Below are 57,174 nucleotides of genomic sequence, written 5' to 3'. Positions count from 1 at the left end.
GGAAGTAGCTATTGCTACTGGAAGAGCTCCATTTATGTTTGCTGATCTTAGGGATGAACTAGGCATTCATTCATATATAAGTTTTAACGGTCAGTACGTTGTACATGATGGAAGGGTTATATACGAAAACCCTTTGATAGAAGATGATTTAGAAGCCTTATATACTCAGGCCAATGAAACTGGACACCCAATGGTCTTCCTTAATGAAGAAGGTATGAGGGCATCTGTTGGAGAGCACAATCATATCTCAAAGAGTATAGGAAGCTTAAAGTTATCTTATCCTGAAATTGATCCCCATTTCTATAAAGGCAAATCCATTTATCAAGCTTTACTTTTTTGTCAACATGGTGAAGAGGGGCAATACAAAGAACAACCACGTCAGTTGGACTTTATACGTTGGCATGATTATTCAATAGATGTAATCCCGCGAGGTGGGTCTAAAGCAGAAGGGATTAAACATTTTATGAAGGTGTTAGGTGTAGAACAACGTAATACATATGCTTTTGGAGATGGATTGAATGACCGCGAAATGTTAGGCTTTGTGGCAAATGGTATTGCAATGGGGAATGCTTCAGACGAAATCAAAGCAGTAGCAAACTATGTGACAAAAGATGTTTCTGATAATGGACTTTCGCATGGTTTTCGTTTAGTTGGTCTGTTGAAAGATGATTAACTTACGTGAGGCTATAAGTTAATAATGATATTCATAGGCGAAATCTTGTCGATTTCGCCTCCTATAGTATCAAGGAGCTTATTTTTATCTTGTTTATAATGTGATTCAATGAGGGTTTATACCTTGAAAGAGTAGGGGATTATTATAAAAGGAAGTTTACGGTATAGATGAGAAACAAGAAACGTCCTGGATATCCCAGAACGTTTCGTTATGACAATTAAACGGTACTTCCGTTCTTTGTTTAATGTGATAAGTGACTTTAGTTAGGATCCAAGCTTATTAAGAATCGATCACTGAAGCGTTTTCTGGCTCTTGGAATGGGTTATCACTATTAATATGATCATAAAACATTACACCATTTAAATGATCAATTTCATGTTGGAACACAATAGCTGCCATACCACGGAGGCGAAGTTTAACTTCGTTCCCTTCAAGATCTGTTCCTTTAACAGTAATTCGAGCGTAACGAGGAACATAACCTGGTACATCACGATCTACTGATAAGCAACCTTCCCCAGAGGATAAGTATGCTTTTTCAACCGAGTGGCTGACAATTCGCGGATTAAATAATCCGTAGCTATACACTTTATCGTCAAAGTCAGTAAAGTGAACAGCCAACATGCGTTTGCTAATATTAATTTGTGGTGCTGCAATACCGACGCCCGGGCGTAAGTTGTATTGAGCAGCTAGTTCATCATCTTGGCTGTTCTTTATAAATTGAAGCATTTCTTCTAATAGTTGTTGCTCCTCTTCTGTAGGAGGCAATGTGACTTCGTCAGCTACTTCGCGTAGGACTGGATGCCCTTCACGAACGATATCATCCATAGTAATCATAAGATTTACACAATCCTTTCTAGCTTGTTCATAATGTATAGTGTACCACACAAAGAAGCTGGTATGGAATATTTGGCATCATCTTGGGGTATGTTTGCTTTTTATTTGCATAAAGTACGAATGGAACATTCTGTTACATAATATGCATAGATGTAACAGTTTTGTAACTTTTTGTTGATTATATATGATATACTGGTGAAGATTCTTTCAATTTGGGAGGATGAAACGCCTTAAGGAGGAAATAGACATTGCGCTTAGGAAAATTAATCTCTGTACTGGTACTATCTGCTGTCCTTCTCACTGCGTGTAATAATGGTCCGTCTGCTGCTGAACAAATGTACGACCATCTAGAGCAAGCTGTGACATTAGAAGATACATTCAAGGACCAGCAAGACCCACTTGTTCAATTAGAACAACAAGAAACGGAACTTTATAACGAAATTATCAATCTTGGAATGAAAGAATTTGAGGAAATTGAAAAATTATCTCAAGAAGCATTAGAGATTGTAAAGAAACGTCAGGAAAAGCTTGAAGTTGAGAAAGAAAGCATTGAATCAGCTAAAGAGGAATTCGATAATGTAAAACCCCTCATAGAGGATTTAGAGTCTGATGAAGCAAAAGAAAAAGCAAATGAACTAGTAGAAGCATTCAATAAACGATTTGACGCATATCAGGAACTTTATAAAGCATATGAGAAATCTAATGAACTTGATAAAGAACTTTATAATATGTTCCAAGATCAAGAATTGACTCAAGAAAAGTTAGAGGAACAAGTTGATAAGATTAACAAGAGTTACGAGACTGTCATTGAGAAGAACGAAAGCTTTAATAAGCTTACAAAAGAGTACAATGACCTAAAAAGAGAGTTCTATGAAGCTGCAGAATTAAACATTGATTTTGATGATTCTTCAGAAGAAGACCAAACAAACTCTTCAGATAATTCTTCATCAGAGGAAGATGGAAGTTCAGAAACGAATGAGGATCAATCAGAAGAAGATCAGAATAATGACGAAAAATAAGCTGTCCATATAGGACAGCTTATTTTTATTTAATGCCTTGTCATGGGCTTTGTGAAAGAGGAACAAAAGAATGTCTGTCTCCATTTCGTTAGCTGTTATTGATACAGTGTTGAAAATACACTGATACAGATATGGGAGCATTTGGGTGTGACTGATCTTTTTGAAGGATGGGAACGAATTATTCGTTAGTGGGAACAAAGTGTTTGACGAAATAGTTCTTCATAAGCTAAACTACTAAGTGTTGAAAAAGTTGTACCATTACTTTTTGCCAGACGTATGAAACAGATACTTATATAAGCTGCTATAAAACGATTATGTTCCTCAAAGTGAGGGTAAACATTATAAGAGCAAATTCGGTACACATTTTTTTTGCTTTTGGGAAAGCTAATAAAAGTAAATTTAATATGGATAAGAAAGGAAGAGGTGAAGAACTTTGAAACGCACGATCGAAAATGTTGAAAACCAATTTGAAACGTTTCAAATCTTAAACGAAGACGGCGAAGTTGTGAACCAAGACGCTATGCCTGATCTTTCTGATGAAGACTTACAAGAGTTAATGCGCCGTATGGTGTATACTCGTATTCTTGACCAACGCTCAATTGCTTTAAACCGTCAAGGACGCTTAGGATTCTACGCTCCAACAGCTGGACAGGAGGCTTCTCAGCTAGGAAGTCATTTTGCTATGGAGAAAGAAGATTTCTTACTACCAGGATATCGTGATGTGCCTCAGTTAATCTGGCATGGCCTTCCACTATACCAAGCATTCCTATTCTCTCGTGGTCACTTCCACGGTAACCAAATGGGCGAAGTTAACGCAGTAAGCCCACAAATTATTATCGGTGCTCAAATCACACAAACTGCTGGTGTAGCACTTGGTATGAAGAAACGCGGTAAGAAAAATGTTGCTGTTACGTACACTGGTGACGGTGGCGCTTCTCAAGGTGACTTCTACGAAGGTATGAACTTTGCTGGTGCATTTGGTGCTCCTGCGATCTTCATCGTACAAAACAACCGCTATGCAATCTCTGTTCCAGTTGAAAAGCAGTCTGCTGCGCAAACTATTGCTCAAAAAGCTGTTGCAGCTGGTATCGATGGCGTACAAGTAGACGGCATGGACGTTCTTGCAGTTTACAAAGCTACTCAAGATGCTCGTGAGCGTGCAATCAACGGTGAAGGCCCGACTCTAATTGAGACGTTAACTTACCGTTACGGTCCACACACGATGGCAGGGGACGACCCAACTCGCTACCGTGTTGAAGATGAAGAAAACGAATGGGAAAAGAAAGACCCATTAGTTCGTTTCCGTAAATTCTTAGAAGCTAAAGGCCTATGGTCTGAAGATAAAGAAAATGAAGTAATCGAAAACGCTAAAGAAGAAATTAAAGCTGCGATTAAGAAAGCAGATGAGCAACCAAAACAAAAGGTTACTGACCTAATTTCTCTTATGCACGAAGAACTTCCACAAAACCTACAAGATCAAATGGAAGAATATAAAGAAAAGGAGTCGAAGTAAGCCATGGCACAAATGACAATGATCCAAGCTATTACTGATGCAATGCGCACAGAGCTTAAAAATGATGAAAACGTGCTTATCTTCGGTGAAGACGTTGGTCAAAACGGCGGTGTATTCCGTGCGACTGAAGGTCTTCAAGCTGACTTTGGTGAAGATCGCGTATTTGACACACCACTAGCTGAGTCTGGTATTGGTGGTATGGCAATTGGTCTAGCACTTCAAGGATTCCGTCCGGTACCTGAGATTCAGTTCTTTGGTTTCGTATTTGAAGTAATGGACGCAATCAGCGGTCAAATGGCACGTTACCGTTACCGTTCTGGTAATTCTTACAACATGCCTGTAACAGTACGTTCTCCATTTGGTGGTGGTGTACACACACCTGAACTACACGCGGATTCTCTAGAAGGACTAATGGCGCAACAGCCTGGACTTAAAGTTGTTATCCCATCAACTCCATATGATGCGAAAGGACTTCTTATCCAGTCTATCCGTGACAACGATCCTGTTATCTTCTTAGAGCACATGAAACTTTACCGTTCATTCCGTGGCGAAGTACCTGAAGAAGAATACACAATTGAATTAGGTAAAGCAGACGTTAAGCGTGAAGGTAAAGACGTTACATTAGTAGCATACGGTGCTATGGTTCACTCTGCTCTTAAAGCTGCAGAACAGTTAGAAAAAGACGGTGTTGATGCTGAAGTAATCGACTTACGTACAGTAAGCCCAGTAGATTATGAAACAATCATTGAATCCGTAGAGAAAACGAACCGTGTCGTAGTTATTCAAGAAGCTCAAAAGCAAGCGGGTATCGTTGCACACGTTGCTTCTGAAATTCAAGAACGTGCAATCTTACACCTAGAAGCTCCAGTTCTTCGTGTAGCAGCACCTGACACAGTTTATCCATTCTCTTCAGCTGAGGAAGTTTGGTTACCAAACCACAACGACATCCTTGAAAAAGTAAATACAGTAATGAACTTTTAATCCAACTTACGATAGGAGGGAATCATAATGGCTTACGAATTTAAGCTACCGGATATCGGTGAAGGTATCCACGAAGGCGAAATTGCAAAATGGTTTGTAAAAAAAGGTGACGAAGTTAAAGAAGACGATGTTCTTTGCGAAGTCCAAAACGATAAAGCAGTTGTAGAAATCCCTTCTCCAGTTGATGGTACGGTTACAGACGTTCACGTTGACGAAGGTGAAGTTACAACTGTAGGTACGGTTATTATCACATTTGACGCACCTGATTATGAAGACAACACTGGCGGTTCTGATGAAGGTTCTAAAGAAGAGGAGAAGCAAGAAGAAGCTCCTAAAGAAGAATCTACTCAAAATGACCAAGAGCAAGAACCAGCTGCACAAGATGACGAAGCAAGCGACAAGCGCGTGATTGCAATGCCATCGGTTCGTAAATACGCACGTGAGAACAACGTGAATATTGCGAAAGTATCTGGGTCTGGTAAGAATAGCCGTATTCTTAAAGAAGACATTGACGCTTACCTAAACGGTGGTCAAACTTCTGAAGCAACTGAAACAGAAGCTGATGAAGCTCCAGCTCAAGAAGACGCAGAGACTCAAACACAAGCTGCACCTCAAGGTCAGTACCCAGAGTCTCGTGAGAAGATGAGCGGTATGCGTAAAGCGATCTCTAAAGCAATGGTTAACTCTAAGCAAACAGCTCCTCACGTTACACTTATGGATGAAGTAGACGTAACTGAGCTAGTTGCTCACCGTAAGAAGTTTAAACAAGTTGCTGCAGATCAAGATATCAAACTTACGTACCTTCCATACGTAGTACGTGCTCTAGTTTCAACACTTAAGAAGTACCCAATCTTGAATACTTCTCTAGATGATGAAACTCAAGAAATCGTACACAAGCACTACTACAACATCGGTATTGCTGCAGACACTGATAAAGGTCTTGTTGTACCAGTTGTTAAAGATGCTGACCGTAAGTCAATCTTTGGTATTTCTTCTGAAATCAATGAATTGGCAGGAAAAGCACGTGATGGTAAACTATCAGGTGAGGAGATGAAAGGCGCTTCTTGCACAATCACAAACATTGGTTCTGCTGGTGGTCAGTGGTTCACACCTGTTATTAACCACCCAGAAGTTGCAATCCTTGGTATCGGCCGTATTGCAGAAAAACCAGTTGTTAAAGATGGCGAAGTAGTCGTAGCTCCGGTTCTTGCATTATCTCTAAGCTTCGACCACCGTCTAATCGATGGTGCGACTGCACAGAACGCAATGAACCAAATCAAACGTTTACTGAACGATCCACAACTAATCATGATGGAGGCGTAATCGTATGGTAGTAGGAGATTTTCCAATCGAACTTGACACGCTTGTTGTCGGTGCTGGACCTGGTGGCTATGTAGCTGCCATCCGTGCCGCTCAAGAAGGTCAAAACGTAACAATTGTAGACAAAGGTAATCTTGGTGGTGTTTGTTTAAACGTTGGGTGTATCCCATCTAAAGCACTAATCCAAGCTGGTCACCGCTACGAGCACGCACATGGTGCTGACGAAATGGGAATTAAAACAGAAAACGTTTCTGTTGACTTCTCTAAAGTTCAAGAGTGGAAAGGCCAAGTAGTAAACAAACTGACTAGCGGTGTTGAAAGCCTTCTTAAAGGAAACAAAGTTGACATCGTAAAAGGTGAAGTATTCTTCGTAGACAAAAATACTGTACGTGTTATGGACGAGAAGAATGCTCAAACGTATACGTTCAACAACTGTATTATTGCAACAGGTTCTCGTCCAATCGAGCTTCCTACGTTTAAATACAGTGAGCGTGTAATCCATTCAACAGGTGCTCTTAACCTTGATGAGATTCCTGAGAAAATGGTTGTTATCGGTGGTGGGTATATCGGTACTGAACTTGGTACTGCATATGCAAACTTCGGTACAGAAGTAACGATTCTTGAAGGTCAAGATGACATTCTTTTAGGTTTCGAAAAACAAATGCGTCAGCTTGTTAAAAAGAACCTTAAGAACAAAGGTGTTAACATCGTTACAAACGCAATGGCTCAAGGTGTTGAGGAAACAGATAGTGGCGTAACAGTAAGTTACGAAGCTAAAGGTGAAACTCAAAAAGTTGATGCAGATTACGTTCTTGTAACAGTAGGTCGTAAGCCTAACACAGACGAGCTTGGTTTAGAACAAGCTGGTGTAGAAATGGATGATAAAGGCCTAATCAAGATCGACAAACAGTGTCGCTCTAATGTGGACAACATCTATGCAATTGGCGATATCGTTGCTGGACCTCCACTTGCTCACAAAGCATCTTACGAAGGTAAGATCGCGGCTGAAGCAATTAGTGGCCTTGCTTCTGAAATTGATTACCACGGCATCCCAGCTGTTGTATTCTCTGAGCCAGAACTTGCAAGCGTTGGTTACACTGAACAAGAAGCAAAAGATGCTGGTTACGAAGTGAAAGCTGCTAAGTTCCCATTCGCTGCGAATGGACGTGCGCTTTCTCTTAACAACACAGATGGCTTCTTGAAGCTAGTAACTCGTAAAGACGACGGTCTTGTTATTGGTGCTCAAATCGCTGGTGCAAACGCTAGTGACATGATTGCTGAACTAGGTTTAGCGATCGAATCTGGCATGACTGCAGAAGACTTAGCTCTTACAATCCATGCTCACCCAACTCTTGGTGAGATCTCTATGGAAGCTGCAGAAGTAGCTCTAGGTAAACCAATTCACACTGTCTAATCTTTTATATCAAAATCCCCTGATCGTACCGATCAGGGGATTTTTTATGTTTAATTTAATGTTGTTGGTCTTGCTTATATGCTTATTCAGGAATAGGGCGGCAGTCTTGAAAACCTCGAAGCCAAGAAACTTGGTCAGGATAGGTCCGTTGCTAGAATAGTGGTTGAGCAGGCTTGGGGACAACTCGCTTTCCTGCGGGGAGCTGGGAAGTCTCCTCAATCGCTACGCTCTTTCCGGGGTCTCCCCTAAGCTCCTTACCCCGCGGGAGTCTCGCAGTCCCCAAGCCTGCCCTGATGCTAATTAAGTGAACGGACCCGCTTATTGAAGTTGCTCTTAAGCCCCCAAACTCCCAATTATTGCTCGTTTTCGTCTATTCATATTTGGCAAAGGTGGGCCTGGAAATTGCGAGACTCCTGCGAGGGAAAGAGGTCGACGAGACCCCGCAGGGTGGTTTCCCGAGGAGGCTGTTAAAAGATAGAGGAAGTTCGACTAAGACCGTCACGTCCTGTGACAACGTCGAACGACCCCACGTCATGTGAGGCCGCGGAAAGCGAGTGATTTCCAGGCCCACCTTACGCTTTATTTAGGTTAACGGAAACGACTCTCTCCATCTATCGCATAACAAAACCATCTAAACTTCGAGTCATCCATTTAAGGGGGGGCAATTTTATGAGAATAAATACCATCAGGACAAAAAAACGTTACCGATGTGGTAACGTTTTAGGAGGAGGGGAGCTTTTGTATGGAATCGTTTATGACTTTAAGAATGTCATTCTTTGCTTTCTTGCCAGAAATGGTTGCCATTGTACTTCCTTCTCTTTGTATGACTAATGCTGGATATTGATGGATTGTTTTTCTCTCTTTGGCTTCTGTTGTAGACCGGGTTTTCGTCAGGGTAAGAGGAGACGTATGATTATCATTTGACAATTTTAATTCTAAGAGTGCGTTAATATATTCTTCTTCTAGCTCAATTGTAGCCTTATTCGAGTAGAAGAAAACTTCATAATCTTCTGTTGGATTCATTTTATATACATCCACGGAAGCATCTTGTTGGTCCGTGCATGATCCAGTAAATAGGACTAATAAAAATGCCAATGGAAGCCACTTCATGCTCAAAACATGCTTCACCTACCTACTTGCTATATTGTTATGTTCATTGTATCAGACATTTTCTTTTATTCTCCTAATGTTATCTAAATGTTATCTAAATGAAAAATACTCTACATGTCTGAAACATATACTGTAATAAAGCATGTCCGAGTAGGGGAGGTGGTTAGAATTGAGCAGGAAATATTGGTTTTTATATAATGTCCTCTTTATCTTTTGGAGTGGTTATTTACTTGTTATTCATATTTCAAGGAAAGACCATTGGATGTTTCAAGCTATATTGTTTGGTTTGTTTCTAGTTGTTATAACCCAGCTTCTGAACAGGTACCATTTTTCTAAAAAAGAAAGCTTGCCACACGTGATAGCGAGCTTTGCATTAATAACGGGAGGGCATATGTTATATACTTGGATTACACTGCTATGAAATTGATGGACAATATAAAAACGCTTAGAGTTTTTAACTCTAAGCGTTGTGTCGTTATAGGTTAATTCTCTTGTTTTGGTTTTCTTTTCTGTCTGGTTAACGGATACCGTTGTGCCTCTTCTTTAAATGATTTTAGAAGGGAGAAAACCATTAAAATCATAATCATAGCAAAAGGAAACGCAGCAATAATGGCAGCCGTTTGTAATGCCCCCAAGCCTCCTTGCCAAAGTAAGACAGCCGCTGCGGTAGATTGTACAATTCCCCAAATAAATTTTACTTGATTAGATGGGTTAAGATCGCCATTAGTTGTCTGCATTCCTAACACAAATGTTGCCGAGTCAGCTGATGTAATAAAAAATGTGCTAATCAGTAAGATGGCTATAACAGACATAACTCCACCAATGGGTACTTGATCAAGTACGCTGAATAAAGCCACTTCTGAACCATTCTCTGCTACTAGTTCTTGTATCTTAGCATCTTCAAAAAACTCTAAGTTTATCGCGGTTCCACCGAACACAGAGAACCATAAGGCTCCGAATATAGTCGGAACAAGCAAAACCCCTAGAATAAATTCACGAACGGTGCGTCCCTTGGAAACCCGTGCGATAAATGTGCCTACAAATGGCGCCCAGGCAATCCACCAAGCCCAGTAAAAGATTGTCCAGTCCTGCGTCCATGAGTTCTGTTCAAAAGGGCTTAATTTAAAGCTCATAGAGGGCAAGTTTTGTAAATAACTGCCGAATGTGGTGGTGAATAAGTCCATAATAAAGTTTGTTGGCCCTGCAAATAAGAGGAACAGCATTAATGCAATAGCCAATACGATATTGGTATTACTTAAATATTTAATCCCTTTATTCAGACCGGTTTGAGCCGAAATCATGTAAAGGAACGTTACGATTAATATTATGGTTAACTGTACCATAAACGTATCTTCTAACCCATCAATTAAAAACGTGACTCCCCCCGAGATTTGTTTGGCGCCAAATCCAAGAGAAGTAGCTACTCCAAAAATAGTGGCAAACACTGCTATAAAATCGACTAATGTTCCTAAAGCCCCGCTAGTACGTTTTTCTCCAAGTAGGGGAGTTAAGATAGAACTGATCAGCCCTGGAGCTTCTTTTCTAAATTGGAAGTAGGCAAGGGCCAAGGCGATGACTGCGTAAATGCCCCATGGATGAAGCCCCCAATGGAAGAAGCTGTATCGAAGTGCTTCTCGTGCTGCTGCTGGAGTTTGGGATTCAGCAAGGGGAGGGTTATGGAAATGAGCTATAGGTTCAGCTGCTCCCCAGAAAATTAGTCCAATTCCCATCCCTGCGCTAAACAGCATAGCAAACCATGTAATATACGGGTATTCTGGTTCATCTGTGTCTTTTCCAAGCTTAATATTTCCATACTTTGAAAAGATGAGAAAAATAGCAAAGATCAAAAATCCTGTTGAAGACAACAAGTAAAACCAACCAAACTTCTCCACTAAAAATCCTTGAATGTTACTTGTTACAGTATTTAAGTTGTAATTGGGTAGTGTTTCTTTCGGGATTACTCCCCAAATGATGAATAAAATGGCTACACCAATAGAAAGGAAAAATACCTTTGTTACGTTTTTCATTAAAGCTTCTCATTCCTTTCAGGATACCTTGCTTAAATAGGCAAGGAATGACCTGATGAGCTATTCCAAACATTAATCCTGAAGCTGTATTAGAGTATATTTATCACGTGAAATTTCCTCTAGTTCCTCTAATACATCATGTAGACAAAGTAGCTCATAAATGACGATTGTCTGGGGTGGGAAATGGTGACGATACTTCGAGTTTTGTTCAATATGCTCTTCTTTCCAGTGCCAGAATTCTTTGTCTAATGCTTCAATTTGTTTGAAGTGTTCATCTGTCATTTCATGTGATGGTGTTCTTAATATTTCCGCCATCGAAGAAATGATACTTAAGATTAGGGATTTTTCATCTTTACTAAAGGCATTCACATTTAATTTAACGTACTGTAGGTTTCCTAAATGATAAACAATTTGTTGTAATGTGTTTAATTTCTTTTGTGCGTACTGGAAGGCTTGCATGTCTTGTGTGGAATGCTTATGGTACTTCCATTCTTCACGCTGGAATTGGGAAAGCTGATACGTCTTCTCCAATTTAAAGGTTAGTTGCCTGTAAGCGCGCTGCATACGTTTACTTTCTTGAGATTGCTTGTCCATACATGTTTGAAGTGTATGGTCTAAGATATCTGCTGCTTGGCAAAATAGATTCTCTACATTTCTGTAGATCATTTTAGAATAATCTGGTGGAAGCAAGAAAAAGTTCACAAGACTTGAAACGACAATACCAATTGATGTTGTTCCAAGTCTGGTGAAAAAGGATAGAATGTAATTGCTATCGAAATCAGGAATCATGGCAACAGCCGTTATAGTTGCAACTAATATACCATCATAGAGCTTAAGTCTGTAGCAAACGGCAATGGTCAAGGTTGCTGCTAAAGCAAATGTTAAAGCATTTTGACCTAGTAGACCAAATGCTAATGCTGCTAGTAAAGCTCCGATTGCTGATGCAGGGAATCGAACAAGTGCTTTTTTTATGGAATCCGCAGCAGTGTTTTCAACCGTTACAATGGCTGTTATGACTGCAAAGGTTACGGGTAAATCAAATAATAAACATATAAAAGCTGTTAAGAAGACAGAAATACCTGTCTTAAGAGTTCGGCTACCTAGGAAATTGAATTTTTTTAATAAAGATACCATTGATCTCACCTTATCAATTTTATTGAAGGAACAAAGTCCTATTCTTTATTTTATTAAATGTTTTTGTTAAAAAACAATAGGATATCGGAAATGTCTTTATTATAATGGTAATGTGCACCATGTTATTACATATATAGGGGGAAACAAAAATGAAAAAATGGATGATGCTAGTATTGCTTGTTTCCATCTTTAGTTTAGCCGCTTGTGCTCAAGATGAAACAACCGGAAAAACAGAAGATGAATCAACCAATCAAGAGGAACAAGACAACGAAGAAGAGAATACAGATGTGAAGAGTGAAGACACAAATGATAGCGTGACGGCAGAGGAAGGTGATAGTACCTCTGATGAAGAAAAAGATTCAGAAGAAGAAGCAAAAGAAGATGAGGAGGTAGCTACGGAAGAGCCGGTTGAGACAAAGTATAAAATTAACGGTGTTTCATCAGTTGTTCCCTTAGAAGGAAAAGAGGGGGTAAACGAACAAGTTGTTTTACTTACGATTGATGATGCCCCTGATGAATATGGGTTAGAAATGGCGAAAACACTAAAAGAACTAAATGCACCTGCAATCTTTTTCGTAAATGGTCATTTTATTGAATCGAAGGAAAAGCAAGAGATACTTAAACAAATTCATGAAATGGGCTTTGAAATAGGGAACCACACCTATACTCACCAGAAGCTTGACGAAGTTAGCCAGGAAAAGCAACGAGAAGAAATCATTAGCCTTAGTAACAAAATTGAGGAGATTATAGGTGAACGACCAAAGTTCTTCCGTGCACCACACGGAGTAAACACTGATTATGCCCTTCAAGTGGTTGAGGAAGAAGGAATGGTCCAGATGAACTGGAGCTACGGGTATGATTTTAAGGCTGATTACATGACAAAAGAATCCATTACAGATATTATGGTGAACACTCCGCTACTTGGAAATGGATCAAATTTACTGATGCATGACCGTGAATGGACATCAGCAGCCCTTGGAGATATTGTTCAAGGTCTAAGAGATAAAGGATATGATTTTGTAAATCCTGCTGAAATTCAAACACAAAGTGAATAACGGTTCCTAAAGAAGTCTTCTGCAGAAGGCTTCTTTTTTCTATGTAAGCTCCTATTTGTGAAATGCGCGTTAGAGCTGGATAGAGAACCACCTTAACTTACAACATAGTTTACATAAACAATAACAATGTCTTTGTTTCGATCCTCAAGATTACCGCTGTTAATCATGTCTAAATAACCGCTAATTAATATATGAATAAAAACAACATTTTTCTGAAGACAAGCTATATTTAGTGCACGCCCCGCGTATAGTTTACTAAGTAAGGCGTTGGAACTTTTAACTTGAATACCAGTGTAAAGGAGGGAAATTTACTTAATTTAATAGTATTGCCCAAATTATAATATGACATACTAATTAAGGGTTGAAATCTTTTATATGTCATACTATAATGTAATTAAGTTAAATGAAAACGCTAACAAAGGAGTTGGATATTCAATGGGTACTATTGTTTGTCAGGATTGTCAGGGGATCATTGATCACTATGAGGATGAGAAGGTATCAACTCTTTACGGAACGTGCACCACTTGTAACGAAGATGAATAACTAAGAGGGTTCTAGAATAACAAAAAGCAAAACACATAAAGATAGCAGAGGACGAAATCAAACTAGATTTCGTCCTCTGCTCATTTTAATTGAAATTGTTTTTCACTTATCGAAACGCTTTATGTTCCTTAATTACACGAATGGTTTCAAGCGTTTCGTCTTCTGGTCCTTGAACAGGTAAGCCAGCATCCATATTGGAGTGGATGTACTGAATGTTTTCTTTTGTAATGATTTCACCTGGAAGCCATATTGGTATGCCAGGAGGGTAAACCATAACAAACTCTGCGCTAATTCTTCCGATAGAATGATCTAAGGAAACAATTTCTGTATCCGCATAAAAAGCATCTCTCGGTGATAATGCAAGTACCGGAATATCAGGAACTTCTACCTGCAATGCTTCTTCATCTTTATTCTTTACTTCAAATTCTTCTGAAAGTATTTGTAATGCATGGACTAAAATACTTGTTTCTTCTTCTGTATCTCCGGGTGTAACGATACAAAGGATGTTATAGAGGTCTGAGAGCTCAACTTCAATATTAAAACGTTCTCTAAGCCACACCTCTACGTCATATCCCGTGATTCCCAACTGTTTAACCGATATGATGAGTTTCGTTGGATCGTAATCGTACGTTGCGTTACTCCCAAGAATTTCATCTCCAACACATAGAAGGTGAGAAATATTATTGATTTGTTTTCTAGTTTTTTCAGCAAGCTTGATCGTATTCTCAATCAGAGTGCGTCCATTAATGGCCAAATGCTTTCTAGCAGCGTCTAAAGAAGCTAACAATATATAAGATGTAGATGTAGTGGTCAGCATTGAAAGAACAGATTGAACACGCTCAGGAGTCACATAGCGAGATTTTAAGTTTAGTACAGAGCTTTGTGTTAAAGATCCTCCTAATTTGTGTACGCTAGTCGCTGCCATATCTGCTCCGGCTTGCATGGCAGACAGAGGTAATTCCTCATGAAAATGAATATGCACTCCGTGAGCTTCGTCTACTAAAACTGGTACATCGTATGAATGGGCGATTTCAACTATTTTCTTTAAGTCAGCTGATATACCGAAATAAGTAGGGTTAATGACGAATACTCCCTTAGCGTCAGGGTTTGCGGTCAGGGCTTTTTGGACGGCTTCTGGTGTGATTCCATGAGAGATACCTAAATTCTCATCTAATTCTGGATGGATAAAGACAGGAGTAGCTCCTGAAAATATAATGGCTGATGTCACAGATTTATGAACATTTCTCGGGACGACAATTTTATCACCGGGGTGACAAACTGACATAATCATGGCCATGATAGCTCCACTTGTTCCCTGAACAGAGAAGAATGTATGATTGGCACCAAATGCTTCTGCAGCAAGGTTTTGTGCCTCTTTAATCATGCCATGTGGATGGTGAAGATCATCCAATGGGCTTATGTTAATTAAATCAATCGATAGTGCCTGATCTCCTATAAACTGTCTAAATTCCTCATTCATCCCTTTTCCTGTTTTATGACCTGGTATGTGGAATTGAACAGGTTTTTGATTTGCATGTTCTAATAGCCCTGTAAACAAGGGCGTGCGCTGTTGAGACAAATGCAACACCTCTTAATCATTTAGTAAAGCAAAGAAAGTATAGCAAAAGAGGGGAAGAAAAGCTAGATACTCACACAAAAAAACATTTTCTGATACGATAGGAGAAGATTGAATATTTTGAATAAGGTGGTCGAGGGAATGTATGAAACTCGTGTAACACGTTTATTAAATATAAAGTATCCGATTATTCAAGGTGGTTTAGCTTATTTAGCCTATTCAGACCTTGCCTCATCTGTTTCAAATGCAGGAGGCCTTGGGCAAATTACAGCCATGAGCTTATCGTCACCCGAAGCTTTGAGGGAAGAAATACATAAGGTAAAACAAAATACAGAGAAACCATTTGGCGTGAATTTTGCTATTGGACAACATGGAAGAACTTTTGAAGATATGGTTCAAGTAGCAATAAATGAACAGGTACCCGTTATATCTGTTACAGGTGGAAACCCTAAACCGGTTTTAGATATGGTGAAACCTCACTCTATCAAGACACTTGTTCTGGTTGCGGCAAAGCGTCAAGCTGTTAAAGCGGAAGCGTTAGGAGCCGATGCCGTGATGGTCGTAGGGCAAGAAGGAGGAGGGCACCTTGGAAGGGGGGATGTAGGAACAATGGTTCTTACTCCTCAGGTTGTTGATGCGGTTTCCATACCAGTTATCGCCTCAGGTGGTATTGGAGACGGTAGGGGATTCATGGCTGCCCTTGCTCTTGGGGCAGAAGGAATTGAGATGGGAACTCGCTTTATTGCAACACAGGAATGTCGCCATGCTCACCCCTCTTATAAACAAGCTATCATTGATGGAGACGAACAAGCGACTGTAGTCATTAAACGATCTCTTGGAACACCTGCGAGAGCTTTACTAAATCCTTGGACAGAAGAAATTCTGAAATTAGAACAAGACGATCCAGGTATAAGCGTGTTAAAATCGTATATCGACGGGGAAGCAAACAAAAAATATATTTATGAAGGAAACCACAATAAAGGATTTGGTTGGGCTGGACAAGTGATAGGGAGAATCCAAGATATACCTACTGTAGAAACGTTGATACAAAGTATAGTTGATGAAGCAGACCAGATTCGAACAACGTGGCAGAGATAAGGAGTGAAACCATGAGTGCTGATTATAATTATCCATTAGATACAGAACATTGGACAACGGAAGAGGTAATAGATGTCGTTAACTTTTATCATTTAATAGAAAAGGCGAACGAAGATGGGGTTAAGAAGGAAGACCTTATGCTTAGTTATAATCGTTTTAAGCAAATTGTGCCTTCTAAAAGTGAAGAGAAGACGCTAGGAGCAGAATTTGAGCGACAATCCGGTTATTCTATATATAAGACGGTAAAACTGGCTCGTAACGCTAGTGATGGCGACATCGTTAAAGTTTAACTAACGTAAAAAGACTAAACCTTCATGAAGGTTTAGTTTTTTTTAGCACTTATTCATCGTAATAGTGTAATGTGTCAAAATCCGTCGCATTAGAAAAGACTGTTCCTTAGAAGGAACAGTCTTTTTTAAAAGGATTTATTGCTTACCTTTTTTAGCGTCTTTTTCACGTTCGTTTTTGTTAAGGATCTTCTTACGCAGACGTACGTTTTCTGGTGTAACTTCACAGAACTCGTCGTCGTCAAGGTATTGGATCGCTTCTTCAAGGGTCATTTTACGAACACCTTTGATTGTATTCGTTTGGTCTTTGTTAGCTGAACGGATGTTTGTAAGGTGTTTTTCCTTTGTGATGTTAACCGTTAAGTCGTTCTCGCGGTTGTGCTCACCAACAATCATACCTGCGTATACGTCTGTAGTTGGTTCAACAAAGATCGTACCACGGTCTTCAAGCTGCATAATTCCGTAAGTGGAAGCTTTACCGTTCTCAAGAGCAACAAGTACTCCGCGACGACGTCCACCAACTGTACCTTCTACAACAGGCTCATAGCCATCAAATGTATGGTTAAGAATACCGTAACCACGTGTTTGAGACATAAATTCAGTTGCATAACCGATTAAGCCACGGGAAGGAACTTTGAACTCTAAGCGAACTTGTCCATTACCATCGTTCATCATGTCTAACATTTCGCCTTTGCGATAGCCAAGAGATTCCATAACCGTACCTTGATAATCTTCTGGAACGTCCACTTGTACGCGTTCCATTGGTTCGCATTTTACACCGTCAACTTCTTTGATAATAACCTGTGGTTTTGAGATCTGTAGCTCGTAACCTTCACGGCGCATGTTCTCAATAAGAATTGATAAGTGAAGCTCACCACGACCACTTACGATCCATTTATCAGGAGATTCAGTTTCTTGAACACGTAAACTAACATCTGTTTCTAGTTGTGTTAGAAGACGTTCTTCAATTTTACGCGCAGTGATGAATTTACCTTCTTTACCTGCAAATGGACTGTTGTTTACTAAGAACGTCATTTGTAGAGTAGGCTCATCAATACGAGGGATTGGTAACGCTTCTGGTGAATCTTGACTCGTTACTGTCTCTCCAACGTTAATTCCTTCAAGACCAGCTACAGCGACAATGTCACCTGCTTTCGCTTCTTGAATTTCAACTCGTTTCAGGCCAATGAAGCCATAAAGCTTCGAGATGCGGAAGTTTTGAACAGAACCATCTTTCTTCATTAGGGAAACAGGTTGTCCAACAGCAATACTTCCACGGAAAACACGTCCAACACCGATACGACCTACATATTCGTTATAGTCTAGTAAGGTGATTTGGAATTGTAGTCCTTCGTCAGAGTTGTCTACTGGAGCTGGGATGTTCTCCATAATCGTTGTGAAGATTGGATCCATTGTTTCTTGTTGGTCTTCTGGCTCTACTCCTGAAGTACCTTGAAGTGCAGAAGCATAAACAACCGGGAATTCCAGCTGGTCTTCGTCTGCGCCTAATTCGATGAATAGATCTAATACTTCATCTACGACTTCTTCAGGACGGGCATTTGGACGGTCGATTTTATTTAATACAACCACTGGTGTTAATTTTTGCTCTAGCGCTTTCTTAAGAACGAAGCGAGTTTGAGGCATACACCCTTCATAGGCATCAACAACAAGTAGTACACCGTCTACCATCTTCATAATCCGTTCCACTTCACCGCCAAAGTCGGCGTGGCCAGGTGTATCTAAAATATTGATGTGCGTATCGTTATATGAAATGGCTGTGTTTTTCGCTAAAATTGTGATTCCACGCTCTTTCTCAAGATCGTTGGAATCCATTGCACGATCGTCTACGTGTTCATTATCACGGAATGTACCAGAGTAGTGAAGCATTTGGTCAACTAACGTTGTTTTACCGTGGTCAACGTGGGCGATAATTGCAATATTTCTTAGGTCTTGTCTTACGTTCATTCCTTAATACTCTCCTCTATAGTTCGAATGGCGTTCTCATTGAACTAAGTTATTATAACATATATCACGGTGTTAATTGTGTTTAGCGTGATAATTTACATAAGTTTAATCCATTGTAAGCATGAAAAAACGCCTGTGGAAGGCGTTTCTCTAGAAACTAAACAATAGCTTTGACAACTTTTTTCCCTTTTAAACCATTAACCGATCTCTTTCGTTAGCTGGTACAAGTAAGAAAGGGTGTTAAATGTTTCTTCACATTTATTCAAAAAAGCATCCCGATCTTTTAGGATAACATCATTACGGTCGATGTGGATACCACAAAGAATTTCAGCTTTTTTTACAGATTGTAATCGATCCAACAATTGTGTGAATTCATCTTCGTTTAAATCTTTGTTAGGTATTGCACCAGGTTTAGTATGATCCTTTGACCAAACAAAATCAGCAGGTATATGTTCCCGAACTTCTTCTTGGTGTTTCTTAAGTACTTGAGCATAGTCTTCTTTAATCGGACTTTCATAAATCATAGCAAACCAAATAAAAATGTGGCTTTCCCATAACCCGATTTGGAAGTGAGGAAGTTTCTTGTAACCTCTTTTGCTACTTGCAAGTGCAGCCCATGTGTCATTAGGTGGGTTGGTTGTTCTCCTTGCATGTTTGGCCACATGAACATGCATTTCATCTCCTGTTAAAGATGTTAAAACAGGTGCAAGCTCTTCAGCAATTGATTCTAATTTCGGGGAAACTTGACTCTTCAATGCACTCATACGATCTTCTAGTCCATCAATTTTAAAGACATCAAAATCTTTCTCAGTAAATCCGTTAAATTGTGTCATATATAAACTCCTTTCTTTATTTCCAAACGTTATACTATAAAATTCTATCATAGATCTTACTAAGGCGCCTAACTGCACGGTTGAGGTTTAAATCGGGCGCTATTTGGTTAAATAAAAGTAATAAAACATTTGTCAGATTTGATGGTTTTCACATATATATACTAAAAGAGCTCTCTAGGAGGAGTCGCAAATGAAACGAGTGATGGATAGCTTACGTAAGAGGGAAGTGATGGAGAGGTTACCTGTTGTGAAAATGGAAATTGATTATGAATTAATGACACTTTTTGAAGCGATGGAAGAAGAGGATAAACATCAAGTAAGACAATCCAAAGAGCGTTTAGAGCAATTAAGGATGGAATGGGTTCACTTGACTTCATAACTATACCGGGGAACGAGTTCATAGCTCGTTCTTTTTTACGCCTTGTAATTCTCCGCTCCATAGCAAAGAGTGAAAAAGATGAAGGAATACCAAAATTTTGATACCATAGGAAGCAACCTAACTAATAGAAGGAGTTCGACTCGCATGAATGATCAACAAAAGCAACTGATTTTTGAACAAGCTAAACAGTGGATTTTAGAAGCAGGAGAACGAATTCGAGCGAAAATGCACGAACCATTTGTAATAGAGACGAAATCTACCCCGGATGACCTTGTTACAGAGATTGATCAGAATACAGAGCAGTTCTTTGCTAAGAAGATACGAGAAACTTATCCTGATCATCGCGTGCTTGGGGAAGAAGGGTTTGGGGATGACCTAAAGGACTTGGATGGCATTGTTTGGATTGTGGACCCTATAGATGGAACCATGAATTTCGTCCACCAAAAACAAAACTTTGCTATTTCGGTTGGGATATATAAAGATGGTATTGGAGAAATAGGCTTTATTTACGATGTCATGGGAGATGTTCTATATCAGAGTAAGCGTGGGGAAGGAGCTTACAAGAATGACCACAAGCTTTCTCCTCTTTCATCTGATATCGTATTGGAAAAGTCAATTGTTGGTTTAAATGCCTTCTGGGCTACAGAAAACCCTCGTGTAGATAAAAGGGGAATGCAAGAGCTTATCAGAAAAGTAAGAGGAACACGTTCATATGGATCGGCTGCATTAGAGTTCGCCTATGTCGTTGAAGGGAATATGGATGCCTATGTGACGATGCGTCTCGCTCCTTGGGATGTAGCTGCTGGAATCGTGCTCTTAAGTGAAGTAGGGGGCATTACTACAAAAGCGGATGGTACAGAAGTGGACATGTTAACGACTAATTCAATAATAGCTTCTAATCGTGCTATTCATCGCGAAATCATAGATAAACATATCGAACTTAAGAAATAATGGAACCATTTTTTGAAAAGGAGGGTTCTAGGTGCATAGAATACTCTATTATTTAATAGGTATATGAATTATGACTCTTGGTATCAGCCTCACAATTATAGCTGATCTTGGTACGATGCCTTTTGACTCCCTAAACGTGGGTATGGCAGATGCCGTTGGGTTGACCACTGGCACTTGGGAGGTTATTAACGGATTCTTACTCGTTCTTATAAATGGAATCTTAATACGGAAGAAACCAGATATACTCGCTCTTGGAACAGCAGTGGTGACCGGTATAGGGATAGATTTTTGGCTGCATGGCGTTCTTGGTTCAATGGAAGTTGATAGCAGGGGGCTGGCATATAGCTTTCTTATAGCCGGTATTCTCCTTTTAGGACTTGGTGTGGCGACTTACGTACGTAGTAAATTTGCTTACAATCCTGTGGATGGGTCTATGTTTGTTGTGAGTAAGTTGACAGGTTTTAGTTTGGGGATGTCTAAAACTGTTGTAAGCCTAATTCTTTTAGGTATATCTTTGTTAATAGGAGGGCCTGTGGGGATAGGAACAGCGGTTGCCATTCTTCTGATAGGGCCTTCTGTTACTTTTTTTGATAAGGGCTTAAGCCGCATTACAAAAGCTCAAGTTACACCTAACGTTTAGGGGTGGCTTGAGCTTTTGCTGACATGTAGTAAGTTAAGCTTCTTGGTTACGCTGTTTACGCTTAACCACGAACCCAAAGCCCATAACTGAGAACCCTAACAAAAGAAATAGTAGAGAAAAGATTACAGAACGGTATCCTATAGCTACCCCTACTAACATAAAACAAAAAACGGCTAACAGTGCTAGAAGGAATAGTGGAATGTTTAAATTTTTCATATATGTTCACCTCTTGTGTGCATGCTAGTAATAAGTTTACCGTATTTTACTCCTTTTGAAAACGAATCCAATAAGAGGGTAGCGGGTATGCAGAAGTTTTAGTATGATAGAAATAGATCTATGTTACGAGTAATAGGGGGAAGCACCAATGAATGAAGCGAGTAATATTCTTCAAATTCCTAATGATCTATCGCCGGTAGCCAGCTTTCTATTTAGTGGGTTAGGTGGAGAAATCAATCTGAATAATGATGATGAAGTAGCGCTTGCTATTCGAAGCGTTTTATTTTTATACTTAATTATTCTAGGCTTAGCGATTGTAACGTATAAATTAGGATTTGCTAAAAAGTTACCAGTCCTGAAATCTGCGGTTATCTACGTTGTTTTAGCTGCAGGATGCACGATTTTAACAGTCCCACTTGGTTTGTCCCTGCCAATTGCAGAGGGTCTTTTTGTATCATCACTTGTATTAGGAATTTACAGGGTACGTTTACACAATGAACGAAAAGGCAGGAAAACAGAAGCCTCATAAATAGAAAAAAGCCTGCAAATTGTGCAGGCTTTTTTCTTTATATTAAACTTTCATCATTCTTTGGTTCTCTGTAAAGATTAAAGTTGCCTGTTGCTTTCCTGGCATTTGTCTTTTCTCCAATTCGATCGTTGCAGGTTGGGCACATATACGTATTAATTCGTTTGTTACGCATACGTTTCGCTTGCAAAGAGTTTCCGTCAATCGAATGGACATCATCGCATAATACACATTTTACACGCATCGGTTTCACCTCAATTATTTCTCTCTTTGCTTTTGTATTATAACATGTTCGTGTCTTATGTACTAATAGATGTTCGAAAATTTGTAAGAAGTGGGAAGCTTGGAAGTTGAATTCGTTCGTTTAGAGGTACTCTTTTACGGGAAAAGGATTAATAGAAAACGTTGAAAGGATGATACGATGAAGAAACGTTGGATTTATTCAGCAGTTGGAGCTGCGAGTGCAGGAGCTGCAATGTACGTACTTAAAGACGAAAAGAGAAGAAATGATTTGAAAGAACGAGCTAAATCTTTATCAACAACTGTACAAAATTCCATTCAAAAAGACAACCAAGAGGACCTTCCTGTTGAGAAAGCAGGTGTACCTGAATTCGATCACACGGAAAATACGAAGATGGTAGATGAAGGCTCTCAGTTTGGGGTTCAATATTATAATGAATTGCAAGAGGAAGAAAAGGAGCTAGAAAAGCAAAACACCTAAATCTTAATCAGATTTAGGTGTTTTTTTGTCTTTATAATTATTTGATTGTTCGTCTTGAATTTCTTCCAGTTCTTTTTTCTGTTCAGTAGGTAATTTGCCTTTGTCTTGATCTGGCTCTGTTGGTTTATTTTCTGGAACTGGAACTTCTGGCATATACCTTCCCACAATAGCAGACAGTTCATCTGTAATTCCTTGAATCGGGTGTCCTTGTCTTATCTTTCTACCCATCTGTTTAATGCGTTCGTAGCCATCAGCATCAGCTATGACAATTGCATCCTTCCCGTATGGATCTTTCTTTAAAGCTTCAGCTACAGAATACTTAATTGACCCCACACGAGATCGGTCTAGAGATTTATCCACGTCTATCGCGACGACTACATATGGACCAGCGACAACAGCCGTTGCTTTATGAACATCTGGCACCTCATTAGCGACTCTGGCTAAATGTTTAGAACGCTTTCGATTGCTCATCTTCTCTTTTGGAGCGGGATCAGAATCTTGAACCTGGATAGTTGGGCTTTGATTCTCTTGTTGTGGCAGGCTTTCCTGTTCATTTGATTGACAAGCCGTTAAAGCAATAGCTAAACCAATTATAACGATAAATTTCACAGTTCTCACTCCTTTATTTGTTGTTATATTTTGAAGTTCGTCTAACTTTATACATACAAGCATATAGTGGAAGTAGGAAGCCTTGCCAAACAATGTAGACTAATTCTCAGGAGGCGGCTGAATGGAAAAAATTTATGTACTAGATACAAATGTGTTGTTACAAGACCCAAGATCAATTTACACTTTTGGTCACAATGAGGTCGTTATTCCAGCCATAGTACTGGAAGAAGTGGATTCAAAAAAAAGAAACATGGATGAAGTTGGGCGGAATGCCAGAGAAGTTTCAAGAATTATGGATCGGTTGAGATTAATGGGTAAGCTGCACGAGGGAGTGAAACTTGAGAGTGGCGGTATACTTCGTGTGGAATTAAATCACAGGTCATTTACGAAGCTAGAAGAAGTGTTTATGGAACGTACAAATGATAATCGTATCTTAGCGGTCACGCTTAATTTGCATCTTGAGGAGAAGGAAAAAAGCGAAGGAAGACAAGTTGTTTTAGTTTCAAAAGATATGTTGATGAGAATTAAGGCAGATGCTATTGGACTTGTTGCTGAAGACTTTCTTAGCGAAAGAGCCGTCAATGAAGACACAATTTTAAATGGATTTAAGGAACTTTACGTGAATGAAGATGAAATTAATTTATTTTTCCAAACGGGGGAATTAGCTCTATCAAAAGAGTTGTTAGCATCCCTGCATCCAAATGAATTTATGATTTTAAAAAACAGGGCTAACCCTTCTCACTCTGCTATAGGGATTGTAAAACATCATGAAGGTCTTCTGCAGAAATGCAGATTCCAAAATGAACAAGCTTGGGGGATTCGCCCAAGGAACGCTCAGCAGGTCATGGCTTTGGAGTTATTGTTAAGACGGGATATCCCTTTGGTTACGATGATTGGGAAGGCTGGTACAGGTAAGACGCTGCTTGCTTTAGCAGCAGGACTTATGCAAATTGAAGATTACGGTTTCTATAAGAAACTTCTTGTAGCCCGCCCTATTGTACCGCTTGGGAAAGATTTAGGCTACCTTCCAGGGGAGAAGGAGGAAAAGTTACGGCCTTGGATGCAGCCGATTTATGATAACTTAGAATATTTATTTGATGTAAAAAAGCCAGGGGAACTTGATCAAATTTTATCTGGTATCGGTTCAATACAAGTTGAAGCGCTCACCTATATAAGAGGAAGAAGCATTCCTGAACAGCTAATCCTTATAGATGAAGCACAGAATCTTACCAAACATGAAGTGAAAACAATACTTACTAGGATTGGTGAGGGGAGTAAAGTTGTCCTTTTAGGAGATCCTCATCAAATAGACCACCCTTATTTAGATGAATTCAATAATGGTCTTATTCACGTAGTGGAAAAATTTAAGGATCAAAACTTAAGTGGGCACGTCAAGCTTGTAAAAGGTGAACGATCACCTTTAGCTCAGCTATCAGCAGATTTCCTATAGGAAAAAACCCCGGCCAAAAACATGACCGGGGTTTATTCGTTTACATATCAGTCGATTACAATTTTTTTGACACCTTTTATAGGCTGGTCCTTATTTGAACCATCTTGAAAATACACATGGACGGGACCTTCCTGGTTTAAAGGCTTGCCATCTTGTGAAAATAAAAAGAGGGACTGGTTTAATTCGTCTAACGTAATTGTAGTGTCACCAGATTCAGTTACAAGTAAAGCTTTGTTTGCTTCATCTTTGATCTCAGCATTTTTTAAAAAATGATGAATGGGCATAACATAAGTACCCTCTAATATTTTTTTCTTATCGTATTTGGAGATGCTTTTATTTACAGGAGGATCAAGCTTTTGTTGATAAACCTCACGATCCCAGAACTCAGAAGCTTTTCTTATTTCATCTTCTTCCGTTGCTTCTGGCGTCGTTTGAAATGTGAACGCTTCCTCAAATGATACTTTGCGATCGTCAAAAATCCAAACAGTAGGGTCTAATGTAATGCTATAGTTTACGTTTCCAGTTAATTGTATGATCAATGGTAGACCACCCTTCGTTGTAAAAAGATTCTGAACCTAGTATAACGAACTTAAACCAATCATGCACTAAGGAGGTTTTCAAATGCAGAAAAAAGTAAGTCAGGGAATGGTCGATGAATGGATAGAACACGTTAGTGCTTTTACTCAATTAGGTAAAGTAGCTGACTATATTCCAGCTCTAGAAAAGCAAGATCGTGAGAATATTGCAATTGGGGTTTATCATTTAGATGGAGAATGTGTTGGGGCAGGTAAAGTCGAGAACACATTTACGATACAAAGCATATCTAAAGTTTTAGCATTAGCATTAGCTCTAATGGATCAAGGTGAAGATTATGTGTTTGCAAGAGTAGGAAAAGAACCAAGCGGTGACCCATTCCATTCGATAGCTAAGCTTGAAACAACGAACCCTTCAAAACCTCTCAACCCAATGATTAATGCAGGTGCATTAGCTGTTACAAATATGATTGAAGGAACTACACCTGATGAGAAAGTTGGACGTTTGTTAGCATTCGTTCATGAACTGGCCAATGATCATAGTATTCAATACGATCAAGAGATAGCAAATTCAGAATATGAAACAGCTTATTTAAATAGATCACTGGCATTCTTTATGAAACAACATCATGTTATTGAAGGTTCAATTGAAGAGTTGTTAGATACCTATACTAAGCAATGCGCTATTGAAGTGAATATTAAACAATTGGCTCGTATTGGAGCGGTTTTTGCGAACGAAGGAAAAGACATTGAATCAGGTCGTCAAATCATACCAAGACAGCTAGCAAGAATATGTAAAACCTTCATGGTAACCTGTGGCATGTATGATGCATCTGGCTCATTTGCTATACGAGTAGGTATACCAGCTAAAAGTGGAGTGTCTGGTGCTGTAATGGGTTCTGTGAAAGACTTTGGAGGAATTGCAGTCTTTGGTCCTGCTCTTGATGAAAAAGGTAATAGCGTCGTGGGCATGCAATTGTTAGAAATGCTCTCAAGTCGGTTAGAGCTATCGATCTTTTAAGTAAGGCTTTGTAAAAGTTTACTGTTGTTATTTATTCAAGAATAGGGCAGGAATGTTGAATACTTAAAGCTGAGACACTTTTTTATGTATGGGGGCGTTACGTTTATTGAGATTTAGGGGGTGTCTGGGGAACGACTCGCTTTCCACGGGCGCTTCCGTTCCCTCAATATATGGCAAAGGTGGTTCGGGAAATTGCGAGACTCCTGCGGCAGTAGGAGCCTAGGGGAGACCCCACAGAGAGCGTAGCGAACGAGGAGGCTCCCCAGCTCGCCGCGGAAAGCGAGTAATTTCCCGAACCACCTTATCCTCAATCTAGGCAAACGGAAGCATCCTCTCAACTTCGAGTCTCCCATATAATTGGGCTTATATAGGAAATTAACACCCAATAATGACAGAGTCTAAAATAAAGTAAAAACGTAGTTATCTTTCTGAACTTTCCTTGCATTTTTGTCCCTTAACCTATAATATAAATAAAAGAAAGTCTGTTTTAATCGGAGGGGATTAACGTGTCATCAGAAGTAGCGATCGATCATCGCCAACAAGCCTACGCCCTTCTTAAGGCTGATGCGGATAAAATAGCAAAACTCATCAAAGTTCAGATGGATAACCTAACCATGCCGCAGTGTCCTCTATATGAAGAGGTTCTAGATACCCAAATGTTCGGACTATCACGAGAGATTGATTTCGCTGTCCGCTTGAATTTAATAAGGGAAGAGGATGGCAAGAAGCTTCTCGAAAACTTAGAGCAAGAAATGAATGCTCTGCATGAAGCCTCTCAAAAGTCCTGACAGATAAACTCAAATTTCACCCCTCTGGTGAACATTTGAGTTTTTTTACTATCTAGGCAATGAGTAGTGGGGAAAAGGAGTGATGTATATCTGGCATAAGGAAAAAGTATGATAGTAGATGATAATATTTTTCTTGCAAAGAAGGAATTTGATGCTTTAATCTAGTAAAAAAATATAAGGGATCAAAACCAATTACATAAGGATGGACAACAATGAAAAAATTATGGAAAAACTTTGATTTCACTTTAATCTTTACACCGTTGATCTTAACAGCTTTTGGAGTCGTTATGATTTATAGTGCATCAATGGTTTATGCCGTTGCAAAGTGGGGTTACTCTCCAGATCATTATCTAAACAAGCAATTAATTTGGTGTGGTTTAGGGTTGATTGCATTTATAGTAACAATTAGTATACCCTATCAGAAGTATCAGAAATGGATGCCGTTAATCTTGTTCGGCGTTGCCATATTGCTTGCGTTAGTCTGGTCTCCGCTTGGGGATTATGTAAATGGTGCTTATTCCTGGCTGGTATTAGGTCCTATTCGAGTTCAGCCGGCAGAGTTAGCGAAGGTAGGCTTAATTATGTACCTTGCCTCCGCACTCGCCAAAAAGCAAGATCGGTTATCGAGCTTTAGAAGAGGTGTTATACCACCATTATTTATTACGTTCCTAATTCTTGGGTTGATCATCTGGCAACCGGATGTGGGGACGGCTTCCATCATCGCGCTCATTGCAGCAACTATCTTTTTGAGTGCTGGTATTCACCCGAAAATAATAAGCATGTTAGCGGTTCTTGGTGGAGCTTTGATTACCATCTTCATATTAACGTCCGTTGTGACGGATTCAGAGCGTGTCGCTCGTTTTACAGGAGCTTATGAACCCTTCTCAGATCCGGCTGATGATGGTTATCATTTAATACAGTCGTATATTGCAATTGGAACAGGTGGTATAAGTGGTGATGGTCTTGGACAAGGTGTTCAAAAACTAGGTTACCTTCTTGAACCACACACAGATTTTATTATGGCGGTAATCGCTGAAGAGCTAGGTTTATTAGGTGTATTAATTGGTATCGGACTTCTGACAGTCATCGTCCTTCGTGGATTGTTTATCGCAAGACAGTGTAAAGATGCATTTGGAAGTCTTTTGGCAATTGGGATTTCATCAATGGTTGGTATTCAAACAATTATTAACCTGGGGGCTGTAAGTGGTCTCCTTCCTATTACGGGAGTACCGTTGCCATTTATTAGTTATGGAGGTTCTTCTTTAGTGGTCTTATTGGCCTCTATGGGAATTTTAAATAATATAGCTAGACAGGTGCGTCTAGAAGATCAGCCGAAGGTTTACAACAAGAATGTCACTGATGATGGTAGATCTAGTACAAATGCACCTACAATACAGCAACAAAGAAAAGCTAGGGGAGGAAGACAATGGGTGAACGAAAGAAGATCAATAAGGTATTAGTTGCCAATCGAGGCGAAATTGCTATAAGAGTATTTCGTGCATGTACAGAACTTGATATAAGAACAGTAGCGGTTTATTCAAAGGAAGATAGTGGTTCTTACCATCGCTACAAAGCTGATGAAGCTTATCTTGTCGGTGAAGGAAAGAAGCCAATTGACGCCTATCTGGATATTGAAGGCATTATTGAAATAGCGAAGAGTGTGGGTGTTGATGCCATCCACCCTGGTTATGGATTCTTATCTGAGAACATTCATTTTGCAAGAAGATGTGAAGAAGAGGGACTTACGTTCATTGGGCCAACAAGTGAACATTTAAATATGTTTGGTGATAAGGTTAAAGCGAGATATCAAGCTATTCAAGCAGACATTCCAGTAATTCCTGGAACAGATGGGCCTGTAACAGATATCGAAGAAGTAAAAGCATTTGGTCGAAAACACGGTTATCCAATCATGATTAAAGCAGCCCTAGGTGGTGGCGGTCGTGGAATGCGCATTGTTCGTAGTGAAGCTGCCCTCCAGGATGGATATGACCGTGCCAAATCGGAAGCGAAAGCGGCATTTGGTAACGATGATGTTTACGTGGAGAAGTTAGTTGAAAATCCAAAACATATTGAAGTGCAGATTTTAGGGGACGCCGATGGTAATATCGTGCATTTATATGAACGAGATTGTTCGGTTCAAAGACGTCACCAAAAGGTTGTGGAGGTCGCTCCTAGCGTTTCCTTACATAACGATATCCGTGAACGGATGTGTGAAGCTGCTGTTAAATTAATGAACAATGTCACTTACTTAAATGCCGGAACAGTTGAGTTTCTTGTTTCAGGAGATGAATTCTATTTCATCGAAGTAAATCCGCGTGTCCAGGTAGAACACACGATTACAGAATTAATCACCGGTATTGATATTGTGCAAGCTCAAATTATGATTGCTGAAGGATATAATTTGTTTGATAAGCCAATCAGCATCCCTAAACAGGAAGATATTCGTACACATGGCTTTGCCATTCAATCTCGTGTAACAACAGAAGACCCGCTTAATAATTTTATGCCTGATACAGGAAAAATTATGGCATACCGATCTGGAGGTGGGTTTGGAGTTCGTTTAGATGCAGGAAATGGGTTCCAAGGTGCTGTCATCTCGCCTTATTATGACTCGTTGCTTGTGAAGGTTTCCACTTGGGCACTAAGCTTCGATCAGGCCGCTCATAAGATGGTGCGTAACTTACGGGAATTCAGGATAAGAGGGATTAAAACAAATATTCCTTTCCTCGAAAATGTTATTCTGCACAATAAGTTCTTGTCAGGAGAGTACAACACAACCTTTATTGACCAGTCACCTGAGTTATTTGTATTTCCGAAAAGAAAAGACAGAGGGACTAAAATGCTCTCTTATATTGGAGCTACAACGGTTAATGGTTTTGAAGGTACTTCTCACAGAAAGAAACCTGCTTTGCCTAAACCTAGAGAGCCGGTAGTGAAACATTCTGAACCCATTGCGGCTGGCACGAAACAATTACTTGATGAACAAGGACCAGAAGCAGTCGCTGAATGGCTGAAGAATAGAAAAGAAGTATTATATACTGACACTACCTTCAGGGATGCCCATCAATCTCTATTAGCTACTCGTGTTAGAGGTAAGGATTTGGAGCATATTGCAGAACCTACAGCACGATTACTTCCTAATCTATTTTCTGTAGAGATGTGGGGAGGAGCAACCTTTGATGTATCCTACCGATTCTTAAAGGAAGATCCTTGGAAACGCCTGTTAACCATGCGTGAGAAAATGCCAAACATGTTATTCCAAATGCTTCTTCGTGCTAGTAACGCAGTTGGGTATAAGAACTATCCTGATAATGTCATTAAGGAATTCGTTGAAAAGAGTGCTCAGGCAGGCATTGATGTCTTCCGTATCTTTGACAGCTTAAACTGGGTGGAAGGAATGAAGCTAGCCATTGAAGCGGTTAGAGACACAGGGAAAATTGCTGAAGCGGCAATGTGTTATACAGGAGACATTTTAGATCCATCCCGCCCTAAATATGACTTGGCCTATTATACGAGTTTAGCGAAAGAATTAGAGGATGCTGGCGCTCATATCTTAGCAATTAAGGATATGGCAGGAGTCATGAAGCCTGAAGCGGCCTTTCAATTGGTTTCAGCGTTAAAGGAGACAGTAAATATACCAATTCACCTCCATACCCATGATACAAGTGGAAATGGAATTTTCACTTACGCACGGGCTATAGAAGCAGGTGTAGATGTAGTTGACGTTGCTGCTAGTACGATGGCTGGTTTAACTTCTCAACCAAGTGCAAGCAGTCTGTATTATGCTCTAGAGGGAAATGATCGAAAACCAAACATTGATGTCAATGCTTACGAGGAGTTGGGCCATTATTGGCATGATATTCGAAAGTATTATCAAGATTTCGAAAGCGGCATGATGGCACCTCATTCTGAAGTCTATCAACACGAAATGCCAGGCGGGCAATACAGTAATCTTCAACAGCAAGCAAAGGCAGTTGGTCTTGAATCACGTTGGGACGAAGTGAAACGTATGTATCGCAGGGTAAACGATATGTTTGGTGATATTGTTAAAGTAACTCCTTCTTCCAAAGTAGTTGGAGATATGGCGCTCTTTATGGTGCAGAATGAGCTAACTGAAGATGATGTGTATGAAAAGGGTGAATCAATTGATTTTCCTGATTCTGTTCTTGAATTCTTCCAAGGGTATTTGGGTCAACCGTACCAAGGGTTCCCTCAAGAGCTTCAGCGCATCATTCTAAAAGGGAAGGAACCATTATCCGTACGGCCGGGTGAACTTCTTGAACCTGTGGACTTTAAAGATCTAAAAGAAAATCTCTTCCAAAAGCTAGATCGTCAAGTGACGAGTTTTGATATGATTAGCTATGCACTTTATCCTAAAGTGTTTATGGATTATCATCAGTTTTATGAGCAATACGGGGACATGTCAGTATTAGATACATTGACGTTCTTTTATGGAATGCGTCTTGGCGAAGAAATTGAAGTAGAAATCGAGCAAGGAAAAACGTTAATTGTTAAACTTGTTTCGATTGGTGAAGCTCAGCCAGATGCTACAAGAGTGGTCTACTTTGAATTGAACGGCCAACCTCGTGAAGTCGTTATCAAAGACCAAAATATTAAAGCATCTGTAGAGGCGCGTCCTCAAGTGGATAAGCAAAATCCAAAACACATCGGGGCTACGATGCCTGGTACAGTTGTAAGTGTTATCTCGAATAAAGGTGAAACCGTTAATAAAGGTGACCATCTTATGATTACTGAAGCGATGAAGATGGAAACTACGGTTCAGGCCCCATTTGATGGGAAGATCAAAAACATTTACGTTAAAAATGGAGAAGCAATTCATGTAGGTGATTTGTTAATCGAGTTCGAATAACGTGGTACACAGTGAAGACTAGCATTTAAAGCGCTTAGAGCCAAATACTCTAAGCGCTTTTTATGGGATATTCTAGAATAAATTCAGGCATAATCAATTTCAAGGAGGGATTCAATGGCGGTATTTTATCCATATTTCTTTTGTGATGATGGAAGGGAGCAAGCAGATTTTTATACGTATGCGTTAGATGGAGAAGTTGTAAGCATTCAGACCTTTGAAGAGGCACCTGATATGCCAAGTGAGATAAAGGATAGTGTGATGCACCTTGTGCTTAAAGCGAAAGGACAGCACTTTTTTATGGCGGATCGAATAGAAGGGGAGACAATCTCCGGAAATCAAATGGATCTTACGCTTGAGTTTGAGGAAGAAGAAGAGGCTAGGGAAGTATTTAGTAGGCTTTCTGAAGAAGGGCGAGTGTTCATGCCTTTTGAGAAAATGTTTTGGGGAGCTATGTTTGGGAGGCTAGAAGACCGTTTTGGGGTGCGTTGGCAAATTGTCACAGAACATTAAAAAGACCGTAGAGATCTCTACGGTCTTTTTCGTTCCAACTAATTATTTTTAGTTTTATCATATTTTGCACTTCTAGAAGATAACAAAATAAAGTAAGTTAACAAGCTAAAGAAGCATGCTATTACGAGGGCGTGTAAAAGGGCAATAAACAAGTTGAGCTGTGTAACAATAATCATTGCGCCTAAGAACACCTGAAGAGCCATAAGGAGAAATGCAAGGTTCCAGCCTGTTCTCATTACTCCATTTGACTTATATTGCTTCCTAATTCTGATAAACAAATAAGCCACCCAAACAAAAATTAAACCAGCTGCTAAGCGGTGTCCCATTTGGACCCACTCATGCATATTAAAGGATCCGAGTTGCAACGGGCTGTTATTGTCACAGAATGGCCAGCCTGTACATACGACGCTTGCTCCAACGTGGCGAACAAGTGCACCTGTATAAACCACAGCCAATGTGTAAATAGCTAAACTATAAAATTGAATGCGCAAACTTCGATCAATATAAAGAGAATCTGCATCAAACTTCCTATCAATCTCAAAAATCAATAGGGTTAATAAGAATATAGATGCAAAAGAAATCAATGAGATACCAAAATGCATTGCTAACACAAAATCTGATTGTCCAAATTTAACTGCAGCTGCTCCAATTAGCCCTTGAGCAACTAAGAAGAAAATGGATAAAAATGCAAGTAACTTTGTTTCTCGGATATGTCCTATATATCTCCATGCTAGAATGGATAACACTAATACAAATAATCCAACGCCTCCGGAAACAAGACGGTGAGCCATTTCTATAATGAGCTCTGGAGTAATGTTAGTTGGGATGATTTGACCGTGACATAACGGCCAGCTTTTTCCACAACCCATACCTGAATCTGTTTTTGTTACCAGCGCGCCGCCTATTAGGACAAATAGCATTCCAAGAGACGATAGAACGGAAAGCCATTTTAATAATTTAATCATTTCTCCACCTCTCTGTATATTTAGTGGAACATATCTATATTAATATAAATAAAAAAATAAGTGCAATTATCGAGCGTAATGTTCACCAAATCGACACAAACTCTATGATACCATGATTTTTAAAGTGTAGGAAATTTAAAATGTTTGACTTATGTAAAATACATGTTTAGTAAGGGGGACGAAAAGCTAGTAGGATTCTTTCATCCCTGATCGATTAGTAACCATGGACTCTACGTGTCCCAACTGTTACTTTTATTTCAGTTTAGCCTCTGTGCTGGTGATTGGTCTATTATATATAGAATTGGATTTTTCACAACAAATGTAAAGAAAGTGCTTGCAATGTAAACGGTTGTTTGCTAGAAATAAATAGGGGATTTGTTCCGATACTTACAATTCTTATCCAACCTATAATCCTCTCTAACTCCTCATATAAAACATGTCATCTATGTCTTGTTATAGGGGTGTTCACAGATATTTCACAACTTAAAATATCTCTGATTAAATAGATAGAAAATCTATTCCATGATACAATAGGATGGAATGTTTAGAATCTGCACGTTCATAAAAGTTTTTACAACACGCCCTCCTTTAAAATGTTAGGAGTTTGTTTATACTAAGTAGAATATGAACGAATTGTGAGGGAAGGTTGAAGGAGGAATACGAAGAACGATGAACAATCCAAGAACTGTTGAGTCAACATCACAAGTGATGAATCGTTCAGCCAGAGATGAAACCACTTCATCCTTATGGGCTGACATCCTTTCTTTGATTAAGATAGGGATTATAAATTCAAATCTAATGACTGCATTTGCTGGTTTTTGGCTAGCGGTACACTTCACCGAGGCATCCTTTTTTGATCATTGGCAAGCATTCTTAATGTCTATGATTGGGATTGCTTTTGTTATTGCAGGTGGTTGTATTATTAACAATTATTACGACCGGGATATAGATAAAGTAATGTCTCGTACCCAAAGCCGGCCAACTGTAACAGGAACGATCGCATTAAAACACATCCTAATAATGGGCGTTAGTGTGACATCATTAGGCCTACTCTTTTTACTATTTACCACGTGGGTAGCTGCTTTAATCGGTGCTTTTGGATGGTTTACCTATGTTGTTCTTTATACAATGTGGTCAAAAAGAAGGTACACATTAAATACGGTTATTGGTAGTTTTTCAGGTGCTGTTCCACCTCTGATAGGATGGGCAGCGATTGATCCTGGTTTACACCCAGTAGCGTGGGGATTATTTTTCGTCATGTTTATTTGGCAAACACCTCACTTCTTGGCCCTTGCCATGAAGAAAACAGAAGAGTATCGAGAGGCAGGCATACCAATGCTACCTGTCGTTCATGGATTCTCAATCACAAAACGCCAAATTGTAATCTATACAGCATGTTTATTGCCATTTCCATTCTATCTTCATTCTTTAGGTACAGTCTTCATGGTAATCGCCGCTTTACTAAGTGTCGGATGGTTTGCCATAGGGGTAGCAGGCTTCTTCATGAAGGATGATATGAAATGGGCAACATGGATGTTTGTTTACTCTTTAAACTATTTGACTATTCTATTTGTAGCAATGATTGTTGTTACATTGCCTAACCCTTTTTAAGTTGATCAGGAAAACTCTTAAAGAGTTTTCCTGATTCTTAATAATAAATATTTGCAATATTACAAAGAGAAAGAGAGGTATCTTTAATGAAAGGATGGATGGGAAAGTCTCGCGTTCTGTTCCTTTTTGGCATTATGCTGCTGACCTTGACCGGTTGTGGGCTGCCGAATCTTACAGCTCTAGAACCCAAAGGTGAAGGCGCTGATGTCATTTATGATCTTATGATGTTAAGCGTTATCATAATGGTCGTAGTAGGGGTCATAGTTATGGCGCTTTATTTCTTCGTCTTGATTCGTTATCGCCAGAAGGAGGACAATCAAGACTACATTCCGAAGCAAACAGAAGGAAACAAGTTTCTTGAATTGTTATGGACAGTGGTTCCAATTTTACTACTAGTTGTTTTGGCTGTACCAACTGTTCAAAAGACATTTATGCTGGCTGATACAACTCCGGCAGAAGAAGACAAAGAAGATGCTATTACGATTGAAGTGACAGGAAAACAGTATTGGTGGCATTATAATTATAACGGTCTTGAGGTTCAAGCTAGTCAAGATCTCTATATCCCTACTGGGGAACGTGTATACTTAAAATTAGCAGCTAGTGATGTTATCCACTCGTTCTGGGTTCCAGCAATTGCAGGAAAGATGGATACAAACCCTGGTACTGGAAACGTCAATGAAATGTGGATTAATGCTTATGAAGAGGGCGTTTATTACGGTAAGTGTGCGGAGCTATGTGGTCCTTCACACTCTCTAATGAGCTTTAAAGTAGTAGCGGTAAGCCCGGAAGAATTTGACCAGTGGGTAGAAGAAATGAAAAACGTAAATCCAGACGCTACACCTGAGTCTGAATCGGCACAAGCCGGAAAAGAGTTATTTAATAGTAAAAGCTGTATCGCTTGTCATGCGATTGGATCTTCTCCAGCTGCCGCAGGACCTAATCTAACAAACTTTGGTTCTCGTGTGAAAATCGCTGGTATTTTAGACAACAATAAGCAAAACCTTATTGATTGGCTACAGCACCCAGAAGATATCAAACCAGGTAATAAGATGACAGGTAAATACGGGAATACTGATGCCGACAATCCGTTAACTTCAGAGGAAGCGGAACAACTGGCTGACTACTTACTACAGCTTAATCCTACAGAAATCACACCTGAGGATGCTGAAGCACAATAATAGAGAGAAAAGGGAGGTCGTAGCGTGAGTACAGCTACTGCGCAAAAGAAAGGCTTTGGCGCTACCCTATGGGATTACTTGACCACAGTGGATCACAAGAAAATTGCGATTCTTTACTTAGTCGCTGGTGGTATTTTCTTCCTTGCGGGTGGATTAGAAGCAATGCTGATTCGAATACAGCTTGCGGTGCCTGACAATGATTTTGTCTCTGCTGGTTTATATAACCAGCTGATTACAATGCACGGAACAACCATGATCTTCTTAGCTGCAATGCCATTGATTTTTGCATTAATGAACATTGCGGTTCCATTACAGATCGGAGCACGTGACGTCGCATTTCCATTTCTAAACTCATTAGGTTTTTGGCTCTTTTTCTTTGGAGGCGTTTTACTTAATGTTTCTTGGTTTACAGGAGGTGCACCTGATGCTGGTTGGACAGCTTATGCACCCTTGTCAACGACTTCACCAGGACATGGTGTAGATTACTACGTAATGGGTCTTCAAATTTCTGGTGCAGGTACGCTAATTGGAGGAATTAACTTCCTTGTGACAATTGTGAACATGCGTGCACCTGGTATGACATACATGCGTATGCCACTCTTCACGTGGACGGCATTTGTAACAAGTGTACTTATTCTTTTTGCATTTCCAGCTCTAACAGTTGGTCTGTTCCTTATGATGTTCGATCGCATGTTTGGTGCGAATTTCTTCGACCCTCAAATGGGAGGAAACCATGTCATATGGGAGCATTTATTCTGGATTTTCGGACACCCGGAAGTATACATTCTCGTATTGCCGATTTTTGGATTGTTTAGTGACATCATCTCTACGTTCTCTAAGAAACGTCTATTTGGGTACTCTGCAATGGTTTTCGCAGTAGTCCTAATTGGGTTTTTAGGGTTCATGGTATGGGCACACCATATGTTTACAACTGGTTTAGGTCCGGTAGCGAACTCCATATTCGCGATTGCCACCATGGCTATTGCTGTTCCTACTGGTATTAAGATCTTTAACTGGATATTTACAATGTGGGGCGGAAGCATCCGAATGACAACACCGATGCTATGGACAGTGGCCTTCATCCCATCCTTTACACTTGGAGGATTTGGTGGGGTTATGCTTGCAGCAGCAGCGGCTGACTACCAGTACCACGATACGTACTTCGTTGTTGCTCACTTCCACTATGTAATTGTAGGAGGAGTAGTGTTTGGCGTATTTGCAGGACTACACTATTGGTGGCCTAAGTTCTTCGGTACGATGTTAAGTGAGAAATTAGGAAAGCTTGCATTCTGGCCGTTCTTTGTTGGCTTCCATTTAACATTCTTTATTCAGCACTTCCTAGGTTTAATGGGAATGCCTCGTCGTTATTGGAAGTTCTTGCCGAACCAAGATCTTGATTTAGGTAACCTGGTAAGTACAATTGGTGCCTTCTTAATGGCCATTGGTGCTGTCATTTTCCTTATCAACGTTATCGTAACATCTGTGAAAGGTGAGAAAGTTAGCGGTGATCCTTGGGATGGTCGTACACTAGAATGGTCTATTCCATCACCACCGCCATTCTATAACTTTACACAAACACCACTTGTACGTGGACTTGACCCGTTATGGATTGAAAAGCGTCAAGGTAATGGAAAAATGACTCCAGCTGAACCTCTTGGTGATATTCACATGCCGAATAATTCCTTTATTCCATTTGTTATGTCGCTCGGACTATTCATTGCTGGTTTCGGTTTCATTTACCAAGTTGATGACAAGAACTGGTTAATCGTAGGTATCGCCGGTATGCTCATAACTCTTGGATCTATGTTCGTAAGATCTGTTAAAGATGACCTCGGTTATCACATTCATAAAGAAGACCTAGAAAAGGGGGCTGGTTCTGAATGAGTAGCGATCAACTACAAAGACTAAAACCAGGGCAAAGCCCACACGAGCCTGAAAAAGCCACCCTCGAAGGGAAAAATAAATTCCTAGGGTTTTGGTTTTTCCTAGGAGGAGAAACAGTTTTATTTGCAAGTTTGTTCGGAACGTATTTAGCTTTAAATGGACCTGAGTCTAACACGAGTGGCCCAGGTCCAGCAGAGTTATTTGGTCTTGAACTTGTCTTTATTATGACGGTTATTCTATTGACCAGCTCATTAACAAGTGTTTATGCGATTTACCATATGAAAAATTTAGACTTTGGTAAGATGCAATTATGGCTAGGGATTACGGTTGCTCTTGGTTTAACATTCCTTGGTTTAGAAATTTACGAGTTTTACGAGTATATTATGCATGAAGAGCATACTTTTACATCTGATGCTTTTGGTTCTGCATTCTATGCTCTCGTTGGTTTCCATGGTGGGCACGTACTGTTTGGGTTATTATGGATCGTTACGCTTATGGTACGTAACTCTAAACGAGGCCTTAACTTATATAATGCACCAAAGTATTATATTGCAAGTTTGTACTGGCACTTTATCGATGTTGTTTGGGTATTTATCTTTACGGTAGTATACCTAATGGGAAAATTGGGGGGCTAATTTATGGCAAAAAACACCAATTCCACTAGTTATGAGTTTTACAAACAAAAAAATAAAGAAGAAATGAAGTACCAACTTATTACGTTTGCTTTGATGATTATCTTTACGCTCGTTGCATTTGGGATGGTTATAGCGGAATATAATCCGATGTTCACGATACCAGTTATCATTCTGTTAGCGTGCGTCCAAGTTGGGTTTCAGCTTTACTACTTTATGCATATGAGCCACAAAGGGCACGGCTTACCAGCGCTATTTTTATACTCCGGTATATTTGTAGCACTTCTAACGGTCCTAGCGATGGTCACAATTGTTTGGTGGTAAGGAAAAGGAGGTTGGAGAGGGGATTCCTCTCCAACCTTTTTTGTTATTCATAATTAGCAATTTGTCAAACACTTGTCACTCTTATGTGAGGAACGACGTGGGTTTTTGGTGGAAAGTAAGGTATAATGGTGATAGGTTGTACACCTAAGACAGATACATGGAGTGAGATAAATGTGGTTAGAAATACAAATATTTGGTTTTAGAGCTCTATGGAGTCCTTATTACTTCTTGTTTGTCGTAACTTTGGGCGTGTTGTATTTTCTGTTAACAGGTCCATTAAGGGAGCGTTTTGGGCAATATCAAAAGCCTACTAATGTGCAACAAGGCATGTTTTATACAGGGTTAGTGCTTCTTTATGTTATCAAAGGTTCTCCTGTTGATTTGCTAGGACATATTTTATTTACAGCACATATGTTGCAAATGGCTTTATATTACTTAGTGTTTCCCATCTTAATTATAAAAGGGTTGCCCTCATGGGTGTGGGAGAAATTATTCTCCGTTCCGATCTTGAAGAATGTATTGTATCTCTTAGCAAAGCCGCTTATTGCTTTGCTGCTATTTAATGGTCTGTTCTCTTTATATCACATACCTGTAGTATTTGATTTTACTAAATCAAATGCAATGGCACATGCGGTGGTTACGACGGTTATACTTGTGACTGCATTTCTAGTTTGGCTCCCCATTTTTGCTCCGTTAGAAAAATTAGATACGTTGTCGCCATTACTAAAAATTGGCTTCATCTTTGCTAATGGAGTTTTAATAACACCAGCTTGTGGTCTTATTATTTTTGCGGAGACTTCTCTGTATAGCACATATAGCGATCCTTCGTCTTGGGCTGAAGCTATGAAGCTTTGTGTTCCACCTGGTGTGTTAGATGGACTATCCTTAAGTGGACCTGAAATCTTTTCATCAATGTCAATTCGCGAAGACCAAGCGACAGGTGGTATTATTATGAAAATAACACAAGAAATTGTATATGGTACGATTTTGGCGATTATCTTCTTCTCTTGGTTTAATAAAGAGAGCACCAACATTGATCCGCTACCAAGTGAGTCGAACTAAGTATAACTCCTCTTCGAGAGAGAGGAGTTTTTTCTTACATAATAGAGAAATGTTTCATTAGAGGAGTATGGGGGGAATCGATGATGTTACCAATTTTACCTACTATTAGTACCGCCTTTATTGTAATCAGTGCGATTTTTATCGCTATTGGCTGGGTGCTCATTGCAAAGGGTAATGTTGTGGCGCACAAACGGGTTATGATTGCAGGGGCTGTTAGTGCGCTTACATTTTTTATTATCTATCTTTCAAGAACGATTTTTGTGGGGAACACAAGCTTTGGAGGACCAGATGATATTAAAATCTATTATACGCTGTTTTTGATTTTCCATATCATTTTGGCCACAACTGGTGGAGTTTTTGGTATTGTTACACTCGTTTTAGCCTTTAAACGGAACATTACTAAACACCGCAAACTTGGACCAATTACAAGCGTAATATGGTTCTTTACTGCAATAACAGGGGTTGCCGTATACTTGCTTCTTTATGTCATTTATAGTGGTGGAGAAACAACCAGCATGTTAAAAGCTATCCTTGGTATTTAGTGGGTTCCTTCTATCTATTATTAAATAGGTAGAAGGTTTTTTATGTTAGAAGACATAGGTTTCTTTGAAAAAGGCAGTTGACCATAAACGTAACGGTCCTTTCCTGGTGACATATCTTAACATAGAGTATTCAAAAAGTCTTATGTAGAAGAGGTTAAACAACATCAACAAACATGAAACGAGCGTTAATTTAAAAAAAGAAAAGTAGGTAAGGCTAGGTCTCTGTTTAAAATAATATGAGTAAAAGACAAGTGATTTGGTTTAACTTATTGAGATAAAAGGTAAGAGTAGTAAAGGAAGAAGCAGTTACATACATAATGGACCTGAATGATTTCCGACTACTTTTAAATGAAAGGTGGCTACACAATGAATATAGAAAATCAGCGTTTAATGATGACGCCTATAACGATCTCACAGGCTCAGCAGCTGATGGTTAGCCCAGAGAGTTACCCAGACTGGCTCAGTGTCAAATACGATTCTTTATGGCCGGATGATGGGCTAAAGGCAATGCTTCCTATATATGTAGAAGCTTTAGAAAACGATCGTAATGAATATGGATTTGGTCCTTGGATCATCTTACATAAACATAAAGATATGGTCATAGGGGACATAGGCTTTAAAGGAAAGCCTGTTGATGGTGTGGTGGAAATTGGATATTTCATCTCCAATATTCATCGTAATCAAGGGTACGCCAAAGAAGCAATAGATTCTATGGTTCACTGGGCGTTTTCTCAAGAAGGAGTAGATACGATTGCTGCAACATGTACATCACAGAACGTTCCTTCTTGTAAGGTACTTGAAGCAAATGGATTTAAACGTACAGGCGAAGAAGATGGTTTAATTGTTTTTGAAACTCATAAAAAAACCTCTTGGCAAAAATAGAAAAATAAAAAGGTGTTATGGCCCTAATGGCTATAACACCTTTTTATTTATATCTTATAGTTAAACTTAATAATTCCAGCTTCTTTCGCTGAGTTAAAGGCAATTACAATGAAAGGACCAATAAAGAATCCTAATACGCCAATTAGTTTTAACCCAAGGTACATTGCAATTAGTGTAGCTAAAGGAGAGAGCCCGATGTGCCGTCCCATAACTTTCGGTTCTACAGTTCGTCTAATTGCCAAGAGGACGATTGCTAATATTGAAAGTTGCGTTCCCATAGCAATGTCACCAACAATAAAGGCGTAAAGTGCCCAAGGCCCAAGTACCGCAATTGAACCAATAATAGGGACGAAATCTATTGCCCAAATAATCAGGGACATGAGGATAGCAACTTTTGGAGAAATATAAAGCAAGCCTATTAAAGATACGACAAAGATGATGATACTGACTAAAAATTGAGCTTTTAGAAATCCAAACACGACATAAGAAAGACGACTGTTCATAAAACGTACTTTCTCAGCTGTTTTAGATGTCATGTGATCATAAGCTTTCGCTTTCAGTTTTGGTATCTCTAACATAAACAAGAACAGAGCAATTAAGTATACTAGGAAACTGACTAAATAGTTTGGAATCTCAGCCAGGAAATTCCCTATTTTCTTTAACTGGTCGTCCACTTTATATTCGCTTGTATATGTATCAAACTTCTCTTTTAAAGTGCCACTTACTTCTTCAACAACAGTTGTCGGGAACCGTTCAACGAATTGATTTGTGTCTTTTGCTCTCTCATCAAAGAACTCTTCCACTTGTTCAAAATAGACAGGAGCGTTATTTGCAATGTTTATAACCTGTGTTACGGCTTTTGTTACTAGTAGGGACCCTACTAGTCCCATAATAATTAAAAATGTAATGTAGACAATAATCACGGATAGTTTTCGCTTAAAGCGAAATTTGTACTGTAACCATCGTACTAATGGATTTAAGAATAAAGCTGTAAAGAATGCCAGTAAAAGTGGCAAGGATACAGGCAATATAAAATATGCCCCAATGACTAAGATGATGGTTAGGAAAATCAGGATCCAATGTTTTTTACTCATATAACGGAACAATTTGCTTTCAGAAGCTCCTTTCAATCAACACTCTCATAATGAAAATATAGCATGAACATATTCTTTTGAACAGTTAAAAAACTTAAATAGGATACATGTCTTATTGTAAATATACATACGATGGAACGAGAAGGGGGAGCGTCCATGTGGAAACAATTTAAAACCTTTGCTACAAAAGGAAACGTGCTTGATCTATCTATTGCTGTTGTCATTGGAGGAGCATTTGGGAAAATTATTGAATCACTTGTAGACGACATCGTAATGCCTATTGTTGGTTTATTAATGGGGGGCGTAAACCTCCAAGCACTCCACGTTCAATTTACCTTAGGTAAAGGAACCGTATACATCCAGTATGGCGCATTCCTACAGTCCGCAGTCGACTTTTTTATCATTACATTTGCTATTTTCCTGTTTCTTAAAGTGATTTTAAAGCTTAAAGGGGAGTCAAAAGGACAAGTTCAGTTTCAGAAAGAGACGACTGATCAAATATTAGGTGATATTAGAGATATCATTAAAGAACAGTCAGAAAATAAAGGAGGAATAAAGAAATCACCAATTATTCATATTCAAGAGCATAAGGAAAAGACTGCTAACGATTCTAATCGTTAACAGTCTAACCCTTTAATTATTCTTCTGGTATTTTTCAAGCATCTCTTTTGCGCCGTCAAATTGATATTGATCAATAAGCTTCTTAGCTCGGTCAAGCAAATGTTCATTTTGGAATTCGTCAATCATGTCTTTGACGCGATCTAAGACTTTATTGCTTTTGTCTACAAGTGTATCAGGAAAATCTTCCCCGTCGCCGTATTCTACGCCGTGAGGATAATAGTGTTTTCCTAGGAGAGGGGTTAACAGCTGCATAGTTGCGTCATGCTTATCTACGTCACCTTCAAGCGCATACCCTTGCACGCGTAAATAGTACGTTTCGCCTTTTGTTGCAGTATTAATTTTATAATCGTAAGTTACACGTTCGTAGTCCCATTGTCCGCCTCTGACAAACCCAGCTTTCTTCATCAAGTGGTCTAATTTCTTCAGTTCCACGATTGCGCCTTCAATACCTTTACCTTCAATTCTCATGTGTTTCCACCTCGCATCATGTCTTTATGTAAACGTGTTCTTACTTAATCATATAAAAAAGTCGCCCAACTTGCAATTATTTACCTATAAAAAGTAACTTGACGTTCATTTGTTTGTATTTCACTTATGCAAATCATTGTATTGGCGATATAAATCTCCCGTATTAGCTTGTTTAGATGGAAGGCAGGAGGCTCATGAGTAACTACAATAAGCGGGCCCGTTCAACTAATTAACGTCAGGGCAGGCTCGGGGACTGTAATAACTAATGATAAAAATCAAATCCATCCAAGTATCATGCAAGAAATATTTAAATTAGGACACATTAAAACGTGGGATGATTATTGAGGCATCCAAGAATACAACGAACGGAGGAGATTTGGATGAAATCAGTTCGAGATATTATGACAACAGATGTAGCATGTTGCACATCAGATGACACTCTTTATGAGGCTGCGGTTAAAATGAAGGAACGTAATGTAGGGTCGATTCCTGTATGTGATAATCAACAAAACCTTTTAGGAATGGTAACAGACCGTGACCTTGTCATAAGAGGTTATGCAGGAAAGCATTCAGGTTCAACAGCAATTAAAAAGGTTATGAGTGATCATATGGTTTCTGTGACCCCTGAAACGTCTGTTACAGAAGCTGGAGACTTAATGGCAGATAAACAAATTCGTCGGTTGCCTATAGTTGAAAATGGGAAGCTTGTAGGTATTGTATCTCTTGGAGATCTTTCATTAGATCAAAAATCCAATGAAGCAGCTGGACATGCATTAGAAGAAATTTCTGAGCGTCCAGAACTTCATTAATACGTTTTAAGCCCCCTCTAAGATAGAGGGGGCTTTTTCGTTCTGTGATTTATATCATATTTTAGCTTGTGTGCCATTATACTAGAGTATCAGTATAGAGGGAGCGTGAGAGCTTGAAGAGTACCCTTGCAATTAGTTTCTTTTTATCACTTATCGTTGGTGTGTATATAATGGGCTTTAGCGAAAAGAAAGAGGTACCACAAAAATCCGTAGCTCCATCCTCAGAAATGAAAGGAAAGAATGAGGGAAGCCTAGCAGTTCCAGTGCATACTTCTATTAAAGATAATAGTCAGGTTTCTTCTATTCCCTTAAAAGAATTCATTGGTAAGACCGCCAGTGAGGTAGAATTATTATTAGGAAAGGCTGATCGAAAGGACCCGACCCCTTATGGATATAAATGGTGGATTTATGGTAGCGGTGAAAACTATTACCAAATTGGTATGAATCAAAACAAAGTAGTATCAGTCTATGGTATTGGTCCTTCTTTGGTACTTGAATCTATTAAGATCGGACAAACAAGGGAAGAGATTGAAGGGATTCTATCCTTGAAAGAGGAAGTCGAAGTTGTAACAAGTGAGGGGTCTTTCCTTTTTACTTTAACAAGTGAAGACTACATTCAACGTCCTCTTGTTAAGTTAGATGATACTGTAGTTATGCAGTTGTACTTCGATTCCATTACAAATGATTTGTCATCTGTTCGTTTGTTAACAAATGATACACTTCTTTTACACCGTCCTTACAACGTCTCTTATTCTGGACAACTGCCTGAACTTCCTCTCGTCATGGATGAGGATTGGAAAGCAATTGAATATGGGATGGAGAAACAAATCCATGCCATATCAAACCAGATTCGCAGCCGATTTGGTAAAGAAGGCTTAGTTTGGGATGAATTAACTGCTGGGGTTGCTTTCAGACATAGTAAAGATATGTCTGTCCATAATTATTTTTCTCATATTTCCCTTGATGGAGACGGTTTAGAAGAACGTTTGCGAAAAAGTAAGATACAATATGCTTCAGCTGGAGAAAATATTGCAGCTCAGTACCCAGATGCTCCTTCAGTTGTGGAAGGATGGTTGAATAGTGCAGGACACAGGGAAGCATTATTGAATGAAAACTACACACACCTAGGCGTAGGTGTTTATAGATACTACTATACTCAGAACTTTCTCGAACAACCCTACTAGGCAGATGCACACGACTCTTCTGTCACTCATATACTATCTTAAAGAAAGATCTAAATGTGAGGTGGTACAGAATGAGTTCAAACTTACATCCGTCTGTTGCAGAGTTTAAAGAATTTACTGGACGATACCCAAAGTTAATAAAACATGTTCGTGATAATCAGGAGAGTTGGCAGCCTTACTATGAAAAGTGGGTGTTGTTAGGGGAGGATGACCCATACTGGAAACAGTTTACTGAGGAAAGTGAACAAGGAAAAACGAATGATCAACAAACAGAGGGAGAAGCTCAAGATTCTACAAACAATAAAGAGATGATGGGCCAGTTTATGAATATGATTGAAAATGTAGACTTAAACAAAGTTCAAGGTCATATTCAACAATTAAATGGAGCCATATCAAATATACAAAATCTTGTAGGACAGTTCCAGGAGATGAAAAAGACAAATCCTACTAAAGGAAACGCCCAAAAAAAATCGCCATTTGGATTTGGCCGTGATTAAGGAGGGCTCTTGTGCAACCAGGTGTTTATCAGTACTTAAATAATCGACCTGATTTAATCAATTTTATTCGGCAAAATCCCAAATGGTATCGTAAAATCACGCGTGATCCTGGGGTTTTGCCTAACATGGAAGAGGAAGCCAAATACTTCTTTGGAAAAACGACTTCTCAGAAAATGGAGAGGATGACCAATCAGTTGCAAATGGTTCAAATGCTTATGCAAATGGCTCAGGCGATGAAAGAGTAAAAAAATGTTCATAAATATTTCGTTTTTCTAAAAGAATTTGGTAAAATAGCTAGTGGAGGTGATTTACTTGCTAGCTACTTCGGAGACAGTTGAAATTCTGGATCAAAGTGAACAGTTAGGAAAGTTGGTATCAGGTTCAGATGTATATGAAAGATACCTCCAAGCTAAACAAGATATGGAGCGGGATCGAGAGGCTCAGCGCCTGATTCGTGCTTTTCAAGATAGTAAAACACAGTATGAAGAGGTTGAGAGGTTCGGTCGATATCATCCTGATTACAACCAAATTATGAAGGCGGTACGTCAGAAAAAGCGTGATATGGATATGAATGATTATGTAGCCGCTTATAAGGTAGCTGAACGTGAACTTCAGAAGTTACTTGATGAACTTAGCCAAATCATAGCCGGAAGCATAAGTCCGCAAATTAAAGTTCCAAAAGATGGAGCGGTATTTCAAGATACAGGCGGCGGTTGTGGTTGCGGTAGTGGAGGCGGCTGTGGCTGCTCTTAACCAAAATTACTGGAATCGAATACAGTCTATGCACATGTTTCCACAACAAAACATTTTTTGCTGAGGAACAAGAAAGCGGACTCGATACACATATAGCGCCTCATGCTCTCTCACGAAGCTCATAGAGAGGGTGAGGCGTTTTCCTTTCATGGCAGAAGCAGCAGCCTTCTTAAGGCTATCTTCAATCATCGTTCTTTCAATATTGGGAGAAGAAGGGCTTACATAAACAAAAGGGATCCCTGTAATTGTCTTTTTATAACATGTAAGAGTGCACGGGTCTTGATTTAATGTCACCATGAATAAATGCCAGGCTTTTTCTACGTCTGTCATATTCATTCCCCCCAGGTTACAAAAGATATTTATTCTGCGATTGAACCTTTTCGCAATATTTGCTAAACTTATTTAAAACCATTTATGAAAGAGGATGCCCTATGTTTACAAAGAGACAAGGATTGGTCATATGGTTCCAACATATGAAAAATATCCGCCAGATTAAACGTTATGGTCATTTAGTACATGCATCGAAAAAACATAAGTATGCTCTTTTATACGTCAATCAGGACGAAATAGAAGACGTTATGACTAAGCTTTCTAAACTTCATTATATTCAGAAGGTAGAGCCTTCTTACAAGCCTTTTATACGAACGGAATATGAAAATTCCAAACCAGATAAAGCAAAAGAATATGATTATAAATACGGCAGTATATAAAAAGAGCATGGGATGATGGTCCCGTGCTCTTTTTAATGCTTAACTCATAGGAGCAATGTAGCGGTTCATTCGTAGTATACCTATAAGGTGCTGGTAAAACAGTTCGCGCTCACCAAAAATATGACTAGGCTGAACCGTGAGTTCAATAATCTCCTTTTGAAGATCTTTAGCTAGACTTTGGAACAAATCATATCGTTTATTAGGAATGTCATGTGGATAAGGAATTCCTTCACGACAAATATAAAGCGGTTGAAAATCTCCTGGAGTTGTAGGTTTCATCACAACAACGAGGGAGGTGCGCTTTTCTTCTCCTGTGGTAGTGTGAAATGCCATCAGATGTTGTATACGCTCAGGCATACCTCTGCTTATTGTAAGTAATTCGTATAAATCGGAATACCCTTGACCTAGTTCAATAAAACGCTGAATCATTTTGCCACCTCTTTCATGATCATCTCTTATGATACTTTAGCAAAAAATAAAGAGGATAGATAGATTTTATTGTATACCGCTTGAAATATTGAGGAGTTACAGACTATGATTAGGAAATCTTTACTTTACATAATCCCACTAATATTCTTACTGACACTTCTTGTTTTATACCAGTGGAGTATGTATACGTATGGTGATCAGGAGGCTGATGCTAGCGCACCTTCACCGAAAACGAACGTCCGAATAACCCATGAAGGTGCTAGTGTTTATGTGGAACAGTCTTTTACAGCTGTTAGAGAAGGGACTTATTCTTTAAGGATCCCAGAAGGTATCAAAAATATAGAATGTGTCTATGAGGAAGGGAAACCTTGTCTGTTAGAAAAATCCTCTACTGTCGTTACAGTTTCCGCCAATAAAGAACTTCACTTCACATATGAACTTCCTTTTGAGGATGAGGATTGGATTTCTGGTGTATGGTTTATTGGGCTAGAAAGAAATGATTCCTTTGTGCCGATAGAAATAGAAGTATCTGTTATAGAGAAACAACCTTCTAAATGGCTTTGGATGAGCCCTGGCTTAGAAGTTGCACAAATTAAAAAAGACCATATTGATTTTTATCAGTGGGAAGAACGAAAAGCAGATTCCTTTCCGCTTTATCCTTTTGAAGCAGAAGGTTATTCAGAACAGCAAAAAGGTCTTATCACGTTTTACTCCAAAGATCGTTTACCTGAAAAGACTTTAGAGCAAATACAAGATGTATATGAACCATTATCTGACGAACCCCTTATCGTGATAGTAGGAAGTAAATCCAAACCGTCTCAAAAAGGAGTTATACACGTTGCTTCACTGAACCTACATTCCTTCAAAGAATCTTGGTATTATTCACTACTTACTGCAGGATCTAGTGTTCCTGAAGAGATGAAATGGTTAATAGATTCTGTTGTAGCTTATGCTGCTAATACAAGTCCTAATACGGAAAAAGGCAAGAAAATAAAAACGGCATTAATAGAACAGTTAACTGAAAAAGAGAGTGAGAAATTTTTAACCTCTCTCTCAAGGGAAGAAGAAACTCAAATCCCAACATACTTAGATGAAATGCTCGGAGAAGTAAAAGGGCTCGAAACATCATTCTTTAAAGAAAACATGTCTCTCGAGACGCCTTATGTTCCTTTATACTTTTATGAGACAAAAGATATTCTCGTAAATAGTAATCCAGTTAAGGTTAGCTGGAGACCAATAAAAATCAATGGAGACCGTTTTTATCCCCTGGGTGGTTTAGCTACATTAATTGATATGGATATAACAGGTATTCCTAGTGAAAATGTCTATATAGTAAGAAAAGCAGATGACACCTGGAGGTTCTCTCTTAATAAACAAACCTATATTGAAAACGAGGAGTCATTCGGTATAGCTAGTGAGGTACTCATACAAGTTAACAAAGAGGTTTATATTCAAGAGCGTTATATGAAGGATATATTAAGGATCGATGTTCAAGAGGGGAACCAAACTCTTTATATCAAGGAATAAAAAAAGCCTGCAGACATTTGTCTGCAGGCACCTTTTTTGATTTAATTCTCATCAAATCAAAAAGGCAAAGGGAGAGGAGAAACCGGAGGAAGAACTTATGGGGAACGTAAGTCTTCTCCGTCTTCGGGAACGATTAGGAGGAACCCTAACCGTTCCTTAGACAGTATGAGCGGTTTCAGTTCCATTTATACACCTCTTATTAAATAAAATTAAGGATGATGAAAAAAGGTTGAGGGTAGATGGGGATGTGTGAGTTTTCTCTTTGTGAACGTTTATGGTAGGATTATGTACGAAATGGTTAGAGAAAGGTGTTGACTCTATGCGCGTAATAGCAGGAGAACATAAAGGAAGACAACTTCAACCAGTGCCTCATCGGTTGACACGTCCAACGACAGACAAAGTGAAAGAAGCATTATTTCAAATGATTGGCCCATACTTTGAAGGGGGCGTGTGCCTTGACTTATTTGCTGGAAGTGGGGGTCTTGGTATTGAGTCATTAAGTAGAGGTATGGATAAGTCGATTTTCGTGGATAAGCATCCAAAAGCTATTGCGACGATTTATGAGAATTTGAAGACTCTTAAATTAGAAGAGCATGCAGAAGTCTATAAGAATGATGCTTACAGAGCGATAAAAGCAGCAGGAAAAAGAGGGTTATGTTTCGACCTTGTATTCCTAGATCCTCCTTATGATAAATTCTCATATCAGGAGCTTATTGATTCTATGCTTGAGCATACCGTAGTTCATGAAGGCACAACTATTGTTTGCGAACATTCCTCAGAACAATCTTTACCTGATACACTAGGTCCTTTTAAGCGCTTTCGTCACGAAACTTATTCAAGTATTATATCCATTAGTCTTTATAAACAAGAATAGAGGAGGATTTCAATGGCAACATTAGCAATTTGTCCTGGAAGTTTTGACCCGATTACATATGGTCACCTTGATATAATAGAGCGTGGAGCAAAGATTTTTGATCATGTAACGGTAGCGGTGTTTCATAACCGCGCTAAATCTCCGCTATTTTCTGTTGAAGAACGCATTGAATTGATACAAGAGGTTACGAGTCATCTTGATAATGTAACTGTTGACTCTAGTAGCGGTTTACTAATTGATTATGCTGAAGAAAAAGGTGCTAATGTTGTACTAAGAGGGCTACGAGCTGTCAGTGACTTTGAATATGAGATGCAAATTACTGCCATGAACCGAAAATTGAATGACTCCATTGAAACGTTTTTTGTCATGACAAATAATCAGTACTCATTCTTAAGTTCAAGTATCGTGAAAGAAGTGTCAAAATATAATGGAGATGTATCTGAATTGGTACCTCCACAAATAGAAAAAGCCTTAAAAGCTAAATATAAGAAATAGCCCCTAACCAAAAGTTAGTTGGGCTATTTTTTTATGATTCTTCTATACAAAATAAGACTGGCAATAGCTAAGGAAGCTATAGTCATGAGTGGGCCTATATTTACAAGCTTCTCGAAAAGCTCTGACCAGAATGTTTCATGCTTGCTTAATCTGAGCCAAACCGGAGATTCATCGGATTCGAAGGCTTGCCGGTCCACATAGAGGGGTACAAACAGAAGTACACTTAACCCGGCAGCAAAAAGACCGTGAAGAATACGCGCCAAGAAATAAGGACGGAACCGGATGTCTGTATCAGCTAAAATGCTAGCTACTTGTGCTTGTACAGAAAAACCGTTAAAAGCTAGTATGAAGCTGACACAAATGACTTGTTGTAATAGAACTGAATTCTCAGCTTGAGCCGTCATCTGAGAACCAAGTGTAATTTCAAATAATCCGGAAATAAACGGTAGGGTCAATTCTTGAGGTAGTGTAAGCATCTGGAATAGTATACCTATTGCCCCGGCAATAATAGGGGTAATTCCTACTAAAAATAATAGCTTATTAAACACGGAAAACATGATAATAAATCCACCGATCATAAGTAAAGTTTGGATAGAGGATAAAACAGCATCTCCAAAAAATTTACCAAATGGGCGTGGTTCTTCCAAGCGTGTCTGATGAAGGGCTAAGAAAGCCTTTTTTAAAGTGATTCTGTCTCTTGAACGATCTCGTGTAGGGGTTTGCTCTCGACCATAAAAACGCATGCATATGCCTACTAAGGTATTTCCTAAGTAATGGCTTGCTGCTAGTAAAATTCCTAAGGTAGGGTCGTGAAAGAATCCTACAGAAACGGCTCCAAATATAAACAGTGGATTTGAAGCATTAGTGAAAGAAACGAGTCGCTCAGCTTCTATCCTTGTAAGCTGCTTTTCTTGCCTTAACCTGGCTGTTAACTTAGCCCCAGATGGGTAACCACTAGCCATACCCATTGCCCATACAAAGCTTCCAACCCCAGGAACTCTAAAGATTGGTCTCATAATTGGTTCAAAAATAATCCCTATGAAACGAACAACTCCGAAGCCTATTAAAAGTTCAGCCGTAATGAAAAATGGGAGCAGGGAGGGGAACACAATTTCCCACCACATATTTAATCCCCGGATGGACGCCTCAAGAGCTTGATCAGGGAAGCGAATTAGCGAGAAAGCAATAAATAATGCCAATAACGCGAGTGTTAATGATTTAATTTGTGATTTCATATAAAGCCCCCTACAAATTGACCGACTGTACTTCTATTTTGGGAAATAGTAAAATGTTCATAACATATACATACAGTACAAGCGTTTCTATATCACTATACGCTCATGAGAAAGGGATTTATGCCATAAAATAAGAAAAGAATGGCAAGAAAAAGGGAGGTCTTAGAGTGAAGAGACCTGTTGTTGGATTGGCCTTAGGCTCTGGGGGGGCGAGAGGGTTTGCCCATCTGGGTGTGTTAAAGGCGTTTAAAGATGCGGGTATACCAGTTGATCTAATTGCGGGAAGTAGTATGGGAGCACTCGTTGGATCTTTGTATTGTGCTGGGCAGGATATGGAACAGCTATATAAGCTGGCTAAAACGTTTAAGCGTAAGTATTATTTAGATTTTACCGTTCCAAAAATGGGTTTCATTCAAGGTAAGCGTATTAAAGAGTACATAAGCTTATTTACGTACAGAAAAAATATTGAGGATTTAGATATCCCATTCTCCGTCATTGCAACAGATCTGCATACGGGTGAGAAAGTTATTTTTAAAGAAGGCAATACAGCAGATGCGGTTAGAGCAAGCATCTCCATCCCTGGCATTTTTGTGCCTGTAAAGATTAGAGACCGTTTATTGATCGACGGAGGGGTTGTTGATCGGGTTCCGGTGTCTGTAGCAAGAGAGATGGGAGCAGATATTGTAATTGGGGTGGATTGTGCCCACTTTGACGGCAGTAATGATGTTCAATCCATCTATGATGTGATTATTCAAAGTATAGAAATCATGCAAGATGAATTGCTCAGCCAGATTGATCTTGATGCTGATTTTATGTTGAAACCGGATGTGAAGAAGTTTAGTTCGAGAGCCTTTACGGATACAGTTGAGATCGTAAGTGAGGGAGAGGAAGAAGCGAATCGCCACATTGAAGCGATTCGAACGTATATAGAGAATTGGAAGGAGCCCGACCATGAAGCAGAATAAAAGATATTTTATAGTATTTGCGGTAGTAGTGGTACTTGCCTTTTTCTTGGCTCAGTACCGCTTGCCGTATTACATTTATCAGCCTGGATCGGCTGATGACTTAAATCCAGTAGTACAAGTTCAAGATGGATTCAATAGTGATGGAGAAATGCACTTGGTTACCGTTAGCGGTGGGCCTGCAACGCCAATTCGGTATGTAATTGCTAAAATTCTCCCATATCATGAAATTTATGACATTGAAGATATCCTACCTGAAGGAGTTAGTCAAAATGAGTATCACCATGCCCAACTTCAGGTTATGGAATCGTCTCAAGAAGCTGCCCAAGTCGTAGCCTATCAAGCTGCAGGGAAAGATATTACGATTAATTATGAGGGTGTCTACGTTATGAGCGTAGGTCAAGATATGCCAGCAGAAGGGAAGCTTGAAATTGGGGATCGTATTATAGAAGTAAATGGTAAAGAGATTAAAAAGTCAGAAGAACTTATTGATTTAATAGCCCCGCTTAATGTAGGGGATAGCGTAGAAGTAACGTTTGAACGAAAAGATAAGAAAATGACCGAAACGGTATCGTTACAAAAACATCCTGAAGAAGAAAGAGCTATTATGGGGATCGGGCTTGTGACCGATCGCAGTGTTAAAGTGGATCCTCCAGTAAACTTCAAAAGTGGAGAAATTGGAGGACCTAGTGCGGGACTCATGTTTTCGTTGGAAATTTATGATCAATTAACAGAAAGTGATATTACAAAAGGTTATCAAGTGGCTGGTACAGGAGAAATATCATATGAAGGGAAAGTAGGGCGTATTGGTGGAATCGACAAAAAAGTCGTAGCTTCTGACGAAGAAGGGATTGAAATCTTTTTCGCTCCAAATGAAGGAGGAAAAGAGGGTTCTAATTACGAGGTAGCTAAAAAGACAGCTGAAGATATTGGGACAGACATGAAAATTGTGCCTGTAGACACTTTTGAGGAAGCGTTGCAGTATTTAAAGGACTTAGATCCTAAAACAGAAGAATAAAGGTTAGAAAGGGCCCCAAATTGTACAGAATACAATTTGGGGCCTTTTTGACTTAGTTGAAGGCCAATATCTGAGGTCCAGCTTTCTTCGCTATGTCGTGGCGCTACTGGCCGATTGAAAAAATATAGTAATCAGAAGTATACATCCGTGTTTCCACGGTTGTTTTGTCTTCTCCTTTAGAGAAAATTAGATCCGTTCCTTTTTGTTCTAGGAAAGCGAATCCTTTCTCTCCCATAAAGGTCTTGACGATGTAGTAATAATCGCCCTCCACAGGGGTGTGTGGTGTAATGTAGGTCTCTGATTCAGTATCAATCTGCACATAAGGTTTGTCGCCAAGTTTAAGCTGTACGATGCCGCTGATCACGGGGATTGGATTACCTTCTTGAAATAAGGTGTCTTTAAATGCGAATCCAATAGACCCGACAATGATGAACAGCGCAAGGAATGTAATGCTGAACCATCGTAACAGATTGCGCAACCTCATTCCCCCTTTAATCTTTGGACGATAGGTCCACTAGAAAAGTTTCACATATGTGGCATTACAGGTGGGCCTATCTCTCTCTTTCGCAAGGATTTTCTTTGCACCATTGGCAAACATGAGAAATAGGCGTCCACAGAACGCTCTTCTATTGTAACAAATTCATGTTCTCCTGACTGCATATTTGTCAGGATAGGTACGTTCATTTTTTTCTTTTGTTCCTTAATATACTTCCGACCCGTCTCTGACATTCCTAATAAACGGACGTATGGCACTCTTTCAAGTTCATGTAATGGACGAAGTTCTTCCTTTTTTGTATTTGTAAGAATATGAGTGATCGTCCGTTGAAGTCGTGTCCATGTATATCGTTTCGTCTTCAGTAAGTTCATCCATTCTTCAAATGTTGTGGCTTCTTTTATTGTATGCTTTAATCGAAATTCAAGTCCTTCTTCAACACCGTGAAATGTTCTGATCTCTTCTGGTGAAAGGGTAGTTAGTTTATAGTGTAGTAAAGGGAAATACCGATCCCAGTAATGCCAGCCATTCGCTTTATGCCCATATTCTCTTAGTTTATCTATTGAAGAAGGTGGCAAAGCTCCTTCAGCTTCTTGAGTCATTTCTTGTTGTTTGAGAATGGATTTTCGTATACTTGTAGCGCTTGCTATTTTATGGGTAATCGTTTCATCGTGATAGCCGCTTTTAGTGCGTTGTATGGTCATAGGGGCAATCGGTAAGTTGTAATCAAGAATGGTTTTCGTGTAACTAAAGCCTAGAATATTATTTGGCTGAGTTAAGTCAATAGAATCCTCTGACAAACCAATTGCTTTGTAGGCGTGTCGGCTAGCCTCTGGAAATGAATAACCCAAGTTTAAAAAGTGGTGGAGAGACTCTTTGTAATACTCTTGTTGACTATTTAAGTGATCATATGCCTTCATAAAAGGAGTGATATCACCTTGTTCGCTTCCGAAACAAATGGTGTCTATACCGATTTCATGAAGAGTGAATACAGCACCTTTTGCAAATAAATCACTATTTTGTACTGCAAAAACGTAGGGGAGTTCTAAAACGATATCGACCCCTTGAGATAAGGCGATTTGAGTTCGATGCCACTTATCTATAATAGCTGGCTCTCCTCTTTGAAGGAAATTTCCACTCATTACTGCAATCATGCAATCCGCACCAGATGCTTCCTTAGATTGCTTGAGATGATATTGGTGACCGAAGTGAAAAGGATTATACTCAACAATAAGTCCGCACGATTTCATGGCGTTTAACCTCTTTCATCATATATTTTCCGTTCAAGTACTTAGAGTTACTATGATTATAAACTAACGAAATAGGGAAGCGAAATCAATATAAAGGAGGCATTTTGTCGTGTGTTACTTGCGTCACGGGTTAAGTTGTGGCATAGTGAGAAGACTATAAAAGCGAAATGATAAACAGTGATATTGCTGTAAAGAAAAAATGTTGACAAATTGTCTATTTCCTTTTAAAATAACTCTTGTTGCCTTGAGGTGATTAGAATGAAATTTGCTTTACAAAAATTAAAAGCAGCTGATCTAGAACCGGTAACGTTTGATGATCACGTTGACATTTCTGAATTAGAAGAAATGCCTAATGACATCCGATCCATACCTGATGTACACGTAAAGGGTGAAGCTACTCGTAATGGAGATACGGTTACATTTCGTTTCTCTGTCTCTGGCACGATGACGCTCCCATGTGCTCGTACATTAGCGGATGTGAAGTATCCGTTTTCCTTCGATGCGGTAGAAGTCTTCTCGCTATCTCCATACCACCAAGAAGGTGAAGATGAGATCCATGAAATTGCTGGAGAAGTTCTTGACTTAACGCCTTATATCAAGGAAAATGTAATATTGGAAGTTCCTTTGCAAGTGTTCGCTGATGACGAGGTGCTAGAGGATGCTCTTTCTGAGGGGCATGGCTGGCAGCTAGTCACAGAGGAGAAGCAAGAAGAAAAGGTGGACCCTCGCCTTGCAAAGCTTCAACAATTTTTAGATGATAACAAAGAGTAAGAGATCCATCACATACAATCTGGATCGTGCATGAAGGAGGTGTAACACATGGCAGTACCAAAGCGTAGAACTTCAAAAAAGGTTAAAAACCAACGTCGTACTCACAAGAAACTTCACTTACCAGGAATGGTAGAATGCCAAAACTGCGGTGAATACACTAAACAACACCATGTTTGCAAATCTTGCGGACAGTACAATGGTAAACAAGTTGTTGAACAATAAACCGTTCTGAAAGAAGAGTGTCTCATAGAGGCGCTCTTTTTTTGGCTCTAAAATATTTGTTGGGGTATTAGAAAATTTGGCATAAA

At 39.3% G+C, this 57,174-nt stretch carries 61 protein-coding genes and 1 pseudogene (1 of these 62 only partly in view); 43 read left to right on the top strand and 19 right to left on the bottom strand.

Annotation, left to right across the window (positions count from 1 at the left end):
• A protein-coding gene (locus N780_RS04995) for a Cof-type HAD-IIB family hydrolase (RefSeq protein ID WP_036780948.1) crosses the window boundary here: on the top strand, positions 1–673 show its 3' portion. Its footprint begins 110 nt before the window's first position; only the last 673 of its 783 coding nucleotides appear in the window; its start codon lies off the left edge, out of view; its stop codon occupies positions 671–673.
• A gap of 279 nt (positions 674–952) precedes the next feature.
• Here N780_RS04995 and def read toward each other — a convergent pair whose 3' ends face one another.
• Positions 953–1,507: a peptide deformylase gene (gene def / locus N780_RS04990; RefSeq protein WP_036780946.1), complete on the bottom strand. Its 555-nt coding sequence runs from the start codon at positions 1,505–1,507 to the stop codon at positions 953–955.
• A 248-nt stretch (positions 1,508–1,755) separates the two neighbouring features.
• Between def and N780_RS04985 the strand changes: the two genes are divergently transcribed.
• The 5 genes from N780_RS04985 (at position 1,756) to lpdA (ending at position 7,754) form a co-directional block, all read left to right on the top strand.
• Complete coding sequence (locus tag N780_RS04985; RefSeq protein ID WP_084599352.1) at positions 1,756–2,526, top strand: YkyA family protein; 771 nt, start codon at positions 1,756–1,758, stop codon at positions 2,524–2,526.
• 433 nt (positions 2,527–2,959) lie between these two features.
• Positions 2,960–4,039 carry a pyruvate dehydrogenase (acetyl-transferring) E1 component subunit alpha gene (gene pdhA, locus N780_RS04980; RefSeq protein WP_036780944.1) on the top strand — a complete coding sequence of 360 codons (1,080 nt, stop codon included), beginning with the start codon at positions 2,960–2,962 and terminating at the stop codon, positions 4,037–4,039.
• A gap of 3 nt (positions 4,040–4,042) precedes the next feature.
• Positions 4,043–5,020: an alpha-ketoacid dehydrogenase subunit beta gene (locus tag N780_RS04975; RefSeq protein ID WP_036780942.1), complete on the top strand. Its 978-nt coding sequence runs from the start codon at positions 4,043–4,045 to the stop codon at positions 5,018–5,020.
• Positions 5,021–5,047: 27 nt separating this feature from the next.
• On the top strand, positions 5,048–6,343 hold the full coding sequence (locus N780_RS04970) for a dihydrolipoamide acetyltransferase family protein (RefSeq protein ID WP_036780940.1): 1,296 nt from the start codon (positions 5,048–5,050) through the stop codon (positions 6,341–6,343).
• Between the two features lie 4 nt (positions 6,344–6,347).
• A complete protein-coding gene (lpdA, locus tag N780_RS04965; protein WP_036780937.1) occupies positions 6,348–7,754 on the top strand; it encodes a dihydrolipoyl dehydrogenase in 1,407 nt (468 codons plus the stop codon).
• A 720-nt stretch (positions 7,755–8,474) separates the two neighbouring features.
• On the opposite strand, the gene N780_RS04960 is transcribed toward lpdA, so the two are convergent.
• The 3 genes from N780_RS04960 to N780_RS04945 form a co-directional block, all read right to left on the bottom strand.
• Complete coding sequence (locus tag N780_RS04960) at positions 8,475–8,870, bottom strand: hypothetical protein (protein WP_036780934.1); 396 nt, start codon at positions 8,868–8,870, stop codon at positions 8,475–8,477.
• A gap of 476 nt (positions 8,871–9,346) precedes the next feature.
• On the bottom strand, positions 9,347–10,891 hold the full coding sequence (locus N780_RS04950) for a glycine betaine uptake BCCT transporter (protein ID WP_036780929.1): 1,545 nt from the start codon (positions 10,889–10,891) through the stop codon (positions 9,347–9,349).
• A gap of 72 nt (positions 10,892–10,963) precedes the next feature.
• Positions 10,964–12,025 (bottom strand): FUSC family protein, encoded by a 1,062-nt coding sequence (locus tag N780_RS04945; RefSeq protein WP_036780927.1) that lies wholly within the window; start codon positions 12,023–12,025, stop codon positions 10,964–10,966.
• A 149-nt stretch (positions 12,026–12,174) separates the two neighbouring features.
• Here N780_RS04945 and N780_RS04940 point away from each other — a divergent pair, with 149 nt between their 5' ends.
• Positions 12,175–13,080: a polysaccharide deacetylase family protein gene (locus N780_RS04940; RefSeq protein WP_036780925.1), complete on the top strand. Its 906-nt coding sequence runs from the start codon at positions 12,175–12,177 to the stop codon at positions 13,078–13,080.
• Between the two features lie 435 nt (positions 13,081–13,515).
• On the top strand, positions 13,516–13,623 hold the full coding sequence (locus N780_RS19425) for a GapA-binding peptide SR1P (protein ID WP_084599350.1): 108 nt from the start codon (positions 13,516–13,518) through the stop codon (positions 13,621–13,623).
• A 106-nt stretch (positions 13,624–13,729) separates the two neighbouring features.
• On the opposite strand, the gene N780_RS04935 is transcribed toward N780_RS19425, so the two are convergent.
• Complete coding sequence (locus N780_RS04935) at positions 13,730–15,202, bottom strand: aminotransferase class I/II-fold pyridoxal phosphate-dependent enzyme (RefSeq protein ID WP_036780922.1); 1,473 nt, start codon at positions 15,200–15,202, stop codon at positions 13,730–13,732.
• A gap of 138 nt (positions 15,203–15,340) precedes the next feature.
• Here N780_RS04935 and N780_RS04930 point away from each other — a divergent pair, with 138 nt between their 5' ends.
• Both N780_RS04930 and N780_RS04925 read left to right on the top strand, forming a co-directional pair.
• A complete protein-coding gene (locus tag N780_RS04930; protein WP_036780920.1) occupies positions 15,341–16,297 on the top strand; it encodes an NAD(P)H-dependent flavin oxidoreductase in 957 nt (318 codons plus the stop codon).
• Positions 16,298–16,308: 11 nt separating this feature from the next.
• The gene (locus tag N780_RS04925) at positions 16,309–16,587 is read left to right on the top strand and encodes a UPF0223 family protein (RefSeq protein WP_036780918.1); all 279 of its coding nucleotides are present in this window, start codon (positions 16,309–16,311) and stop codon (positions 16,585–16,587) included.
• Between the two features lie 135 nt (positions 16,588–16,722).
• On the opposite strand, the gene typA is transcribed toward N780_RS04925, so the two are convergent.
• Together typA and N780_RS04915 are read right to left on the bottom strand one after the other, a co-directional pair.
• Entirely contained in the window at positions 16,723–18,549 is a 1,827-nt protein-coding gene (gene typA / locus N780_RS04920; RefSeq protein WP_036780915.1) for a translational GTPase TypA, read from the bottom strand.
• A 197-nt stretch (positions 18,550–18,746) separates the two neighbouring features.
• Positions 18,747–19,382, bottom strand: coding sequence for a YktB family protein (locus N780_RS04915; protein ID WP_036780913.1), 636 nt, complete (start codon positions 19,380–19,382; stop codon positions 18,747–18,749).
• Between the two features lie 190 nt (positions 19,383–19,572).
• On the opposite strand from N780_RS04915, the gene N780_RS04910 reads away from it, so the two are divergent.
• The 3 genes from N780_RS04910 (at position 19,573) to N780_RS04900 (ending at position 21,352) form a co-directional block, all read left to right on the top strand.
• Complete coding sequence (locus N780_RS04910) at positions 19,573–19,761, top strand: YkzI domain-containing protein (protein ID WP_036780910.1); 189 nt, start codon at positions 19,573–19,575, stop codon at positions 19,759–19,761.
• Positions 19,762–19,905: 144 nt separating this feature from the next.
• Positions 19,906–20,712 carry an inositol monophosphatase family protein gene (locus N780_RS04905; RefSeq protein ID WP_036780908.1) on the top strand — a complete coding sequence of 269 codons (807 nt, stop codon included), beginning with the start codon at positions 19,906–19,908 and terminating at the stop codon, positions 20,710–20,712.
• Between the two features lie 70 nt (positions 20,713–20,782).
• Complete coding sequence (locus N780_RS04900) at positions 20,783–21,352, top strand: YczE/YyaS/YitT family protein (RefSeq protein ID WP_052114897.1); 570 nt, start codon at positions 20,783–20,785, stop codon at positions 21,350–21,352.
• 33 nt (positions 21,353–21,385) lie between these two features.
• Here N780_RS04900 and N780_RS04895 read toward each other — a convergent pair whose 3' ends face one another.
• Positions 21,386–21,568 carry a DUF5325 family protein gene (locus tag N780_RS04895; protein WP_036780906.1) on the bottom strand — a complete coding sequence of 61 codons (183 nt, stop codon included), beginning with the start codon at positions 21,566–21,568 and terminating at the stop codon, positions 21,386–21,388.
• 148 nt (positions 21,569–21,716) lie between these two features.
• Between N780_RS04895 and N780_RS04890 the strand changes: the two genes are divergently transcribed.
• A complete protein-coding gene (locus tag N780_RS04890) occupies positions 21,717–22,097 on the top strand; it encodes a YlaH-like family protein (RefSeq protein WP_036780904.1) in 381 nt (126 codons plus the stop codon).
• A gap of 37 nt (positions 22,098–22,134) precedes the next feature.
• Here N780_RS04890 and N780_RS19420 read toward each other — a convergent pair whose 3' ends face one another.
• Positions 22,135–22,338 carry a YlaI family protein gene (locus N780_RS19420; RefSeq protein WP_084599348.1) on the bottom strand — a complete coding sequence of 68 codons (204 nt, stop codon included), beginning with the start codon at positions 22,336–22,338 and terminating at the stop codon, positions 22,135–22,137.
• 177 nt (positions 22,339–22,515) lie between these two features.
• On the opposite strand from N780_RS19420, the gene N780_RS04885 reads away from it, so the two are divergent.
• Positions 22,516–22,815, top strand: a complete 300-nt coding sequence (locus N780_RS04885) for a YbyB family protein (RefSeq protein WP_036780901.1) — start codon at positions 22,516–22,518, stop codon at positions 22,813–22,815.
• A 3-nt stretch (positions 22,816–22,818) separates the two neighbouring features.
• Here N780_RS04885 and N780_RS04880 read toward each other — a convergent pair whose 3' ends face one another.
• Complete coding sequence (locus N780_RS04880) at positions 22,819–23,424, bottom strand: YhcN/YlaJ family sporulation lipoprotein (protein WP_036780898.1); 606 nt, start codon at positions 23,422–23,424, stop codon at positions 22,819–22,821.
• 121 nt (positions 23,425–23,545) lie between these two features.
• On the opposite strand from N780_RS04880, the gene N780_RS04875 reads away from it, so the two are divergent.
• Positions 23,546–24,874 carry a PhoH family protein gene (locus N780_RS04875; protein WP_036780896.1) on the top strand — a complete coding sequence of 443 codons (1,329 nt, stop codon included), beginning with the start codon at positions 23,546–23,548 and terminating at the stop codon, positions 24,872–24,874.
• Positions 24,875–24,921: 47 nt separating this feature from the next.
• Here N780_RS04875 and N780_RS04870 read toward each other — a convergent pair whose 3' ends face one another.
• The gene (locus N780_RS04870; protein WP_036780893.1) at positions 24,922–25,413 is read right to left on the bottom strand and encodes a hypothetical protein; all 492 of its coding nucleotides are present in this window, start codon (positions 25,411–25,413) and stop codon (positions 24,922–24,924) included.
• 82 nt (positions 25,414–25,495) lie between these two features.
• On the opposite strand from N780_RS04870, the gene glsA reads away from it, so the two are divergent.
• The 5 genes from glsA (at position 25,496) to N780_RS04845 (ending at position 32,596) form a co-directional block, all read left to right on the top strand.
• Complete coding sequence (glsA, locus tag N780_RS04865; protein ID WP_036780892.1) at positions 25,496–26,428, top strand: glutaminase A; 933 nt, start codon at positions 25,496–25,498, stop codon at positions 26,426–26,428.
• Positions 26,429–26,934: 506 nt separating this feature from the next.
• Positions 26,935–27,216, top strand: a complete 282-nt coding sequence (locus N780_RS04860) for an Fpa/YlaN family protein (protein WP_036780890.1) — start codon at positions 26,935–26,937, stop codon at positions 27,214–27,216.
• Positions 27,217–27,428: 212 nt separating this feature from the next.
• On the top strand, positions 27,429–28,676 hold the full coding sequence (ftsW, locus tag N780_RS04855) for a putative lipid II flippase FtsW (RefSeq protein ID WP_036780889.1): 1,248 nt from the start codon (positions 27,429–27,431) through the stop codon (positions 28,674–28,676).
• Entirely contained in the window at positions 28,643–32,086 is a 3,444-nt protein-coding gene (pyc, locus tag N780_RS04850) for a pyruvate carboxylase (protein ID WP_036780888.1), read from the top strand. The genes ftsW and pyc overlap by 34 nt, the downstream gene beginning before the upstream one ends.
• A 114-nt stretch (positions 32,087–32,200) precedes the next feature.
• A complete protein-coding gene (locus N780_RS04845; protein ID WP_036780886.1) occupies positions 32,201–32,596 on the top strand; it encodes a VOC family protein in 396 nt (131 codons plus the stop codon).
• A gap of 38 nt (positions 32,597–32,634) precedes the next feature.
• On the opposite strand, the gene N780_RS04840 is transcribed toward N780_RS04845, so the two are convergent.
• Entirely contained in the window at positions 32,635–33,561 is a 927-nt protein-coding gene (locus N780_RS04840; protein ID WP_036780884.1) for a COX15/CtaA family protein, read from the bottom strand.
• Positions 33,562–34,230: 669 nt separating this feature from the next.
• Between N780_RS04840 and cyoE the strand changes: the two genes are divergently transcribed.
• The 8 genes from cyoE (at position 34,231) to N780_RS04800 (ending at position 41,676) form a co-directional block, all read left to right on the top strand.
• On the top strand, positions 34,231–35,172 hold the full coding sequence (gene cyoE, locus N780_RS04835) for a heme o synthase (protein WP_036780883.1): 942 nt from the start codon (positions 34,231–34,233) through the stop codon (positions 35,170–35,172).
• Between the two features lie 86 nt (positions 35,173–35,258).
• Positions 35,259–36,350: a cytochrome c oxidase subunit II gene (gene coxB / locus N780_RS04830; RefSeq protein ID WP_036780880.1), complete on the top strand. Its 1,092-nt coding sequence runs from the start codon at positions 35,259–35,261 to the stop codon at positions 36,348–36,350.
• 24 nt (positions 36,351–36,374) lie between these two features.
• Positions 36,375–38,234 carry a cytochrome c oxidase subunit I gene (ctaD, locus tag N780_RS04825; RefSeq protein ID WP_036780878.1) on the top strand — a complete coding sequence of 620 codons (1,860 nt, stop codon included), beginning with the start codon at positions 36,375–36,377 and terminating at the stop codon, positions 38,232–38,234.
• A complete protein-coding gene (locus N780_RS04820; protein WP_036780877.1) occupies positions 38,231–38,869 on the top strand; it encodes a cytochrome (ubi)quinol oxidase subunit III in 639 nt (212 codons plus the stop codon). The genes ctaD and N780_RS04820 overlap by 4 nt, the downstream gene beginning before the upstream one ends.
• Before the next feature lie 3 nt (positions 38,870–38,872).
• Entirely contained in the window at positions 38,873–39,190 is a 318-nt protein-coding gene (gene ctaF / locus N780_RS04815) for a cytochrome c oxidase subunit IVB (protein WP_036780875.1), read from the top strand.
• A gap of 171 nt (positions 39,191–39,361) precedes the next feature.
• Complete coding sequence (gene ctaG, locus N780_RS04810; protein ID WP_036780872.1) at positions 39,362–40,252, top strand: cytochrome c oxidase assembly factor CtaG; 891 nt, start codon at positions 39,362–39,364, stop codon at positions 40,250–40,252.
• 80 nt (positions 40,253–40,332) lie between these two features.
• Positions 40,333–40,794 (top strand): DUF420 domain-containing protein, encoded by a 462-nt coding sequence (locus N780_RS04805; RefSeq protein ID WP_036780868.1) that lies wholly within the window; start codon positions 40,333–40,335, stop codon positions 40,792–40,794.
• A gap of 366 nt (positions 40,795–41,160) precedes the next feature.
• On the top strand, positions 41,161–41,676 hold the full coding sequence (locus N780_RS04800; RefSeq protein WP_036780866.1) for a GNAT family N-acetyltransferase: 516 nt from the start codon (positions 41,161–41,163) through the stop codon (positions 41,674–41,676).
• 47 nt (positions 41,677–41,723) lie between these two features.
• Here the strand turns inward: N780_RS04800 and ytvI are convergent, their stop codons facing one another.
• Positions 41,724–42,782, bottom strand: a complete 1,059-nt coding sequence (gene ytvI / locus N780_RS04795; protein ID WP_036781630.1) for a sporulation integral membrane protein YtvI — start codon at positions 42,780–42,782, stop codon at positions 41,724–41,726.
• 144 nt (positions 42,783–42,926) lie between these two features.
• Here ytvI and mscL point away from each other — a divergent pair.
• Positions 42,927–43,307 (top strand): annotated as a pseudogene (gene mscL / locus N780_RS04790) (large conductance mechanosensitive channel protein MscL); the annotation flags it as partial.
• 96 nt (positions 43,308–43,403) lie between these two features.
• Here the strand turns inward: mscL and N780_RS04785 are convergent.
• A complete protein-coding gene (locus tag N780_RS04785; RefSeq protein ID WP_036780863.1) occupies positions 43,404–43,859 on the bottom strand; it encodes a YugN family protein in 456 nt (151 codons plus the stop codon).
• 380 nt (positions 43,860–44,239) lie between these two features.
• Between N780_RS04785 and N780_RS04780 the strand changes: the two genes are divergently transcribed.
• The 5 genes from N780_RS04780 (at position 44,240) to N780_RS04760 (ending at position 47,102) form a co-directional block, all read left to right on the top strand.
• Complete coding sequence (locus N780_RS04780; protein ID WP_036780860.1) at positions 44,240–44,668, top strand: CBS domain-containing protein; 429 nt, start codon at positions 44,240–44,242, stop codon at positions 44,666–44,668.
• Between the two features lie 113 nt (positions 44,669–44,781).
• The gene (locus N780_RS04775; protein WP_036780859.1) at positions 44,782–45,852 is read left to right on the top strand and encodes a CAP domain-containing protein; all 1,071 of its coding nucleotides are present in this window, start codon (positions 44,782–44,784) and stop codon (positions 45,850–45,852) included.
• A 71-nt stretch (positions 45,853–45,923) separates the two neighbouring features.
• Positions 45,924–46,349, top strand: a complete 426-nt coding sequence (ylbD, locus tag N780_RS04770) for a spore coat protein YlbD (RefSeq protein WP_036780857.1) — start codon at positions 45,924–45,926, stop codon at positions 46,347–46,349.
• A gap of 11 nt (positions 46,350–46,360) precedes the next feature.
• Positions 46,361–46,594 carry a YlbE-like family protein gene (locus N780_RS04765; protein ID WP_036780854.1) on the top strand — a complete coding sequence of 78 codons (234 nt, stop codon included), beginning with the start codon at positions 46,361–46,363 and terminating at the stop codon, positions 46,592–46,594.
• A 67-nt stretch (positions 46,595–46,661) separates the two neighbouring features.
• Positions 46,662–47,102: a YlbF/YmcA family competence regulator gene (locus N780_RS04760; protein ID WP_036780851.1), complete on the top strand. Its 441-nt coding sequence runs from the start codon at positions 46,662–46,664 to the stop codon at positions 47,100–47,102.
• Positions 47,103–47,108: 6 nt separating this feature from the next.
• Here N780_RS04760 and N780_RS04755 read toward each other — a convergent pair whose 3' ends face one another.
• On the bottom strand, positions 47,109–47,432 hold the full coding sequence (locus tag N780_RS04755; protein ID WP_052114896.1) for a hypothetical protein: 324 nt from the start codon (positions 47,430–47,432) through the stop codon (positions 47,109–47,111).
• Between the two features lie 101 nt (positions 47,433–47,533).
• On the opposite strand from N780_RS04755, the gene N780_RS04750 reads away from it, so the two are divergent.
• The gene (locus tag N780_RS04750; RefSeq protein ID WP_036780847.1) at positions 47,534–47,812 is read left to right on the top strand and encodes a YlbG family protein; all 279 of its coding nucleotides are present in this window, start codon (positions 47,534–47,536) and stop codon (positions 47,810–47,812) included.
• A 39-nt stretch (positions 47,813–47,851) separates the two neighbouring features.
• On the opposite strand, the gene N780_RS04745 is transcribed toward N780_RS04750, so the two are convergent.
• A complete protein-coding gene (locus N780_RS04745) occupies positions 47,852–48,241 on the bottom strand; it encodes a DUF7147 family protein (RefSeq protein ID WP_036780843.1) in 390 nt (129 codons plus the stop codon).
• Between the two features lie 105 nt (positions 48,242–48,346).
• On the opposite strand from N780_RS04745, the gene N780_RS04740 reads away from it, so the two are divergent.
• From N780_RS04740 to coaD, 3 genes are all read left to right on the top strand, one after another.
• Positions 48,347–49,768: a stalk domain-containing protein gene (locus tag N780_RS04740; protein WP_036780841.1), complete on the top strand. Its 1,422-nt coding sequence runs from the start codon at positions 48,347–48,349 to the stop codon at positions 49,766–49,768.
• Positions 49,769–50,042: 274 nt separating this feature from the next.
• Positions 50,043–50,642 carry a 16S rRNA (guanine(966)-N(2))-methyltransferase RsmD gene (gene rsmD, locus N780_RS04735; protein WP_084599344.1) on the top strand — a complete coding sequence of 200 codons (600 nt, stop codon included), beginning with the start codon at positions 50,043–50,045 and terminating at the stop codon, positions 50,640–50,642.
• 12 nt (positions 50,643–50,654) lie between these two features.
• Positions 50,655–51,137 carry a pantetheine-phosphate adenylyltransferase gene (gene coaD / locus N780_RS04730; RefSeq protein ID WP_036780837.1) on the top strand — a complete coding sequence of 161 codons (483 nt, stop codon included), beginning with the start codon at positions 50,655–50,657 and terminating at the stop codon, positions 51,135–51,137.
• A gap of 23 nt (positions 51,138–51,160) precedes the next feature.
• Here coaD and spoVV read toward each other — a convergent pair whose 3' ends face one another.
• On the bottom strand, positions 51,161–52,372 hold the full coding sequence (gene spoVV, locus N780_RS04725) for a dipicolinic acid transporter SpoVV (protein ID WP_036780835.1): 1,212 nt from the start codon (positions 52,370–52,372) through the stop codon (positions 51,161–51,163).
• Between the two features lie 167 nt (positions 52,373–52,539).
• On the opposite strand from spoVV, the gene N780_RS04720 reads away from it, so the two are divergent.
• Both N780_RS04720 and N780_RS04715 read left to right on the top strand, forming a co-directional pair.
• Positions 52,540–53,337 carry a patatin-like phospholipase family protein gene (locus tag N780_RS04720; protein ID WP_036780832.1) on the top strand — a complete coding sequence of 266 codons (798 nt, stop codon included), beginning with the start codon at positions 52,540–52,542 and terminating at the stop codon, positions 53,335–53,337.
• On the top strand, positions 53,324–54,352 hold the full coding sequence (locus tag N780_RS04715; protein ID WP_036780830.1) for a SepM family pheromone-processing serine protease: 1,029 nt from the start codon (positions 53,324–53,326) through the stop codon (positions 54,350–54,352). The genes N780_RS04720 and N780_RS04715 overlap by 14 nt, the downstream gene beginning before the upstream one ends.
• Positions 54,353–54,455: 103 nt before the next feature.
• On the opposite strand, the gene N780_RS04710 is transcribed toward N780_RS04715, so the two are convergent.
• Both N780_RS04710 and N780_RS04705 read right to left on the bottom strand, forming a co-directional pair.
• Positions 54,456–54,830, bottom strand: a complete 375-nt coding sequence (locus N780_RS04710; protein WP_036780828.1) for a hypothetical protein — start codon at positions 54,828–54,830, stop codon at positions 54,456–54,458.
• A gap of 47 nt (positions 54,831–54,877) precedes the next feature.
• Entirely contained in the window at positions 54,878–56,095 is a 1,218-nt protein-coding gene (locus tag N780_RS04705) for a nucleotidyltransferase (RefSeq protein ID WP_036780826.1), read from the bottom strand.
• Positions 56,096–56,353: 258 nt separating this feature from the next.
• Between N780_RS04705 and N780_RS04700 the strand changes: the two genes are divergently transcribed.
• Positions 56,354–56,866: a YceD family protein gene (locus N780_RS04700; RefSeq protein WP_036780823.1), complete on the top strand. Its 513-nt coding sequence runs from the start codon at positions 56,354–56,356 to the stop codon at positions 56,864–56,866.
• Positions 56,867–56,914: 48 nt separating this feature from the next.
• Positions 56,915–57,088, top strand: coding sequence for a 50S ribosomal protein L32 (rpmF, locus tag N780_RS04695; protein WP_036780821.1), 174 nt, complete (start codon positions 56,915–56,917; stop codon positions 57,086–57,088).
• Positions 57,089–57,174: the final 86 nt, after the last annotated feature.

The organism is Pontibacillus chungwhensis BH030062 (genome assembly GCF_000770675.1).
Classification (GTDB): domain Bacteria; phylum Bacillota; class Bacilli; order Bacillales; family BH030062; genus Pontibacillus; species Pontibacillus chungwhensis.
This window is presented reverse-complemented; position numbering and strand designations above follow the sequence as displayed.

What these genes read in the sequence shown, in the direction of transcription:
- N780_RS04945 (WP_036780927.1), bottom strand. Translation starts at nt 12,025, where the DNA reads ATGGTATCTTTATTAAAAAAATTCAATTTCCTAGGTAGCCGAACTCTT.
- N780_RS04900 (WP_052114897.1), top strand. Translation starts at nt 20,783, where the DNA reads ATGACTCTTGGTATCAGCCTCACAATTATAGCTGATCTTGGTACGATG.
- N780_RS04715 (WP_036780830.1), top strand. Translation starts at nt 53,324, where the DNA reads ATGAAGCAGAATAAAAGATATTTTATAGTATTTGCGGTAGTAGTGGTA.
- N780_RS04805 (WP_036780868.1), top strand. Translation starts at nt 40,333, where the DNA reads ATGATGTTACCAATTTTACCTACTATTAGTACCGCCTTTATTGTAATC.
- rsmD (WP_084599344.1), top strand. Translation starts at nt 50,043, where the DNA reads ATGGTAGGATTATGTACGAAATGGTTAGAGAAAGGTGTTGACTCTATG.
- ylbD (WP_036780857.1), top strand. Translation starts at nt 45,924, where the DNA reads ATGAGTTCAAACTTACATCCGTCTGTTGCAGAGTTTAAAGAATTTACT.
- N780_RS04700 (WP_036780823.1), top strand. Translation starts at nt 56,354, where the DNA reads ATGAAATTTGCTTTACAAAAATTAAAAGCAGCTGATCTAGAACCGGTA.
- coaD (WP_036780837.1), top strand. Translation starts at nt 50,655, where the DNA reads ATGGCAACATTAGCAATTTGTCCTGGAAGTTTTGACCCGATTACATAT.
- N780_RS19425 (WP_084599350.1), top strand. Translation starts at nt 13,516, where the DNA reads ATGGGTACTATTGTTTGTCAGGATTGTCAGGGGATCATTGATCACTAT.
- N780_RS04895 (WP_036780906.1), bottom strand. Translation starts at nt 21,568, where the DNA reads ATGAAAAATTTAAACATTCCACTATTCCTTCTAGCACTGTTAGCCGTT.
- rpmF (WP_036780821.1), top strand. Translation starts at nt 56,915, where the DNA reads ATGGCAGTACCAAAGCGTAGAACTTCAAAAAAGGTTAAAAACCAACGT.
- lpdA (WP_036780937.1), top strand. Translation starts at nt 6,348, where the DNA reads ATGGTAGTAGGAGATTTTCCAATCGAACTTGACACGCTTGTTGTCGGT.
- N780_RS19420 (WP_084599348.1), bottom strand. Translation starts at nt 22,338, where the DNA reads ATGCGTGTAAAATGTGTATTATGCGATGATGTCCATTCGATTGACGGA.
- N780_RS04890 (WP_036780904.1), top strand. Translation starts at nt 21,717, where the DNA reads ATGAATGAAGCGAGTAATATTCTTCAAATTCCTAATGATCTATCGCCG.
- N780_RS04925 (WP_036780918.1), top strand. Translation starts at nt 16,309, where the DNA reads ATGAGTGCTGATTATAATTATCCATTAGATACAGAACATTGGACAACG.
- N780_RS04930 (WP_036780920.1), top strand. Translation starts at nt 15,341, where the DNA reads ATGTATGAAACTCGTGTAACACGTTTATTAAATATAAAGTATCCGATT.
- N780_RS04750 (WP_036780847.1), top strand. Translation starts at nt 47,534, where the DNA reads ATGTTTACAAAGAGACAAGGATTGGTCATATGGTTCCAACATATGAAA.
- typA (WP_036780915.1), bottom strand. Translation starts at nt 18,549, where the DNA reads ATGAACGTAAGACAAGACCTAAGAAATATTGCAATTATCGCCCACGTT.
- spoVV (WP_036780835.1), bottom strand. Translation starts at nt 52,372, where the DNA reads ATGAAATCACAAATTAAATCATTAACACTCGCGTTATTGGCATTATTT.
- N780_RS04780 (WP_036780860.1), top strand. Translation starts at nt 44,240, where the DNA reads ATGAAATCAGTTCGAGATATTATGACAACAGATGTAGCATGTTGCACA.
- coxB (WP_036780880.1), top strand. Translation starts at nt 35,259, where the DNA reads ATGAAAGGATGGATGGGAAAGTCTCGCGTTCTGTTCCTTTTTGGCATT.
- N780_RS04845 (WP_036780886.1), top strand. Translation starts at nt 32,201, where the DNA reads ATGGCGGTATTTTATCCATATTTCTTTTGTGATGATGGAAGGGAGCAA.
- N780_RS04740 (WP_036780841.1), top strand. Translation starts at nt 48,347, where the DNA reads ATGATTAGGAAATCTTTACTTTACATAATCCCACTAATATTCTTACTG.
- glsA (WP_036780892.1), top strand. Translation starts at nt 25,496, where the DNA reads ATGCAGAAAAAAGTAAGTCAGGGAATGGTCGATGAATGGATAGAACAC.
- N780_RS04800 (WP_036780866.1), top strand. Translation starts at nt 41,161, where the DNA reads ATGAATATAGAAAATCAGCGTTTAATGATGACGCCTATAACGATCTCA.
- N780_RS04785 (WP_036780863.1), bottom strand. Translation starts at nt 43,859, where the DNA reads ATGAGAATTGAAGGTAAAGGTATTGAAGGCGCAATCGTGGAACTGAAG.
- ftsW (WP_036780889.1), top strand. Translation starts at nt 27,429, where the DNA reads ATGAAAAAATTATGGAAAAACTTTGATTTCACTTTAATCTTTACACCG.
- pyc (WP_036780888.1), top strand. Translation starts at nt 28,643, where the DNA reads ATGGGTGAACGAAAGAAGATCAATAAGGTATTAGTTGCCAATCGAGGC.
- N780_RS04915 (WP_036780913.1), bottom strand. Translation starts at nt 19,382, where the DNA reads ATGACACAATTTAACGGATTTACTGAGAAAGATTTTGATGTCTTTAAA.
- N780_RS04905 (WP_036780908.1), top strand. Translation starts at nt 19,906, where the DNA reads ATGAATGATCAACAAAAGCAACTGATTTTTGAACAAGCTAAACAGTGG.
- cyoE (WP_036780883.1), top strand. Translation starts at nt 34,231, where the DNA reads ATGAACAATCCAAGAACTGTTGAGTCAACATCACAAGTGATGAATCGT.
- N780_RS04745 (WP_036780843.1), bottom strand. Translation starts at nt 48,241, where the DNA reads ATGATTCAGCGTTTTATTGAACTAGGTCAAGGGTATTCCGATTTATAC.
- N780_RS04705 (WP_036780826.1), bottom strand. Translation starts at nt 56,095, where the DNA reads ATGAAATCGTGCGGACTTATTGTTGAGTATAATCCTTTTCACTTCGGT.
- ctaG (WP_036780872.1), top strand. Translation starts at nt 39,362, where the DNA reads ATGTGGTTAGAAATACAAATATTTGGTTTTAGAGCTCTATGGAGTCCT.
- N780_RS04755 (WP_052114896.1), bottom strand. Translation starts at nt 47,432, where the DNA reads ATGACAGACGTAGAAAAAGCCTGGCATTTATTCATGGTGACATTAAAT.
- N780_RS04940 (WP_036780925.1), top strand. Translation starts at nt 12,175, where the DNA reads ATGAAAAAATGGATGATGCTAGTATTGCTTGTTTCCATCTTTAGTTTA.
- N780_RS04875 (WP_036780896.1), top strand. Translation starts at nt 23,546, where the DNA reads ATGGAAAAAATTTATGTACTAGATACAAATGTGTTGTTACAAGACCCA.
- N780_RS04910 (WP_036780910.1), top strand. Translation starts at nt 19,573, where the DNA reads ATGAAACGAGTGATGGATAGCTTACGTAAGAGGGAAGTGATGGAGAGG.
- N780_RS04820 (WP_036780877.1), top strand. Translation starts at nt 38,231, where the DNA reads ATGAGTAGCGATCAACTACAAAGACTAAAACCAGGGCAAAGCCCACAC.
- def (WP_036780946.1), bottom strand. Translation starts at nt 1,507, where the DNA reads ATGATTACTATGGATGATATCGTTCGTGAAGGGCATCCAGTCCTACGC.
- N780_RS04840 (WP_036780884.1), bottom strand. Translation starts at nt 33,561, where the DNA reads ATGATTAAATTATTAAAATGGCTTTCCGTTCTATCGTCTCTTGGAATG.
- N780_RS04975 (WP_036780942.1), top strand. Translation starts at nt 4,043, where the DNA reads ATGGCACAAATGACAATGATCCAAGCTATTACTGATGCAATGCGCACA.
- N780_RS04970 (WP_036780940.1), top strand. Translation starts at nt 5,048, where the DNA reads ATGGCTTACGAATTTAAGCTACCGGATATCGGTGAAGGTATCCACGAA.
- N780_RS04885 (WP_036780901.1), top strand. Translation starts at nt 22,516, where the DNA reads ATGAAGAAACGTTGGATTTATTCAGCAGTTGGAGCTGCGAGTGCAGGA.
- ctaF (WP_036780875.1), top strand. Translation starts at nt 38,873, where the DNA reads ATGGCAAAAAACACCAATTCCACTAGTTATGAGTTTTACAAACAAAAA.
- N780_RS04950 (WP_036780929.1), bottom strand. Translation starts at nt 10,891, where the DNA reads ATGAAAAACGTAACAAAGGTATTTTTCCTTTCTATTGGTGTAGCCATT.